Source organism: Paenibacillus albidus, from assembly GCF_014644435.1.
Classification (GTDB): domain Bacteria; phylum Bacillota; class Bacilli; order Paenibacillales; family Paenibacillaceae; genus Paenibacillus_AQ; species Paenibacillus_AQ albidus.
Map to the genome: position 1 here is coordinate 1 of NZ_BMKR01000019.1, position 57,671 is coordinate 57,671.

The following is a 57,671-nucleotide window of genomic DNA, read 5'->3' on the forward strand; positions in this document are numbered from 1 at the left end:
AGATGGACGTTAATCTCCAATACAAAATCCTTGACAAGTATTAGCTGGTTTTTGTGTTTTATGCATCTCTTGGAGTGGAATATTACGTGATCAAATTCGCATAATAGTTCAGGGCCAGCAGAATGCCCTGGTATTAGTGAAAAATAAACCCAAGGAAGGTGCAACTATGAACAAAGCTGAGGAAAAAAATTCGTGTATGCTGAGAATATTGCCGCTGGAGCTTCAGGCAGAGGCTAACCGTCTTGCTGTGGAAGAGAACCCGGACAATATGCCTGGTGAAGGGGGTAGTGCCTCCAACCGGGAATTAGCTGTGTTGAAAGCAAAAAGATGGAGACCAGGCAGAACGATTAAGGTGTTCTTCATGGACGGAGACCCGGTTGTTCAGTCCAATGTGGAGAAATATGCCCACGAGTGGGAAAAACATGCCAATATCCGTTTCTTTTTTGTTCAAGATCCTAACGCAGAGATCCGAATTTCTTTTAAGTACAATGGCTCATGGTCTTATCTCGGAACGGACTGCTTGGCCATCTCTAAGAATAAGCCGACAATGAACTTTGGCTGGTTCGACAGTTCTACAGAGCAAGAGGAATATTCGCGTACTGTCATTCATGAATTCGGCCATGCGCTGGGCTGCCCTCATGAGCATTCAAGTCCTATGGCAAACATTAAATGGAATAAAAAGGAGGTTTACGATTATTATATGGGATCTCCTAACAATTGGACTAAAGAAGAAATTGATACCAATTTGTTTTTCAAATACACCTTGTCGGAGGCCTTCGCGACCCCATTTGATCCAAAATCCATTATGGTTTACCCCATCCCCAACAACCAAACCATCGACAATTTTGAAGTAAAGAGCAACACCCAATTATCTGAGAACGACAAGCGTTTTATCGGACAAATGTATCCGGGAAGAAGCGAGGCCGAACCTTTGCTTGTACCAGCCGGAGCCGGTGACCGTGCAGCCAATCCCGTTACGAGAGGAGAATGAAGATGATTACAACAACAAGTGACAAAGCGTTCTCATTGGTAGGCAGCCAATATGCAGTTGCTGATGCCAAGCCGTTATCTCCCGATGACTACCGCGATTTGGTCAAACGCCGTGCCATCTCCATTCTGCATATTACCCCCGATGAGCAGGAGTGGGCAGACAATGAAGAACTGAGAAGGGAAACCGAATGGAAGATTATGGAGAAAATCCACAGCGACAGCAATCTGCTGCCGATTGATTTCCTGAGCAAAGGGGTGGAACGTGCCAAGGCGGTATGCCGCATTCTCGCACCATCAGGGCTGGGAACTGGCTTTCTGATCGACCGGGGAATGATCATGACTAATCATCATGTATTGGAGAGTGCGCAAGAGGCTGGCAACAGCTATGCCGAATTCGGATATGAAGAGAATGGAAATACCATCAAGTTAAAGCTTAAGCCGGAAGAATTGTTTATTACCTCACCCTTTGAAGAATTGGATTTTACCATTGTGGCCTGTGAGACAGCTGGTATCGAAGAGATCGTCCCGGTAAAGCTGCTGAGAAGCCCGACGACCATTACCCGTGGAGAGTATGCCAATATTATTCAGCATCCTAGAGGAAGGAAGAAGGAGATTGCCCTTCAGGATAATACGGTAAGCTATGTCTATGAAAAAGTAATTCATTATATCACCGACACGGAGCCGGGTACGTCCGGCGCGGCAGTATTCAACAATCAATGGCAGTTGGTTGCTTTGCATCACGCAGGCTGGTATACCGATAAGGCTGAAACAGAGGCTGTTAACGAAGGTATTCGGATATCAGCCATTGTAGCCAAATTGATTGCGCTTGCCCAGAGCGGAGATGCGGCGGCAGTGCAGTTGACACAGAAGCTGGAGGGAACTTCGCCTTATCTGGGCTTCTATGATGTTGAGGGACTGATTGATGATTCTGGAGATCTTGCCGAAATTGAAATCCCGTCCTTCAAGGGAGACAAGCGATTTGCGGATATTGGATTCTGGAATATTGAGCATTTCAACAGCAGTGTCAAGGAACAGCGGGTGAAAGACATCGCACGTATCGTCTCGGAGATGTCCATGGATGCGCTGGGACTGGTTGAGGTGGAGAGAGGGGCACTGGACCAGCTGGTTAAAGAGCTAAAAGTTAGGGGAGCCTCAATGGATTATGTGTATCTGGATGCCGGGAGCAGACAGGATTTGGCGGTCATGTACGATACCACTACGACCAAGGTGGAGCTAAGGAACGACATCAATCGCAAGTACAGCCGGTTGCTGGCTTCGACGGTGAATGGTAAGCCGGCTTTTCCGGACAATCGGGAACCGCTGTTTGCTTTGTGTACTGTGAATGAAGAAGGACAGGACATCCAATTTCTGATGATCGTCGTTCACTTGAAAGCTATGCGGGATGCGCTCAGCACGTCCAGACGAACCGTTGCCGCCGAGACTTTGGCTGTTATTATCGAGGATTTGAAGCAAACGGATGAGTTCCGGGAGCTGCCAATTATACTGGGGGGAGATCTTAATGATGATGCGGGCAGTGCCTCGCTCCGCCCGATTATGAATTCACCTGCGGTGATTACTTTGACCCTGGACGATGCCCAGGCCGGTTATCTCTCTTATATCGGCAATCATCAGTCTTTAATTGATCATATCATTGTTACCAAAGACACTAAAACAGGAGTGATTACTAACGGGCGTCAGAAGGATGATGCCGGCATTGTCCGTTATGATAAGTCCATGGCCGATTATTTGAAAAATATATCGGATCATGTTCCCTTGGTACTGCGGATCGTCTATAAGGACAGCCCTGCGGAAATTGGGACGTTGACGCATGCTCCGGGTCCAAATGTCATTTGGGCTGAAGAGAGCACATTGGAAAAGGCATTGCTGAAGCTCAACCTGAGCCGCATCCACCTGGAAGAAGAACGGCAATATTATGATGCCGATAAGGACAGGTTCGATATGGTGAACTACTATCGCAGTATCAACTTGCAGGGAGGAGGTAGCCAACTGTTTCAACAGCTTCATCGTTTATTGCTGGATACGCATACGAGTATCTTCTCATATGCTTCAAGTAGGGCGCAATTGTATTCAGGGGTTGATCTGCGCGAGAACGGTAATCTTCATAGCCTCTACTCGGGCAAAACGCTGGATGCCGAACAGTTGATTCAGGAGGATTTCCGTACCGAGCAGTTGAGACAAGAGTTTATGGCAAGTCTGGCGCTTCATGGGCAAGCAAATGAAGAAGGGTTCCAGGAGATGCTGGAGGAGAAGTTTGTCTATAATGTGGAACATGTCGTTCCCCAATCCTGGTTTCAGAAAGCGTCTCCCATGAAAGGCGATCTGCACCATTTGTATATTTGCGAAAAAGAGTGCAACAGCTACAGAAGCAATATCCCTTATTATGATTTTGCCGATTACAATCCTGAGGCCTACCGTGAAACCATCCGCAATGAATGCGGCAAGCGGGGCGGAACCATCCGTTTCGAGCCGGAGAGCGGCAAAGGTGAGGCCGCCAGAGCGGTGCTGTACTTCCTGCTGCGTTACCCGGGCAAAATTCAGAAGCAAGGTCGTGTTGATATCAATCTGCTGCTCGATTGGCATAAGAACCATCCTGTCACTCTGCATGAGAAGCACCGGAACCAGGCTATTTACGCACTGCAGGGAAACCGGAATCCGCTCATTGATCTGCCGGAAATCGTCAGCCAAATTGATTTCGGAGGCTGAGCTGTCAGCCAATAATTGCACTATAGAATGACTTGGAGTATATAAAAAGACGCCTCTAAAACCAATGCATAAGTGGGGCTGGAAGCGTCTTTTTCACATGCGTCCCACTGCAACAATTACGGCTAACACGAAGAAAACGATGTTCACGCCAATTTGTTTATATTCTTTACGCATCATATGGAATGCGGCTCCGAACAGAACAATTACGGCAAGCCCGATTGCGGCGATCGGCGTTAAGACAGGTGCTATATTCGCCATTTGAGGCACAATGATCCCAAGTACGCCAACCAACTCCGCTATCCCAATAAAGGCAACCAACCCTCTCGATACTTCGCCTGCCCAAGGCCAGGACACTTTTGCTTTTTCATACTGAAACGCCTTCATCCAACCGGAGTAAATAAATCCTAACCCTAAAATCCCTTGTACAATCCATAATGCGATATTCATGATTTCTTAGCTCCTCCTTGTGCATCTTTAACACCTATATAGAATGAACTGAAAAATGCAATAACAAGGGTGAGAGTGACGGAGGGGAATTTTGGAACTGTAGGAGCGATAGCGTCCGCCTTTGTCCCCAGATTTCCACTGCGAATAGTGGTATAATCAAGAAATCTGGGGACAACAGCGGCCGGAAGTCCAAACATTCACCGCAGTTACGACCACAACCTATATTGGAAATATCTCAAGTTTATTCTATATAGGCCTATAATATTTTATGGGATCACTAATGGGAAGTAGGTACTTGAAATAAACATAGTATACAAAAAGAAACCTTATATAGATTGACCTCAAAATATAAGAATAAGGGAATCGAGACGGAGGGGAATTTTGGAACTGAAGGAGCGGTAGCGACCGCCCGAAAGCTTTCCGCAGGAAAGCTCGCATCGTAAGCATAAACTGTCTGCAGATTTCAACCGTGTAGAGCGGTATAAATAAAGAAATCTGCAGACGGGCAGCGGCCGGAAGTCCAAACATTCACCGTAGTCACGATCCAATCCCAAATAGAAAATTATAAGTTCAATCTATATAGGAAGATAAAGGATCGGAGGGCTTATCATGACTACTTACTGTAAATTTGAAACGGCGTTGGACATCCTTGTTGGGAAATGGAAGCCTGTAATCCTGCTTCGTCTTTTTTCAAATGGCACGATGAGATTTAGCGAACTTCAAAAAACGATCCCTGACATCACCAAAAAAATGCTCACCCAACAATTAAGGGAGTTAGAGTATCACGATATCATCCACCGCGAGGTCTATCAGCAAATTCCGCCCAAAGTCGAATATTCCATTACAGCATACGGTCAACGAATGACCCCTTTATTGCAGGCCATGAATGACTGGGGAGTGGATCATATCGCGCATTTGAACGAACTGTATGGGGAAGATCAGCCAGGGTCGTGATCTAATCTTCATGAGACCTGATCTGAAACTATGTCTGTTTCCGTATGATCATTCACCACATGGACACTTTTCGATATACTGCCTGACGATGCCAATGATCGGGGTCTTACACCAGTTTCGCGGACAGATCGTTTGATGTATGGTTTTGTTCAATTGCATTTCAAGCTCTGACGGACGGACGGGCTTGAGGAGATGTCAACAGTTCCCCTGTTGCACGAACTCAACAGGGCTGCATTTTAATTAGATTCAAATGATGTTCCGTATGACCGGCAATAATATAAAGTAGTGTACGAGCTGTCACATCTTTATTGACCACCATGCCAGCCCGTAACCAAGCACTCTCTTTAATCGTGGTCAGGAGGGATAACGTCGCTTGTCTGACAGCTTGGAAATCTGTAATCAACTCCGCTAGCGTACAATCTCCGAAAGAGCGGTTGTTAACAAACATATCCTGATCGTAGCCCGGAAGGTTCGTTGTATCTCCACGCGCAACACTAAGCATCCAATAGCTCATTACACGCTCCGAATCGGTTATATGACCGAGCACTTCCTTAGAGTTCCACTTCCCGGGAGCATAACGCAGTTTTCCTTGCTCTTCACTAAGCTCAGTGAATAAGGCATTTATCTGATTACGTTGTTGTTGAAGAAATTGAATGATATCACCGTAAGGGATACAGTTGATGTAAATGGAGAAATAGGGGTCATACTCATTGGGTTCTGGCCGCTGCAGCATATCGTTCACTCTCTCCTTCCCTAATTCCTAAAGTTAGTATGCATCTCTGTATTGTTTTGGAATATTATTTAGCTCATTTAGAAGTGTGATGGCTGCATGCGTAGCCCAATAGGGATCACGCAGCATACCCCTGCCAATGGCAACGAAATCTGCTTCTTGGCGGCTGATGACGGATTCAGTCAGATTGGGATCTTCAAGCATACCTACTGCAATAACAGGCAAGTTCACCGCCTCACGAATTTGATATGCAAAAGGAACTTGATATCCGGGATAATTCCCCGGCTTTCTTTTACCAGCAGGCCCTTCTCCTCCTGTACTCACATGAAAAGCATCTACACCTGCAGCTTGGTAGGCTTTAGATAATTCGATGGCGTGTTGAATATCGTAGCCACCATCGACATACTCCACTGCCGAGATGCGGAAGATGAGAGGCATATCCGCAGGCATTTCTTTTTTGACTGCTTGAATGACTTCTACGCCAAAGCGGGCAAGGTCTTGGCCGTATACATCATCTCGTTTATTGGTTAGTGGTGATTGGAACTGATGAATCAAATAGCCGTGAGCTCCATGAAGTTCGATCGTATCTACACCGGCTTTTACAGCACGGCGGGCTGCATCGGCAAATTTTCGGACGACGTCTTGAACCTCTACGGTTGTAAGTGCACGCGGCATTTTGTAGAGTGCTCCTGGAAACTTTATCGCAGATGGAGCAATGGGTAGGGGGACATCTTCGGATTTTCGTCCCGCATGAGCAATCTGAATCCCGATTTTGCCGTTATGAGCGTGTACGCCGTCGATAATTTTCGCGAATGCCGGAATATGCTCATCTGACCACAGACCTAGGTCGAAATCAGTGATTCGGCCATTGGGATCTATATCAGTCATTTCCATAATAATGAGACCTGTACCCCCAATAGCACGGCTAAGATAGTGAACGTAGTGCCATTCGTTTGGTTTCCCGTCTTTGGCTGTTACTGAATATTGACACATTGGCGCCATAACGATGCGATTATTTAAGTGCAAACCTTTTAGATCATACGAAGAAAACAGTTTATGACTCATAGCAATTACCTCCAAAGATATTTACTTGCATAAGTATATGCCCCGTGTTAGCATGAATCAAATTGATAATTTTAATGATTAATATGAGGGGTTGCTCATGAGCTTAGCGAGATTTGAAATCTTTACTAAAGTAGTTGAATTAGGCAGCTTCACAAAAGCAGCGGAAAGGCTTAATATGACTCAATCTGCCGTAAGCCATGCTGTAGCTGGGTTAGAATCAGAATGGGGAATTACTCTCTTAATTCGCGATCGTAAAAAAGGGTTTATGCTTACAGAAATGGGTCAAAAAATGCTAATTCATATACGGGAAATATTAAACCAGATGGAAAAGATCAGACAAGAAGTAGCTTTTGCCACAAATCTTGAAGCTGGTACCATACGAATCGGAAGTTTCGCAAGCGCAACTTCCTGCATATTACCAAAAATAATTTCTAAGTTTCATAAGAAACATCCGAACATTGATTTTACTTTTTTTGAAGGGACCTATGGAGAAATCATGGAGTGGTTTGAGACGGGGGTCATTGATATCGGCATTGTTGTTCAACAATATATGAATACGAATCTGAATGTATTGCCATTAATCAAAGATAAAATGGTTGTTGCTTTTCCCGAAGGACATCGGTTCGAAAAATATAATACAATTGACATACAAGAGTTGCAAGACGAACCGTTTATTATGCCCAAAGGAGTTTATCGCACTCATGTTGATGAGATTTTTTCTCAAGCCAAGATAAAACCGTTTATTCGCTTTGAAGTTCAGGACTGTTCCACGATTACAAGTATGGTACAAGAAGGGCTTGGCATTACAATCGGACCTGAGTTGTTTCTCAAAGACCAGCAGAATATAAGAATTGGTAACCTTAAGCAATTGAATTGGCGTAGTGTGGCATTAGCTTTTCCATCGAGTCCTTCTCCAGCGGTTCAAGCGTTTCTTACAGTGGCGAAGGACATATTTACAACTGAAAATGGATTACATCCAAAACTAAGTAGCTAAGATATTAGACTGACCCCAATAAAAGAAACAGCGGCAGCCATGGACGGAATATAGTCCATGACTGCCGCTGTTTACATTCACTGCTGCAAGATATCCTTACTTCTCATCTAAAGCTAACTTAAGGTTTTTGTTCATTTTATCGGCTGCGGTAATGTCATCTTTGCCCAGGAACAGAGTACACAAGACAAAGGATACTACTATAGCCATTACCATTCCCGAGTCGCGTACACAAAGTAAGGCCCGATATACGCAGGGATGCTGAATATGCTTGATAGAACATATCCGTACAGTCTGACACCAAAGAAACTGATAAATGCTGAAGCGACTGAACTAGCGATAGTGGCTGCCAGAAACGCTTTTTTGTATTTGGCAAGGACACCAAACAGAGCGGGCTCAGTAATTCCCAACAGACCGGAAATTGCGGCTGAAACAATAATTGACCTTTCCTTCCGGGTATTAACCTTGTAGTATACTGCGAAAGTAGCACCCACAATAGAGAAGTTAGCCATGCACATCATTGGCATCAGCATGTCATATCCTTGGGTAGCGAAGTTTTGCAGAGCGATCGGTGTCATCGCATGGTGCATGCCGGTCAAGACTGCAAGCGGACGGATGGCACCAACAATAATACCTGCAAGAATAGGAGAGATCCCAAACAATCCTTGAACAATCCAAGCCAGTCCATTACCCAAGTGTATACCGATTGGACCGATCACTGAAAGGGCAAGAAAACCTGAAATAAACAGCGTCAATGTAGGGGTTACTACGGTTTTTAGCACTTCCGGAATGAACTTGTTCACTATTCTGTGAATATGGCTCATGGCCCATACCGCAAAGATAATTGGAATTACTGTTCCCGTATAGTTAAAGACAGGGATAGGAATAAGATCCAGGAAATGAAATGCCGATGTTTCCCCGGCTTTGGCGGCATCAATCATCGTTGGAAACATAATCGTAGCAGCAATAGCGATCGCCAGATACTCATTCGTTTTGAATATTTTAGCTGCAGAAGCGGCCAGGAAGAAGGGTAAGAAGGTGAACACGCCGCTTGCCATCATATTGATGATTTGAATGGTCTGGCTCTGATCAGAAATGATATGAAGGGCGGTCAAACCGGCAATCAGTCCTTTGATTAGACCCGCCCCGGCAATAGCCGGAACAATAGGGCCAAAAACCCCGGACACAATATTCATAAATACGGTAACAAAATCTCTTTTTTTCTCCTCGGCTCCATCCGATGCAGGATTGGTATCGGAAATCTTTAATTCACGAGCCAGGACGTTATAGTACTCATTGACTTTGGGACCGAGAATAATCTGAAATTGATCATTGCTGAATTGGGCTCCCAAAACAGGGTCCAATTCTTTTATTTTCTCCATGTCCACTTTGCTTTTGTCTTTTAGATCAAATCTGAGCCGGGTCATACAATGCCACGCATTATCAATGTTGTTCTCCCCGCCGACCCCGGCAATAATGTCTTGTACGATTATTTCTTTACTCATACGAAATTCTCCTATCCTAAGTAATGATTGTTGGTTACGTTTACAAGCTGAATAGTATCACAAAGCAACTTTGAATAAAAGCAGTCCAAAATTGACCGAGACCCTCAATAAATCCTTGATTTAAAAGGGTTTTTCAAATAAAACTCATGAAATTGGACTGGTAATTATTATGTATGGGTGTGTTTTGCCGACCAAATTGATTCTCCGAATTAAACATGTTTAAATGGGTTTAGAATTTACAGAAAAGAGGAATAATATGATCCCTTCCATCATTACAGACGTGGAGTGTTTTGTACTTAAACCAGATCGGCATAATTTGGTCGTCGTCAAGGTAACAACAAATAGAAATATAACCGGATATGGTTGCGCGACCTTTCAACAACGCCCCAAAGCGGTTCAAGTCATAGTTGAGGAGTACCTCAGACCCGTACTGGTGGGAAAAGACGCGAACCATATTGAGGATTTATGGCATATGATGATGGTCAATTCCTATTGGCGAAATGGGCCGGTGATCAATAATGCGATTTCAGGGGTGGATATGGCCTTGTGGGATATTAAAGGGCAAATTGCCGGTATGCCTTTGTACCAGTTGTTTGGGGGGAAATCAAGGGACGCTATTCCCGCATATACTCATGCGGTCGCAGACACGATCGAGGGATTATATCAAGAGGTAGACTCTATTCTGGAACAAGGATATAAACATATCCGTTGCCAGCTTGGTTTTTATGGCGGGAATCCTTCAAATCTCCACTCCCCGGAACAATCCACTGAAGGGTCTTATTACGATCAAGACGAGTATATGGAGACAACCATAAAGATGTTTTCTATGTTAAGAGAGAAATATGGCAACCAGTTTCACATTCTGCATGATGTGCATGAACGGCTTTTTCCTAATCAGGCTGTGCAATTCGCCAAAGAAGTCGAGCCTTACAAGCCTTATTTTATAGAGGACCTTTTGCCGCCCGATCAGAATGAATGGTTAAGTCAAATTCGCTCCCAAACGTCAACGGCCCTCGCCACCGGTGAATTATTTAATAACCCGCTGGAATGGAAGAGTCTTATTGTTAACAGACAAGTTGATTTTATTCGCTGCCATGTTTCTCAAATCGGGGGAATCACGCCTGCGCTAAAACTTGGAGCTTTATGTGAATCTTTCGGGGTCCGAATCGCTTGGCATACTCCATCGGATATAACGCCTATCGGCATTGCTGTCAATACACATCTCAACATACACCTGCACAGTGCCGCTATTCAAGAGAATATCCCGATTCAAGAGAATACCCGAAGTGTCTTTTCTCCAATTGTGGATGCCAGAAACGGTTATATCTATCCTATTGATCTTCCGGGAATTGGGGTAACATTCGATGAAGAAGCGGCTGGCCGATACCCTATTGCTTACAGGATGCATGAATGGACGCAAGCGAGAATACCGGACGGAACACTAATTACCCCTTAACAGGTTAAGAACGATTCAATGAATCCTTCTTTTATGATGTTCATTATTAAAAGCCGTCAAGTAAGTACATCTGTAGTCGATGGCTATGATCTCGCTTGTCTCAAAAATGGTTCCATCATTTAGAATGCCACGGCTTGAGATTTTCATTGCGGGGCTTTTCCTTTTTTGCTGTAAAAGTGTGGCTTGCTGCTGATTAAGCGCAATGGCCTCATAGGTATTCAGATAATGAGAGATGGTATACTTGTGTTTTTTCACATACGACTGTATAGAGTGTTCCGCATCCTGGTAGGTCAGAATTGGAAAAAGGGTTACCGGCAACCTGGACAACTCAATCTGCGTGGTTTGATAATTTACGATTCTTAATCTTTGATATACCCATACTTCATCCTGGCTTGTTACGCCAAAAATTTGTTGGTCTTCTGTACCGGCCGGGACTTTTTGCAGTTCGATTACTTTGGATGTGATACTGGAGTAGGGATTTTCAGTTAAAGAATTATAGATCAACGGGCTTGCTTGGAGATTTTTGTTGATAAAAATGCCCGAACCTTGCACGACTTTAACCATACCCATATTTTTCAGCTTTTTGATCGATTCTTGTATTGTATATCTTGAAACTCTGTATAGTGCCGCGAGCTCTCTTTCTGTTGGAAGTTTCCCATCCCGAAAATGATTTTGGTATATTTTGCTTAACAAATCGTTTATGACAAATTCCTTTTTATTCATTAACGGAACCTCCAAAATGGTAGTCGGGTATACAGTTGATATTGTAACATACCGTTTCGTTTGCTTATTCATTTATTCATTTTAACACTGATTAATTTGTTATTTCAGGAGGGAACATCAAATGTTTGGACGTAAGAAAAAAAACGCAGCACCTTCGTATCTTGACCTTATTTCACCCTTATCCGGGAAAATTATACCTCTGGAAGAAGTTGAAGATGAAGCATTTTCCAGTAAAGCAATGGGTGAAGGCTTTGCCGTTCTTCCCGACCTCGGTAAAGTTACGGCTCCTTTTGACGGCAACATTGCCCACATCATGGAGAAAAGCAAACATGCCATCTTGATCGAGCACACCTCCGGAGCCCAGGTTTTAATTCATGTCGGTATGAATACTGTAGCGCTCAAAGGCGAGGGATTCAAAGCACATGTACGCAGTGGGGACAAGGTGAAGAAAGGGCAGCTTCTGCTTGAATTTGATATGGAAACGATTAGTCGGGCGGGTTATTCCATACTGACTCCCGTCGTTGTTCCAGCGGGGCAAGAGTGTATCCGGAGCGTGGAACCGCTTGAAGGAGAAGCCATCCTGCGAATACACTACCTCAGTGAATAGACACGACTAATCCAGTGTCAAGCAAATCCATAATCAGCGGTTGATTTGGGGCCGGGCAACAAATCGTCAGCGGACCGGCTATGCAAGGAGGCGGACTCAGTTGACCTTATTTGCGGCAATGGAGGGTGTTGTTCATTTATACGGACACAGGAGCTCTTATTTTTGATCTCTAGCCCAAAACGAGGGTCAATGGCTCATGTAGCGGCTCCTGAGTCCGTTTGGCCCCCAAAATGAGCTAATTTCGCGAAATAACGTATCTCTGGTCCTCCTCGCCAAGTGTTTACCTGTGTATCCTACATAAAAATAAGGGCTGTCCCAAGTTGTCGTTACAGCTTTTGGGACTGCCCTATTTTTTAGGCCTTTTCGGCAACTAACTTTTTGAGCTTCAATTCAGGCTCTGGATCGGAGGCTTGCCCTACACGTTTGATAAAGAAGGAGAGCAATAAGCCGATGATGCCAATGGCCACAATGACGAGATAGGAATCATTGATGCCTTGGATGGAAGCTTCCATAACCATATGTTCCTGTGTAGCGCCTTGTGTACCGCTTGCCATCATATCTTGTAAGTGAGCCGTGGTGCGGCTGGTCATTACGGTAACCAGCAGAGAAGTGCCTATGGCGCCGGCCACTTGTCTGATCGTATTGGAGATCGCTGTGCCGTGTGCGTTAAGCTTGTTCGGCAATTGGTTTAGGCCTGCCGTTTGAATAGGCATCAGGAACATTGCCATCCCGACCCGGCGGCCTGTGGACATAAGAACCAGATAGGTATAGCTGGTTGAGTCTGTCAAGTTCATAAAACTCAGCGTTGTGGCGATTGTAATCAGCAGGCCGATAATGGACAGCCATTTCGCCCCGTACCGGTCGAACAGCTTGCCGGTGACCGGCATCAGAACCCCCATCAGCAGCGAGCCGGGAAGCAGCAGCAAGCCGGATTCCATCGCTGTAAAGCCGCGGGCATTCTGCAGGTATAGAGGAAGCAGCATCATATCCGCATACATCACTATTGTAACTGCGATACTGATAATGGTGGTTAAGGAGAACATGTTGTATTTGAAGGCCCGGAGATCAAGAAGCGGATTCCGGGAAACCAGCTGCCGCCAAGTAAACAAGGCCAGGGAAAGGACGCCCGCGCCAATAGACAGAAGTACTTCCACGCTCGACCACCCCGCGCTGCCGGCCCGGCTGAAGCCATACAGTAAAGCTCCGAAGCCGATGGTGGAGAGCGCAACGCTGACCATATCGATCTTGGGAAAGGAGCGTTCCGATACATTTTTCAAATAAATAAATCCGCAGGCGATAACAATAAGAGTGAGCGGAATCATCCCGTAAAACATAGTTTCCCAAGAGTAATGTTCCAAGATATATCCGGCCAGGGTCGGTCCTATCGCAGGTGCGAATATTATGGCGAACCCGACCATACCCATGGCTGCTCCTCTTTTCTCAGGAGGAAAGAGGGTCAAAATGACAGTCATGAGCAGCGGCATAATAATCCCCGCACCGGCTGCCTGAATCATCCGCCCGGTCAACAGGACAGGGAAGCTTGCCGCAACAGCGGACACAATCGTTCCTGCCAAAAATATAAACATAGAGGCTTGAAATAGCTCACGCGTAGTGAACCGCTGCATTAGATAGGCCGTAATCGGAATCAGAACCCCGTTAACCAGCATATAGCCTGTTGTCAGCCACTGGGCCGTTGCAGCCGAGATGCTAAAATCCTTCATTAATTCCGGTACCGCAACACTCATTACCGTCTGATTCAGTGTCGCAAGAAAGGCGCCCAAAATCATGATGAATAAGATGGGCCCCTTTTTTATGGGGCTGTTTGTTAGTTCCGTTTCTTTCTTCACTCTACTCCATCCTTTCCAATCGTCGATTATGGACTAAATATACACTGTGTAGTATAGTTTACAGGGTACAAATTAGATTATAGATGAAAATAGATTGTAAGCAAGCAACGTTCTCTGAAAAAGTGTTTATTAGTTTACAGTTCTGGCATGAATGTCGCTTATATTTAGAAAAAACTACAGTTACATAAAAAGTGTGGTTTACTCAATTAGCGTAACAGGATGGAGGAAATCGAATGAATCATTTAACGCCTCGTATAGACCCCCGGGTACTCCGCACACGTGAATTGCTCAGAAATGCTGTGATTGAACTGCTGGAGGAAATGGATATTGAGAAAATTTCGGTCAACCGTATTGCAGAGCGGGCCGGAATCAATCGTGTTACGTTTTATCTGCACTATCGCGATATCCCGGATATGCTGGAGAAGATGGCGGATGCCATGGTTGAGGATATCCTTCAGGTAGTGAACGAACACTCCCATTTGGAGGAAAATGGAGAATGGCCGATGTTGGAGAATCTGCTAAAGCATATAGCGGACCATTCGAGATTCTATAAGATTATTCTGACCTCAAGACAAATTACGATTTTTACGGATCGGCTGTTTAAGCTGCTTTCGGATATCATTACTACACGACTGGTGAAAAAAGATCAAGACAATGATATTTCCACAACCAATATTCAACGTGAGATTGCTATCTGGTATGGATCTTCAGCCTTAATAGGCACGATTATTGCTTGGCTTCGAAATGACATGCCTTATACGCCGCTTTATCTTGCGAGACAAATCACATTAATGCGGTCGCAATAAGCTAATGGAAATGTGTGCAATACGATAAACAGAGATGCTCTGAAAGGGGGGGGATCGCTGTTTGGTGTGTAGGGACCTCCATCTCTTCTTGAATAGCTGTTGACAAAAAAACATATTAAATATATTATAGACACACTAAGTCTCTAATTAAGGTTTTTAGCACCATGACTTAAGAAACTGTCCCTTGTATACGGCGGAGCTCAATTTTAGATTTGCTCATATAAGGACATTTTTTTACGGGTATTAAAGACATAATATGACTTTGATGTACTTGAATAAAAGAAGAAAAGGATGATTATGATGGCTATTCAACAAGCAGCAGATTCAAACTTTAAAGAAATGATACAAGCGGAGGGGGTAACCGTTGTTAACTTTTGGGCTCCCTGGTGTGGCCCCTGCAGAATGTTTGCTCCTATTCTGGAGGAGTTTGAAAGAGAAGCTGGCGATTCTGTCAGAGTGGTGAAGGTGAATATAGACGAGAACCCGGTAACCTCTGCACAATTTCAGATTATGAGCATACCGACGACCCTAATATTCAGGAATGGCCAACCCCAATATAAAGAATCAGGTATATTGTCCAAAGGCAACCTGCAGCAGCTCACAGCATCTCCAGAACAATTATGAAGAATGCGCCGCTAAGTAAACCCGGTCTCATCGTAGCCTCTCTGGTCATCGCCAATTTTTTGGCCCAGCTCATGCAAACCATGCTGAATACGGCACTGCCGCGAATGATGCTTGATATCGGGATCAATGAGAATAAGGCCCAGTGGCTGATTACCATTTTTTACCTTATTGCCGGGATTATAGTGCCGGTTGCAGGTTTTCTGATCGGAAGATTCACGACAAGAGCTCTGTTTTTCACATCGGTTGTTGCGTTTGGAGCGGGAACTTTAATTGCGGGCTTTGCTACCGGCTTTGCGTTTATTTTGAGCGGAAGAATCATTCAGGGAATCGGAGCTGGTCTGTTAATGCCCCTGTTTCAGACCACGGTTCTTCGAGTATTCCCCCGGGAAAGGATCGGTGCTGCAATGGGGCTGGTCAGTCTGGTGATGGGACTCGCTCCGGCTCTTGGGCCCACGTTGTCCGGCTTGATCGTTCAGCATCATTCCTGGCGCATCCTGTTCTATGGTATGGCCCCCTTGGTGCTTGCCAATTTTGTTCTGGCCTATTTCAGTCTGAAAAATGTCGGAGAGGCCCATGAGGCCAAGCTGGACTATCGGTCGATCCTCTATTCTTCATTTGGCTTTTCCGGTTTGTTATATGGCTTAAGCGCTGCCGGTGAGCAGGGAAGTTCCGCCGTTCTTTCGTGGGCTTTCCTTATTGGCGGGGTCCTGATGATTGTTCTGTTCATCACACGTCAACTGGGGCTAACTCAGCCCTTGCTTGATCTCCGTTTGTTCCGCTACCGGATGTTTACACACTCCTCGATTATCGGTGTATTGATGTTCATCGTGATGGTAGGCGTAGAGCTTTTATTGCCACTTTATGCCCAGAATGTCAGAGGGCTGACACCAAGGGAGTCGGGGCTTATGCTGCTGCCGGGGGCGCTGCTACTGGGAGTATCCGGTTTGATTGCGGGCAAGCTCTACGACCGTTTTGGTGTCCTCCTGTTGGTTCGCGGAGCCTTTATATTGATTACTGCGGTGACGTTTCTGTTGACAATTTCGCTGTATTTTGAGGGGCCTTATGTTCTTTTGGTGGTCATGAATACACTGCTTATGGCCGGGTTTGGGTTCATCATGACACCGATCACCGCTTTCACAATGGGCAGTGTCCCAAAACATATGATTACACATGCTTCGCCGATGACCATTTCCCTGCGCTCCTTAAGCAGTTCGACAGGCGGGGCCCTGCTTATCACAATTATGACAGCAAGTGCTGATTACAGCACCGCAGTATTTCCCGGTAATATGCTGCATGGGATGCAGACTGCATTCTGGGCCTTGACCGCGATTGCCGGGATTGGTTTCTGCTTCACCTTTTACTTGAAGGAATCCCGTGCGCCTGTTGAGGTATCTGCACCTGCCTATTGATACTGCCGAAGCCTCCGGAGTCCGGGATTCCTGTTCTCCTATTGTGTTCGCTTACATTGCTGTGTTATACAAGTACCCACACCTGTTCAGGAGGAATCCCGGGAGGTGTGGGTGTTTTGTTGTTCATTACACTAAACTGGATATCCATGCAAATACCTGCCCTTCTTCTCCGATTACCCGCATGTTGCCGGGCCTTAAGCTCTGATACACTGAACTCGCAAAGCGAAACTCCAAGCGAAGGAGGGAACAAAGATGATAATGTCCATTGTTGTACGGTATCATGAAAGGGCTTTCTTACCGGTTCGGTCAGGTACAAGCAAGGCACAGACAGGACTATCAAAGGAGGCGGTGATTTAATGACAAACCCCGGAAGATGGGTTAGCAGCTTGCTGCTGCTTATGCTGAGTGTCATGCTCGCTATGGTTCCACAGGCACATGCAGAGGTAACCGCAGAGAATCCCGCGGCAGGGACCGCAGCGATCTTTCCCTATCAGCCATCCGCTAAATATGCGGCGTCCGTGAATTACACGCTAAAGGCAAACGGAGTGAGTATCCCTGTTATCCAAGCTTTTAACGACTATGACTATGCCCATTTTTCAATGTCGGAGGGGCCGGTCACGTATGAGTTGACTATTCTGAATACGGATAAAGTGCATGAGTATTCCATCAGCCCCAAGAAATTGGGCATTACCGCCTCCAAGGTGGAAGGGCGCACCATTACTTTTACTACGCAGCAGGATGAGTATCTGATCGTGATGATGAACAATAGAACCACAAAACTGGTGATTGCGGCTGATCCGGCAGAAACAGATGTGCCAGCTGCGGCGGGGAACGGTATTTTTAATGTGACTGCAGCTCCCTATAATGTAACCGGTACGGGGGGGACTGGCGGCGTGGCACAGCGGACGGCTGCACTGCAGCAGGCCATCAACGATGCGGGCAATTATGGCACAGCCCAAGGGAATGGCACACAAGGGATTGTATATGTTCCCTCGGGAACCTACTATATCGGCAACCTGGTGCTGAAGAGCAATACTGCACTTTACATGGCGCCGGGAGCGACCTTTGTGGGTACAGGCAGGACGGCGGATTATACCGAGCACTGGTTCAAGGATTCCATGGGGCGGCCCGCGACCTGGTGGATCTCCACGGCGTTTAATTCCACGAATATTAAGCTTTACGGACGGGGGACCATCGACGGCAACGGCAAGGTGCTGCATGATGACAAGAGCACCAACAATAAAGGAATGATTAATAATCTGGTCGTGCCGATTGCAACGTCGGATTTCAAGATGGACGGGATCGTGATCCGTGAATCTGCGGCTTGGGCTGTAATGCCTGTCCGTTCCAATGACTTGAAATTTACAAATCTCAAGATGTTCAACAGTCTCGGCATGGGGGAAAACGACGGAATCGACGTGGTGGAGTCGCAGGATGTGGAAGTATGCCATTCCATCGGGATTGCCCTGGACGATCCGTATTCCACCAAAGCATGGAAAGAGGACACGGATATCGCCTCGGGCAAAGTGCCTTGGCCAGGCAGTCCGGAGCCGGTGAGTGATGTGCTGTTCGAGGACAGTATTTCCTGGACCAAGTGTTACGGTTACAAAATAGGACAGGGCGTTATGCAGAACCAGGAGAATATCACTTTCCGGGACGGTGTGGTCTACAAAGCGGCTGTCGGTTTTGCCGTTCATCATAAATACGGCACGGGCAGCGTAAGTAATGTAAAGTTTGAGAATATGGATATTGAAGATATCAGCGGAAAAAATGATGACAACAGCGCCTGGATGACGATGTTCACGGTTAATAGCAGCGGCAATGGCGCCGGTCCGGTGACCGGCGTAACGGTCAAAAATATTACGGTGCGGGATGCCGGTGAAAGCTTTGCGAAGATCAAGGGACTGGAAGGGGCCGAAATTACGGATCTAACGTTTGAGAACGTATATATGCCGGGGAGTTCCATGCCAGCAACAACACTGCAGGAGATGAACTTTACCGACCGCGCGTATTACAGCGGCGTAACGATTAAGCCAGTGCAGAATCCCGAACCGCAGCCGCGGAATAATCTGGCACTGGGGAAAGCGGCGGCGGTATCGGCCAATGACAGTACCGTGGAGACAGCACCGCTTGCTTTTGACGGGAATCTGTCAACCCGTGCAGGCACCAAACGAGGGGTGGACCCGGGCTGGATTCAGGTGGATCTCGGTGGGCTCCGGACCCTTAATGAAGTTCAATTATTCTGGGAAGCCGCTTATGGCAAAAGCTATCAGATTCAGGTATCCGGGGATGCGGCCAACTGGACCCCGGTGTACAGTACAACGAGCGGACAAGGAGGATGGGAGACGATAACTTTTAATCCGGTGCAAGCCCGGTATGTCCGGATGTACGGCACCGAACGGGCAACTCAATACGGCTACTCCCTGTGGGAATTTGAGGTCTACGGGCCGGAATAGAGCAGGAGCAGGAGCAGGACAAAGCAGCGATTCTTCAGTAAAGGGAGAGTCGCTGCTTTATGTTGTGGGCCAATACTGTACGGAAGGCGAGTCCGTTCTACAACTCCCGAGCGAGCGTCAAATGTGTGGACTGAATCCAACCAGTAACCAACTAATCCCAGCAACCAACTAACCACCATACAACTGCCATCTGCTAGCCTAACCACTATCCGCTTATCCAACCCAACGAACTGCCAAGAACCGGAAACCAAACTCCTTTCTGTCCAAGGAAAATAAAGTGTTGGATTGAAAAATAAAGTGTTAGACTGGCAACGCTCTATTCAGCGGGCAAGATAGTTATGGATGTCTCGGTGGTTCTGTGTGTTACCTGTAATGGTGGAGTATAGATTTCGTTGCACCCTTAGCAGCAGTTTTACTATTCTTGGATTGTGCAATCAAGTACAGAAAAAAGGACAAGGGGAACCCGCCCTGTCCTTTCTTAATAGATGAGGATAAATACGTGATGAGTTTACGGTTCGATCAAGGTTTACAGTTCGACTCTCCAGTTGCCCATCATCTTGGCGACTTCCGGATCGCGGTACGATAAGAAAAGACTTTCCCGCGTATCGAGAGTGGAAATTTGTTCGATATCGTCCGCGCTCAACTCAAAATCGAAAATGTTGAAGTTTTCGGCGATCCGCTCTTTACGCACCGATTTTGGAATAGCAACGACTCCACGTTGAACAAGCCAGCGAAGCACGACCTGGGCTACGGACTTGTTGTGTTTTTCTGCGATCGAGGACAGCACATCGTTGCCAAACAAGTTGTTAAGTCCTTCAGCAAACGGGGCCCATGACTGGTGCTGTACTCCTTGCTCTTTCATAAAAGCGGCGCTCTCGATTTGGTGGTAGAAAGGGTGCGTTTCGACCTGGTTGACCGCGGGCACGATTTCGTTATGCACGACGAGGTCCATCAGCCGGTCAGGCAGGAAGTTGCTGACACCGATCGCCTTGATCTTGCCTTCGTGGTACAGGTCTTCCATCGCACGCCAAGCGCCGTAGTAATCGCCGAACGGCTGGTGAATAAGGTATAGATCGAGATAGTCGAGCTGTAGCTTATTCAAGGATTTGGCAAACGCCAGCTTGGCACTCTCGTAACCGGCATCCTGAACCCAAAGCTTGGTCGTGATGAATAGCTCCTTACGCGGTACACCGCTGCGCTTGATCGCGCGTCCGACCGCTTCCTCGTTCAGATAACCGGCGGCGGTGTCGATCAGGCGGTAACCGGCCATCAGCGCTTCATATACAGCGTTCTCGCATTCTTCAGCATTCGGCACTTGGTAGACACCAAAGCCGATGATCGGCATTTTTACACCATTGTTTAATGTTACGGTTTGCATTGTAATTCCTCCTAATGTTTAAATGTCTTATAGCAAACGGCGCGTATTCCCTGAATCGGGTACTGCAGAGGGGGATTCCACTTACGGCTCATTTGCATTACAATAAGCTTAGGACCTTCGTGTTACACGAAGTCAAGGCGTCTTCAAAAATTTATTTTCTAAGGAGGATTCACATGCATACGGTCAAAGAAGCCGCCCTAATAACGGGACTAACCGAGCACGCTGTACGTTTTTACACGGATAAAGGCCTGGTGCCAAGCATACAGCGCAATCAAAATAATATTCGGATATTTGACGAAGAATCGATCAACTGGCTACATGGCATCAAATGCCTCAAGCAATCCGGTATGCCGATTGAAGTCATAAAAATGTACGTCGATCTCTGTCTCGAAGGAGATTCGACCATTCCGCAACGCTCCGCACTCATGATGGAGCATAAAGAAGCGGCGCTTGCTAAGCTCGAAGAAGCCAAACAGCACGTTGCCCATTTGGAAGAAAAAACCGCCCTATATCAAGCCATTCTGGACCACCGATCTCCAGACACCACCAATCCTGGCAACTGGGACAAAATTCAGCATATGCATAGTGACGTATTTTACTCGTCCACTGTTCGGAAGGTGTAAGAGATGTACGCGAGACCTAACCGCTCTGAAGAAAATACTCGGTTTTAAACTCCTAATTGGCTTGGCAATGAACAAGATTCACATCATTCTATAACTTATTTTTCAAAAGCTGACGATTTTTCAATATTAAAATCGCGTTAAATCAAAGATTCTGGTCTAATACTTTATTTTCACCGAACACTTTCGCGATCCTATCTCCCGGTGCGGGCAGTTCTGATGTATTTGGTGCAGCAGAATCGCTTTTTGATCGCTCGAAAATGAGTTCTGATGCATTTAGTGCAGTGTAATCTTAGAAAAGCGCCCGTATCTGCCTTATTCGCTATTCCTGATGCACTAAATGCATTCAAATCGGAAAAAAGCCGAATTTCCTCGTATCCTGATGTACAAAATGCAGTCAAACGCCTGCCTAATTAATCTACTTAAAACAACTATCCATCCTCCATCCCAACTACTATCTGCTAATCCAACCACCATTCGCTAACCACCATGCAACTACATCAATTAGCCTACCACTATTAATATCCAACCACCTTTCGCGATCCTATCTCCCGGTGCGGGCAGTTCTGATGTATTTGGTGCAGCAGAACCGCTTTTTGATCGCTCGAAAATGAGTTCTGATGCATTTAGTGCAGTGTAATCTTAGAAAAGCGCCCGTATCTGCCTTATTCACTATTCCTGATGCACTAAATGCATTCAAATCGGAAAAAAGCCGGATTTCCTCACATCCTGATGTACAAAATACAGTCAAACGCCTGCCTTAACTAATCTTCCTAACTAATCTACTTAAGTTCATTGCTGCGAGGGGCTTCTCTACATTACGTATATAGATGTTAATCTGCAGGAAACCGTAACAAGAGACGGGATAGATCCCTGTTACAGAGATGCACGCCCGGGCAGCGGGTTGAAGACTCAACCTCATTTCGTTCGGGTTCTTTACTTCGTCAACCCCTTCTTTTCTCCGTCAAAAAATACAGCAAAGCCAGCAGGGGCAGCACAAGCCCAATCAGAGTGGTGAGGCTCCAGCCGCCATGGGCATAAGCCCAGCCGCCCAGGGAGGAGCCGATGGCTCCGCCCACGAAGAAGATGGCCATGAACAGCCCGTTCAAACGGCCCCTGGCTTCGCTTCCCAAGGTATAAATCGCCCGTTGCCCAAGCACCAGATTTCCCGATACGGCCATATCCAGCATGATTGCAACCAGTACAAGCAGTGCCAGGGTCCAAGTGGAGTTATCGTCAAAAAGATAGGCCAGCACAAAGGACAACACGGCAATGATCATGGCTATGCCGGTCAATATACGGGTCCAGCCTTTATCGGCCAGTCTCCCTGCAATTGGAGCTGCGATTGCGCCGCCTACGCCTGCCAGAGCAAACCAGGCGATGCCTTGCTGGGACATTCCGAAATCATCGGCTAATCTTAAGGGAACCGTAGTCCAGAAGAGGCTGAAGGCCCCGAATAAACTGGCTTGATACAGAGCCCGGCGGCGCAGGATAGGGGTTTGTTTGAAAAGAACGCCTAATGAGGCGATCAATTGGCCATAGTTCATCGCAGGTACCGGCTGGCGCTCTGGAAGAATGCGCCATAGAGCTGCTGCGAGCAAAGTGATTATTGCCGCCGAGAGAGCAAAGATGGATTGCCAGCCCCACAGGCTGGCCACAAAGCTGGCCACCGGCCGGGCGAACATAATGCCGAGCAGCAGTCCGCTCATCACATTCCCGACCACCCGGCCACGCTGCTCTTCGGATGCCAGGAAGGTAGCATAAGGAACCAGGATTTGGGCTACAACAGAGCCAAGGCCGATGAACAGGGAAGCGGTAAGGAACAGCGGCGCTTGGGTGGCAAAGGTTGCAACAAGAAGTGCGGCGACTACAACCAATAACGACAGAGCTGCGAGGCGGCGGTTCTCCATAATGTCACTGAGCGGCACGATAAACAGCAGCCCGATAACATAGCCAATTTGAGTGATGGTGACAATGAGTCCTGCCGCGGCGGAAGAAAGACCTGTATCGGCGCTGATCGGACCGATCAGGGTTTGTGCATAATACAGATTGGCAACGATGAGACCGCAAGCGGCTGCGAGCAGAAAGGTAATCCAGCCTGAAATGGGTTGACGTGCTTTAACTTGTTCGGTGTGCATAAAAATCCTCCTCAACTCTTTTTAAATACTAAACGTTCAGTTCACTAATTCATAAACAAATAATATACTGAACGTATCGTTTTGTAAATAGGAGATTTCATTTCAATTGAATTATTAGTATAATGTACGTATAGTTTTGAAATTGAATGTGGTTAACCAAGCAGTAAAGGGGAAATGGGTATGAACGCCAAAAGAGGACGTCCGCGGAATGTGGAAACGGAAAAGTCGATCCTTGCCGCCGCCTATGACTTGCTTTTTGAACTCGGCTTTGGAGCAGTCACAGTTGAGAAAATTGCCGAGCGTGCGGGAGTCAGCAAAGCCACTATCTATAAATGGTGGCCCAACAAGGCCGCTGTGGTGATTGATGCTTTTTTGTCTGCGACGACAGCAAGAGTGCCGGTGCCGGATACAGGCTCCGTCTATCAGGATATCCTGGGTCATGCGACTGATTTGACCCGGTTCCTGACCAGCCGTGAAGGTCAGATCATCAAAGAGATTATCGGGGAAGGGCAACTGGATGCCGGATTGGCTGAAGCCTACCGGACAAGGTACTTTCAGCCCCGGCGGCTTGAAGCCCGGCAGCTTCTGGAACAAGGGGTTAGGCGGGGAGAACTGAAGGAAGGCCTTGATATCGGGTTAAGTATCGATCTTATTTACGGGCCGATTTTTTACAGATTGTTATTGACCGGTGAACTGTTGGACGATGTGTATGTCGAACATCTGGTTACGGCTGGGTTTGAGGGGATTCGTGCCAGAAATTGAACAAACCGGGAAGCTAAACAGCCGCAGGGACTTTATTCCTGCGGCTGTTTGGTATGGCCTAGAGGGGCCGGACCGTCGCCCCTTCATGAATGCCGCCCGGCAGCCTGTTTCCTGCTGTTAATATCAGGCGAGGGAATAGAAATTGTAAGAATACAGGAAAAACGTAATCGCCAGGAATGAAATCATCAGCACGGCGGTGAGCAGCTTCATTGGCAGTGTATTTCCCGTGGCCTTCCATTTCCGGGCTACAAGGTACACAGCGGGAATAAAGGCTATGGCGAGCACCCAGAAGAAGAGGATATTCAGCTTGAAATTAGCCATGGACTGGAAAGGATCACTCGACAACCGGTTTACTGAAAGGATCAGATTTCCGATGCTCAGCAGCCCCAGGAAGGAGATCAGGATTACCCCTGCACGCAGCGGAAGTCTATGCTTGTTGCGGGGTCTTGTTGTTCTTCTGGAGTTGCGAATCCAGCCGATGATACCCACGGCTAATCCGACGGTGAACAATAAGGCGGCTCCTCCTACCAGCACATAATTGAAGATTACGGTTTCTGTGAAAGACACCGGTCTCTCGTCAGCGATCACACCGTACGACAATTGGGTCACCTTTCCGCTGTCGTCGGTTTGGAAATACACACGGCTGATATCTATCCCTGCGTTATCCATAAGGGTGTTGCCGGGAGTCACACGCTCGTAAAGATAAGGTTCAATTTCTACGAAAGAAACGTTTATATTCATGTAAGGAATGCTTAGATCTATGCCTCCTTTGGCATTGGCAGTAATTACGGTATCCGTATCCTGGACAACGGAAGTGACCTTCAATATATTGGAGTCGACAGCACGGGCAGAACGGTATTTCCCGGCTACCTGCTCGCTATGATTGAATTCGCTTGTTGCTTCCGGGGCAAGCCGCGAATCTCCTACAAACAGCTTAATCAGCTCACTTCTGGCGCCGGACATTTCATTGGCAACATTGGTCAGGATGCTGATTCCGAAATTCTCTTCGGGAACAATGGATAGGAGAGATGAGAAGGCAATAGTATTTCCTCCGTGCTCCAGCACACGATACTGCCCTGCAAAATGTTCCCAAAAGCCATGGGCATTACCCGGCAGCAATGGATGATGGGTATAAGATACTTCGTGCATCTGCTGAAGCGTCTCCGGCTGCTGGAAGAGCTTGTATTTCGCGGAACCGGTGGTATTCAAATGAGCCAGCATAAAATGTGCCATGTTCTCTGCGGTAATGTTCAGGGAACCGGCCGGCATGTCATTGATATAAAAATTCGGCTGTGCAGCCCATTCACCGCCCGCTTTGGCATAACCGACGGCTTTATTCTCCATGATTTCCGGAATCAGATCATAGCGCGGGGTAAAAAAGGACTGCTTCATGTCCAGCGGTGCAAAGATATTTTGCTGAATATAATCTTCAAAAGACTTCCCGGACACACGTTCTACAATATAGCCGGCCAAGTTGGTTCCGTAGTTGGAATAAGCAATCACAGTTCCTGGCGTATAAATCTGTTTCGGTTGATTCCCAGGGGCGATATGCTCTTCGAGCGGTTTGATCTGGGTAGGGTCGCTAACGAGCAGGCCCTCTGTGCGTTCTTCAAACCCGGCCGTATGGCTCATTAAATGATTCAGGGTGACAGGTTCTTTAAAGGCAAGATCAAGGAATCCGTCGGGCAGGTATTTCCGGATGTCGGCCTCCAGATCCAATTTGCCTTGTTCAACCAGTTGCATCACCGCCGTCCAGGTAAACAGTTTGGATACAGAACCGGCTTCCAGATAGGTGGTTCCGGCATCAACGGGAGTCTGCTTCGCGATATCGGAATAGCCGTAGCCCTTCATAAAGACAATCTCCCCGTCTTTTACAATCGAGACAGAGGCACCGGGGACATCTTTTCCGATGTATTTCTTCATAATCTGATCTGTCTTCGCTTCAAGCTCTGCCACCGGAATCCCGCTGGGGGTGGCCGGAATAGACGGCGCTGCGTAGGACTGAAGTGGGCCGATCGTCAACAATGCCAATAAGATAAATGCGGACCATAATTTTTTCATTTGTTTTCGTGTGTCTCCTTCTGTTTGAGATTGACTTCAGTCTAACAGCTGGGTCTTTCTTTTTTATCTCTTATTCCTTACTTATTTCTTACTTGATGCGGCCAAGGGATTCTTCGGCTGGCTGCTTGGGTGGACGCTCCGCGAACGGACCGTTGCTCCAATCGATGTGATCGTAAGAATTTTTTTCTTCTCCTTAGTGGTGAAACTCCGGAGACCAAGGCGACCGCTGCCGCTTCTCCGCGGGTCGTTCCGTTCTCCCCGCTGTTTGAGCAAATCCATAATCAGCGGTTGACTTGGTCCCGGTAACCACTCTTCACCGGGCCCGGCTGTGCAAGGAAGCGGACTCAGGGGATCTTATTTGAGGCAACGAAGGGTGTTGTCCTTTTATGCGGACACAGGTGCTCTTATTGTATGATCTCTAGCCCAAAACAAGGGTCCATGGAACATTTAGCGGATTCTGAGTCCGTTTCACCAGACAAATGAGCTTATTTCGGGAAATAACGTTTCTCCAGTCCGTTAAATCTGTCAACCGCTTATTTTTAGGTTGAGCCACTCAAAAAGGGAGTATTTCTTGTTACATTCAATAACCAGGGGTCGGATTTGCATGCCAATGGATTTAGAAGAAAACGATCCCCAAATCACTTCGTTCGCGTCGTCTATGCCGCTGTCAAAGTGTATGCTTTGTCAATCCCCGATGACCCAAAAAGCAGAGCAGGGATTCTCCAATTACGGAAGAATCCCTGCTCTGCTTTTTTAAAATTTTACAGGACGGTCGCATTCAATAGAAAAGTTACTTACGAGACAGCCTCCTTCTATTTTGATATGGGAGATCCTGTCTTACTCGTAGAACAGCCACCGGGAGGAGGTGTTGTGTAAGAACAAGAGCAACCTTTTACTGGAAGAAGGGTATATACGTCATTAACTTTTATAGAAGGAGGCCGATCACTTGAAAGCAATGAAAAAAATGATCATTCTAATATTTGGTTTACTGATTCTATCCGAAGGGACCTTGCTATATGCCGCTTCCGGCAAATCCGCAGTTGCAGTTTACTTGAATCATGTGCTGCAAAAGCAGTCAGGAATAACTTCGGAGGGGAAGGTATACCTGTCTGCTGAGCAGCTGTCTGAGGATTTGAATGTGTTAATGTCTGTGGAGAAGTCGGGTCAAACGGTTCGAATCTATAAGCCAAATGTAAATACGGTGTTGATTGATGATAAGGGGGGCATTTTTGGCAAGGTAAAAATCGATGACCGTATTACTTTTTCTGCCCTTGTCCAGGTAGATCATTTAAAAGTAGATATTTCAGAGATAAAAATTCTGATCACCAATGCTGAAAACAAAACAGAAACCATGGACATTCAGCAGATTAAAGAGCAAAAAGAAAATTTTTGGCTCAAATCGGCCGATTTCACTTATAGCTTTAATACCAAAGGGGCCTATACTGTGCAGGTGTATTTCAAAGCTATGGATTCCAAACAATGGTTTCCCGTTTCTGAGATTCAAATATTTACGATTTGAGCTTTGTGTGCAGCCTGCACCATTGGTCATACTTATGGATTACACGATCTCGTTTCTATAAATAACCTTACTCACCTCATGCCGCACTGTTCCATGGCCTGGCTTCAGGCCTTTGCCAATCGCGATGAGCATGATGTCCTCATACCGCTTAGGAATTTGTAAGGCCTCTTTTAGCTGAGCGGAATCATACCCCGACATCGTAATGGTTTCATACCCCGCTTCATTCGCAAGCAGGATCAGGGACATGGAAGCCAGACTGATATCTCTGATCAATTCCAGCTTTAACTCTTCTTTGGATTTAGGAGCGTAGTAATTTATGGCGGCATCCGCCAAATAGTCTCTTAAGGCTTGGTCCATATAACCTGCTTGAAAGGCTTGTTCGTGGATATCCATAATATTATTGGCATCAAAGGCTTGATAATCACCCAGCATCACGATCAGCGCGGAAGCCTCTACCACCTGGGCTTGATTATAAGCGATAGGCAAAAGCGATTTCCGCAGCCGGGGTTCATCCACAATCAAATACCGGGTCGCTTGTATATTATTTCCGTTGGGTGATTTGCTGGCACTTTCGATTAACGAAGTGAGGACCTCCGGAGAAATCTCGTGGTTGGGGTCATAATGTCTGACAGAACGTCTCTGGTCTAAAATATGTTTTACACTCATAGTATCCACTCCATGAATTAGATTAGGTTGCAGCTTTGATTATAGTAGGCCATACTTAAGGTGAAAATAACGCACATTAATGTGGTATAGCCACCTTTAGGTGCCTGTTGGAGGGACATACATGGTTAGTCACAATACCGGCATCAATATTTTTGTCAACACGGTAGGCGGAAAGTGGAAAGGGCTGATCCTCTATTTCTTGAGCCAGCAATCCATCCGGACCAAAGATTTTTATCCATTGATTCCGGGGATTACACAAAAAGTGTTGACCGATCAGCTGAAACAGCTGGAAAGAGATGGTCTTGTGCAAAGAGAACTGTTCCCGGAAGTGCCGCCGAGAGTAGAATATAGTCTAACAGACCTGGGGCAATCCTTTGTCCCCATATTGAACATCATGTGCGAGTGGGGCAATACCTATGCTCTGGCCAGGGATATAGAGAAAGATGGACAAATCCGCTGCAGTCATGAAGCAAAGAAAGCCTGAAAAGTTTTTTAGGGTTTTGAGCAAGCTGACAAAAATAGTATTGTAATGAAAACGGTTTTATGTTAGTTTAACTTTATAAAAACGTTTTTATAGTAAAGGACCGAATATTATGGGAAAGATCACGATTAAAGATGTTGCCAGGGAGGCCGGTGTCTCCATCTCTACTGTGTCCAACGCTCTTAATGACGTGGATGTCCTGAATCCCGAGACCAAATCACATGTGCTGCAAGTAGCCCAGCGTCTGAATTATGTGCCCAACCTGAATGGCAAGCAGCTGAAGTCGGGGAAGACCAAAATGCTCGGTTTTTTTACCACCAGTGTATCGGGGCCCTACTTCTATAAACTGGTGGAGTCCATGGCCAATGAGTGTGACCGCCGGGGCTACGGGCTGAATGTGTTTGTTACGAAGGACAAACAAGTGGTGATGAGCAATATTCTCGGCCGGCGTGTAGACGGTGCCATTATCTATGAAGAGCGGGGCATTGATGAAAGGGATATTGCAGCGATGAAGAAAGAGAAGGTCAAGGCGGTGTTTCTGGACCGGGCCCTGGAGAATGAAACGATGGGCAGTGTTATTTTTGATTCCTATGAAGCTGCTTATGAGGCTACCAAGTACTTAATTGGCCTGGGGCACAAAAAAATCGCCTACATCTCCGGCGTGGATACGATGCTGGACAGTGTGCAGCGCAAAGAGGGATATTTGGCTGCACTTCGCCAGTATCAGCTGCCGGTGGATGAGGATTATATCCTGCAGGGGTATTTTGAGGAAGGAAGCACCCATAACGCGGTGAAAGCCTTTCTGCATCTGCATCCGCAGAAGCTGCCGGACGCCTTTCTGGCCGGGAATGACCTGAGTGCGATTGGCTGTATCCAGGCACTGAAGACGTTTGGTTTTGCTGTTCCTTCCGACGTCAGCGTGGTCGGGTTCGATGATATTGAGATTGCCCAGTATTATTCACCGCCGCTCACGACAGTGAGGAACCAGATCGCCAGACAAGGGATGCTGGCCATTGACCATCTGGTGCGTTTGATCCACAAGAAAGAACAGGGAAAGTCGCAGAAATTGGCCGGAGAACTGGTGGTTAGAGGTTCAAGTCATGTGAAGCTGGACCGGAATGATGTTGTATAGCCCTGGGGGCAATCATTGCCGGTCTGGATTTGAGCAGGAGGGGGATTTTTTTGTCGAAAAATAAAAACGTTTTTATAGAAATTCACTGCAGTTACACTTACGCTGATTGGGCATTTCTTTTGTTCAATTTATTTCAAGAGATAAACCTGGAGGGGAGCATAAAAACGTGAATAAACTGGCCGTAGAGACAGGAGCCGGAAAGCCTACGAGACCCCGTGGAAAGAAGCCTAAAGGGCAGAGGCTTAAAGAATTTGTAACCGATTACAAAAGACAGTGGGAAATCCAGTCGATGATCCTGCCGGGCATTATTTTTATGATTATTTTTTGTTACATTCCCATATACGGCTTGACGATTGCCTTCAAAAACTACACGGTCATCGACACGCTGGGGACCGCTCCGTGGGTGGGCCTGGACAATTTCCGGATTATTTTATCCGACAAATACTTCTGGGATGCGGTGGTAAACACGCTGGGCATCAGCTTTCTGAAGCTGGCTATCGGGTTCGTCATTCCTATTATCCTGGCCATTATGATCTATGAGCTGAACAGTGGCCGCTTCAAAAAAATGGTGCAGACCCTCTCCTATTTGCCGCACTTTCTGTCCTGGATCGTGCTGGGCGGTATGCTCATCACCTGGTTCTCAACTACCGGACTCTTCAATCAGCTGCTGCTGGGTCTCGGCGTCATCTCACAGCCGCAAAATATTCTGCTTGATGCCGGGAAGTATTGGTGGATCGCCACTTTATCGGATATTTGGAAGGAAGCCGGATGGGGCACGATACTATACTTGGCCATCATGTCCAAGATCGACCCTACGTATTATGAAGCGGCCAAAATCGACGGCGCCAGCCGGCTCCGCCAGATCTGGAATATTACACTGCCGAACATGAAGCCGATTATCGCCCTTAATCTGATCCTTACTGTAAGCGGTTTACTCGGCTCCAATCTTGATCAGACTCTGGTTCTGATGAACTCCCAGAACCGGGAGAAGGCCGAGGTCATCAACTCTTATGTGTACCGGATGGGGATGTCGCAGGGGGATTTCTCCTATGCTACCGCCGTTGGATTGGGAGTTTCCATAGTGTCCGTTATCCTGCTGCTTGTGGCCAATAAAATAACCGGCAAATTAAATGACAATCAGTCTGTTCTCTAGAAGGAGGGTGCCCGCGTGAATCGAAAGGCGGCCAAAGAAGATCTCGACAGCCGGATCTTTGATACCTTGAATATGATTTTGCTCATCATCTGTACAGTAATCATTGTAGTCCCGCTGTGGAATGTCATCATTTCTTCATTCAGCTCCGGGAAAGCCTTGGCCGAAGGCGGCTTTATATTCTGGTCTACAGAATTCTCCCTGGAGAATTACCGCGCCGTGTTCAACGATCAGAGTATATGGCAGTCGTTTTTTATCTCAGTCTCCAAGACTACCATCGGCGTGCTTACCCATGTCTTCTTCTGCGCAATGGTCGCCTATGGACTCAGCAAAAGAAATGTGCGCGGCCGCAAGCTTTATGTAGCGATGGGCGTCATCACGATGTTTTTCTCCGGCGGGATGATTCCGACCTATCTGCTCATCAAATCGCTGGGTCTGCTTAACAGTTTCTGGGTGTATATTATCCCGGCGTTGTTCAGCTATTACGATGTGGTTATTCTGATGAATTTCTTCCGGAATGTGCCGGATTCCCTTGAGGAGTCCGCCAAAATCGACGGTGCCGGCGACTGGCATATTTTCCTGAAGATCTTCATTCCGCTGTCCATGCCGGCTATGGCGACCATTGCGCTGTTCAACGGGGTCGGGCAATGGAACGATTTCATGACCACCAAGCTGTATATAACCGATCAGGCGCTGTACCCGCTGCAAATGAAGCTGTATGAGATTATTGTCCAGTCGCAGACCCAGGCGATGCAGAATGTTGGGGGCTCGGCCATCATTGAAACGACGACCAAGGGGGTTCAACTCGCAACCATTGTCATAACGACGCTGCCGATTGTGGTGATGTATCCGGTCCTGCAGCGGTATTTTATCTCGGGCATGATGATGGGGGCTGTCAAAGAGTAAGCTTGGGCCCGGCTGCAAGACGGAATCCATGGTGAACTTATTATAAGGAGGAAAGCAAATGCTTAAGATGATCAGGAAATCAGGAACTAAAGGCCTCAAACTGGGTGTAATGCTGCTGGCGGCGGTACTTGTGGTTGCAGGCTGCGGCGGTGGCGGGTCCGGCGGCGGCACTAAAGAGCTGGTTTCGATTGAAGGCCGTTATACTGTTGATCCGGAGACACCGGCCTGGCAGCTGGACAAAAAAGAGGAGGTTACCGACCTCACCTGGTACGTGAACGCGGATTGGTGGAACACCGATTTCGGCAAAGACATTGTGACCAAGAAGATTAAGGAAGACCTGAATATTAACATCAAATTTATTACCGGGGATGATACAAAGCTAAACACTTTTTTTGCCGGGGGGGATATGCCGGATCTGCTGACCGTGTTCGATTCGAACTCGCCGGTGGTGCAAAAAGCGGCTACCTGGGCGCTTCCGCTGAATGATCTGGCGGAGAAATACGATCCCTATTTCAATAAAGTGGCTGCTGCGGATACCTTGAACTGGTTCCAGCTGACGGATGGCAAAACCTATGGCTACCCGAACTATTCCAATACGCAGGCGGATTATGACAGCGGTAACATTCCGGCCAAAACCGCCTTTATCATCCGTAAGGATGTGTACGAAGCGCTCGGCAGCCCGGTGATGGGGACTCCGGAGGAGTTCCGGAGTGTATTGACCCAAATCAAGCAGCAGTTCCCGAGCCTGATTCCCTTTGGCTTCAACTCGATTGGGGAAGGCACCGGTTCTCTTGGCGATACCCTGCAGGACTTTATTGGAGTGCCGCTGGAGCAAGAGAATGGCGGGTTCTATGACCGCAATCTGGATGAGGATTACCTGGCCTGGGTTGAAACCTTGAATGCGGCCTACCGGGACGGCAGCCTCAGCGATGACAGCTTTGCCGATGACGGGACGGCATTTGAAGAAAAAGTGAAGTCCGGCAAATACGCCACAATGCTGCTCGACGGGACACCTCAGCAAGGAGGAAACCTGCAAATCTACAGAAGTGCGAACCCCGGCAAAGAGTATATTGCCATTGACGGGCCGCAGAGCACCGTGGGCCATGAACCGACGTTGAATCAATCCGGAATTACCGGCTGGATGATCAATTACATTACCAAAGACTGCAAGGACCCGGCCAAAGCGATACAGATCTTTACGTATCTCTTAAGTGAAGAAGGACAAATGCTGATGAACTACGGGATTGAAGGCGAGACCTATAAGGCTAAAGGGGACGGCACAGTAGAGCTGCTGCCCGAAGTGAAGGATCTGCAGCTGAATAATGCGGATCAATTCAAAAAGGACTACCGGATGGGTGAATTTATGTTCTTCGGCCATGACCGTCACAAATCGCTGAGCAGCGATGCCTTCCCGGAATCCGTCAAGCAATTGCAGGAATGGGGCAAAGGCAAGCTGAAGCCGCATTTCCTCCTGGAGAATATCAATCCGGATCAAGGCACGCCGGAAGCGCGGGCGCTGAGCGCCATCAATACCAAGTGGAATTCGACATTGGTAACCATGATCCGTGCAAAAGATGATGCCGCCTTTGAGGGCGCCTTGGCGGCTTACCAATCCTTTTTGGCGGAGAATAGCTGGGATCAGATTGTCAAGGTCCGCAGCGAGAAGATGAAACAGAATAAAGAGAAGCTGGGACTCTAAAAAAGATCACCTGGAGGGAAACCCAATGCGGCAATATAAGGTCTATAAGTCTACGGGAGAAAAGGAATTATTTGTACCTCAGTCACCGGAATCCTGGGCATCAGTACCTTCGGGTGCGGGGAGCGTCGTTGTCACCTTGGATGACAATCGCAGCTATCAGCAAATGGATGGTTTTGGGGCCTCTTTTACTGACTCGTCAGCTTACCTGATGAACCAGGTGCTCCGTGAGGAGCAGCGGGAAGAAGTGATGCGGAGGCTGTTTGATCCGCAAGACGGGATTGGCTTGTCCGTCCTCCGCAATCCCATGGGTGCTTCGGACTATGCGAGAACAGTGTACAGCTACAACGACCTGCCCGCGCCAGAGACGGACCCGGAAATGACCCGGTTCTCCGTCGCCCATGATGAAGCGGATGTGATCCCTCTAACCTTGCAGGCGCTGATGTTAAATCCGCAGCTGAAGCTGTTCGCCTCACCGTGGAGTGCACCGGGCTGGATGAAGACGGGCGGCTCCATGCTCGGAGGCCAGCTGAAAAGCGAATATTACGCGGCCTATGCGGACTATTTTGTGAAATACATCCAGGCTTATGCCGCCCACGGCCTCAAGGTTCATGCGGTCACCCCGCAGAACGAAGCCTTGTATGAACCGCTTCATTATCCGAGTATGCTGATGCTGCCCGAGGCGCAGAGTGATTTTATCAAAAATCATCTGAAACCCGCCTTTGTGAAGCACGGTATGGATACGAAGATCCTCTGCTACGATCACAACTGGGACCGGCCCGATTATCCGCTCACGGTGCTGGAGCAGGCAGGGGATGAGGTGGACGGCGTTGCCTGGCATTGGTACGGAGGGGAGGCTTCCGCACAGACGAAGGTGTATGAAGCGGTTCCGGGCAAAGAAGTGCATTTCACCGAAGGCTCGGGCGGCGAATGGATTCCGCCGTTTGAACAGGCCTTCTCTAATGTGATGCGAACAGGGATTGAGATTCTGCGGAATTACGGCCAATCCATGGTGCTGTGGAATATGGCGCTGGATGAGCACAACGGGCCGACGGTCCCCGGCTTCGGGCAGAGCACCTGCCGCGGTATTGTGCAGGTCAACCAGCAGACCGGAGAGCTGACGTATACGCTGGATTATTACGCGCTGGCCCATTTCAGCAAAGTTATCCGCCCAGGGGCGGTGCGGATTGCATCCTCCTCGGAGGATGAGGATATCCGCTCGGTTGCTTTTCGGAATACGGATGGTTCGCTGGCGGTGGTATTGTTCAATGACGGGAGCGTTACGGCGAATGTGGATATGAACCTTCGGGAAGAAGGACTGCTAAGCTTGAAGCTGGAATCCAAAAGCGCCGTATCCATCCTAATCAGCCCCTAACCGTGCAGAGAGGGGCATCCTGCTACACCGATGGATTGATGAATAAAAAGGAATGACTCCGCAGGGTGTCCTGACAGCCATTGTGATTGGCTGCCGGGACATCCTTTTCCACTTAATGTCCAAGACCCGAAGAAGGAAGAGAGTCTTCTCCGGAATAACGTTTACGGTATTCGCCCGGTGTCAGGCCGGAACTGCGCTTGAACATGCGGATGAAGGAATTGACGTTCTGGTAGCCGACCTGCAGGGCGATGTCCTGAATAAGCAGGTCCAGATTCATCAGCAGCTCCTTGGCCCGCTCAATCCGCAGATTGTTCAGATATTCGCTGAAGTTGATGCCGGTCTTTTCCTTAAAAATGCTGGACAGGTAACCCGGTGTTAAATTCAGCTTGTCCGCGACCAGATTCAGGTTGATATCTTCTCCGCAATGCTTGTCCAGATAATCGAGCACGAAGCTGATCACCGGATCGCGCGTCTCGGAGGTGCTGCGGATGGCCGCGAGTACCGGACGGACCAGATCATGGAGCCATTCCCTATACTGCTGCGTGGAATGGAAGGTCGCAAACGGCTCTCCGGGAGGCGGAGAAAGGCGCTCTGCTTCCGCTTGCGGCACATTCAACTTCATCACCGTCTTGCCCGTCTGCTCCGCGGCTCCCAGTGCAAAGGCCCGGAAGTCTTCAGCCGCCGCATCTTTGTGCCGCAGCTGCTCCAGCTGGCGGTCCAGCCAGGCGAAGACAGCCTCTTCACTGCCGGATTGCAGCAGGTTGTGCAGCTCGTCCCCGTGTGTCACCTTCAGATGAAAGGACTTGGAGGGCGAGGCCCGAGGCTCCACGATAATCTGCGTCTCCCCGTTCAACCTGCGTTCACCCAGCAGCATGGACAGATTGTTGTACGCGTCTGTAAATGAGGTCTCCCCCGAATACACCGGACTTACCGCAATGGTCAGGTACAGGGAATCCTCGGTGGCCAGCAGCTCCTTCAGCGTATCCAGCGCTTGCAGAATACCGCTCTGCGGGCCGGGGTCGAACAGCAGCAGCAAGAGCTGGTCCTGTTCCGGCTGGAGTGCGACCCTATCCGTTTCGCCAGCGGCCATCAGACTCTGGATCAGCTTCCATAACATAAGCGTGTGTCTCTCGAATTCATCCGGCAAGCTTTTGAAGCTGACCTTGAACAGAATCGAAGCATACGGCTGTTCGGATTGCCGGACATCTTCTAGATCCGCCAGACTTCCGCTCAGCGGGATATTCTTCACTTTATGGGTGTAGGCATATTGGCGTACCAGCGAGTTCTTGTGCTCAAGGTCGGTCTGGATGAACCGGTTGTTCTCCAGAATGGAGCTTAGACGGTCGCCGATGATGGCGAATTCCTTCACACTGCTCAACTTGTCCGGAGTGCTACCCGACTTGCGGTCCAGGGCGGCAATCAGGCGCTGGAGCGGCTGGTTCAGCCGCAGGCTGAAGAACAGGGACGAGAGGATGCTGATCAGGACGGCGGCGGTGAGCAGCACGGCCAGCAGCAGCCGCATGCCGCGCATTTCCGCAGCAATCGCGGCCACCTGGGTCACCCGGACATAGGTGAATCCGGTCTGTTTGCCTTTTTCATAGAAGTAATACTGGTCCCCGACACGCTTATGGGCACTGCCGCTTGCGGGAAACTCCGGCTCCGGCAGTTCGTTCTCCGCCGTGGAGAACAGCAGCTTCCCCTGCGCATCCAGAATATAGAACGGATTATTACCGGCATTGCCGTAGGCAGTCTGCATCCGCTGCGGATTCAACATTACGATCCCGTAGACTTCTTCGTAAGGAATCGCTTTGACCATCACCGGCATCAGCCGGCCGAGGGGACGTGAGGAAAACATCGTGTTCTCTGTAAAGGACGCAGCGGGCATGACTTTAAGGAATTGGTTGTCCATCGTCTGCCGGCTCCAGTAGCCCGGCGGATACTCTTCGCTGAAATAGTATTTGCCAAACATATCGCTCGTGCTGCTGAGACCCTCTTTTTCCAGTACATAATCTTCTTGTTTAAAATAGAGAATGAAATTCTCGATATGCAAAAAAGGATTCGCATACAGGGTGGCAAGATCCGACTTCACTTCGGCCGGGATATCATAACGCCGGTTCTCCTTAAGGTGGCTAAGAATGCCCAGATTGGCCGTCCATGGCTCGGATTGGGTAAGGGCCAGAATCATATTCTGGGTCAGCCGGAAATGATTCTCGTAGCCTTCGACCGTCTGGGCGAGGCCCAGCTCATTTTGCCGGACCATCTCCTGATACACTTTGCCGCTTAAGTATAGATGGGAGAAGAGATTGAATGAAGCCAGAATCAGGATGACGCTGAGGAAGCTCAGCATCAGCTTGACGAACAGGGCATTAGATGCAAATTTGCTTGTGAGCAGTCCCTTCATAGGTATTCCCCCTTGGATACAGTCGCGAGTGGTTTGCTTTAATCCTATCATAGCGGCAGAAAGCTGACACAAACAATATGCACTTTTACTGATTTATACGCTATTCTCGGGAAAACCGCGCTACGGGCGAAATGTTATATAACATGTAGATAGCGCTTTCTAACGATATGCCGCTATAATGCGGAGACAAACCCCAGACATGAAGGGGAAGTAAGCTGACATCCATGTGAGCTGCCATCATTTGAACAAGAGGGGACATGCGTATGGCTCAAGCTGGCGTAGTTCAGGACAGACCGCGAAAGGAAGTGCACCATCCACACCGGCGGAAGGCGGGGATCATTCGAACCTGGAACAAAAATAAGGCGCTATGGCTGCTGTTTCTGCCGTGCCTGCTGTATTATTTGATCTTCCGCTATGCGCCGATGTTCGGATTGGTCATCACATTTAAGGATTACAATCTCTTTAAAGGCATTTGGGCCAGCGACTGGGTGGGGCTCAAATATTACCGGATGTTCATTGAGAACCCTGACTTTTGGCCGCTGATGAAAAACACGTTTTTGCTCGGCGTCTATAAGCTGGTCTTTGGTTTTCCGGCCCCGATTCTGCTGGCGATTCTGCTCAATGAAGTGCGAAAGGCTGCTTTTAAGCGGTTCGTACAGACGGTCAGTTATCTGCCGCATTTTATCTCAAACGTGATTGTTGCAAGCATGGTGATTATGTTCTTGCCTCCAACCGGAGGGCTGATTAACAATCTGCTCGCCTCTATTGGAATCGGACCGATCAATTTCATGAATGAGCCCGGGCTGTTCCGGGGCATCTATGTCCTGTCGGAGATTTGGCAGCATATCGGCTGGGAGACCATTATCTACTTGGCCGCACTGACCGCCATCGACCCGCAGCTGTATGAGGCCGCAGATATGGACGGCGCCAGCCGCATGCGCAAAATCTGGCATGTCACCCTGCCCGGCATTTCACCCGCCATCGTAATCACCCTGATCCTGAATGTCGGCAAAGTGCTGGAGATCGGGTTCGAGAAGGTGTTCCTGATGCAGAACCCGGCGATCTACGATACGGCGGATATTATCAGCACTTATGTCTACAGGGTCGGTATGGTGCAGGGGAACTTCAGCTATGGTGCTTCCATCGATTTGTTCATGGGCGTGATCAGCCTGATCTTCATCTACACCGCCAATTTCATCAGCCGCCGTGTAAGCGAGACAAGTCTATGGTAGAAAAGAGGTGCGGTGATGCGATCACCCCGGTTATCCTGGTTTAACGTCGTAAGTACCTTCATGCTCCTGGTTGTTGTGATTATCACGCTCTATCCGTTTCTGCATATGCTGGCCGTCTCCCTCAGCAGCGATGTGCATGTCATGAAGAATACGGTCTCTTTCTGGCCCAAGGGCTTTAATCTGAACATGTACAAGCTTGTGCTCGGGGACCCGCAAATCTGGACGGCTTACAAAAATACCATTATCTACACCGTGCTTGGCACGCTCATCTCACTGGTCGTCACCTCCACCGGAGCTTATGCACTCTCCCGCAGCGATATGGCGCTGCGCAAAAGCTTTATGCTGCTGATCGTCATCACGATGTTCTTCAGCGGAGGGATGATCCCGACCTTCCTCGTGGTCCGCTCCCTGAATCTGGTGGATACCGTATGGGGCATGGTGTTGCCGGGCGCGGTCAGCACCTGGAATCTGATTCTGATGCGGACCTTCTTCTCGGGTATCCCCAAAGAGCTGGAGGAGTCGGGCCGCATCGACGGACTGAACGATATCGGTATCTTCATCCGCATTATCGTGCCGCTGTCCAAGGCTTCTTTTGCCACCATTGCCCTCTTTTACGCGGTGGGCATGTGGAATAACTTTATCTTCCCGCTGCTCTATCTGCGCACACCCGATTTGTTCCCGCTCCAGGTGCTGCTGCGAAATCTGGTGCTGGCCGGCAGTGCAAGTTCGGGAGATGTCACCGGGATTGGGGGTGATAACCAGGTTGTGGAGGAATCGCTGAAGTATGCGACCATTATGGTATCGACACTTCCGATTCTGGCCATCTATCCGTTTGTGCAGAAGTATTTTGTCAAGGGGGCCATGATTGGTGCGGTAAAAGGCTGAGGCGGGACGGGCCCGCCACAAATTCAGATTAAGGGAGAGAAGAGTCATGAACAAATGGAGATCTGTATTTCTGCCCCTCGTAATTGCAGCTGCTGTAGTAACCGGCTGCAGCGGCGGAGGCAATGATGCCGCGCCGCAGTCGAATACGCAAGGGGGCAGCAACGCCACCCCAACAGGTTCTGCCAAAGCGGAGAAGACCTTCACGGCGCTGCTGGACAACAATCCAACGTTCCCTTATTCCAAAAGCTGGCCAATCTGGAGCTGGCTGAAGGAGAAAACGGGAGTCATGCTGGAGGTGCAGACCCCCTCGGGTAAGCTGGATGAGAGCCTGAACCTGGCAATTGCTTCCAAGGCGATGCCGGATCTGATGTATATGCCCAACCGCAAGGATTCGAATAAATTCGGGCAGCAGGGAGCGCTCGTGGACCTGATGGAGCATATGGATAAGCTGCCGAATTTGACGGCCTGGATGAAGCAGTACCCGGAAGAAGCAAAGGCCGCGTTGTCCGCCGACGGCAAAATGTACATGTTTCCGAACCAGGGCTTCGGCGAAACGAACCGCATGATCTGGATGTACCGCAAGGACATTTTTGACAAGGAAGGCATCCAGGCTCCAACCACTTATGAAGAGCTGCACACGGCCTTGAAGGCCCTGAAGGCGAAATACCCGGACAGCTATCCGCTCTCGATCCGCTACGGGCAAATCCCGGATGAGATGAATGCCAACATGACGGTCAACTACGGGACCGGTGAAGGCGCATATTACGATTTTGACAATAAAGAGTGGCGTTATGGGCCGACGGAAGACAATTACAAGACTATGGTGGGCATGTGGAAAAGCTTTTATGACGAAGGTCTGATTCCGCCCGACTTCCTCTCTCTGCAAACCAAGCAATGGCAGGATATGGTCTCCACCGGCAAATCGTTCGTGACGATTGATTACATCAGCCGGATCGATTTCTTCAACAATGCGATGCAAAAGGAAAATCCCGAATTCAACATGCAGTTCATGGCCCCTCCGGCCGGGATTTCCGGCGGCAAGCAGCTGAATCCGTATTTTCATTATATGGAAGGCGGCCTGACAGTGGCATCCACCTCCCAGAACATTGATGATGTGATGAGTTATATGGACTTTTTCTATTCTGAGGAAGGGCGTACGCTCAGCAGCTGGGGCGTGGAAGGCGAGACGTATGTGAAGGAAGGCGACGTGATTAAGTTCAAGCCGGAATATAACGATGTGATTGAAATGCGCAAGCAGACGGGACTTCAGACCAGCGGGACGTATACCTGGATTGATTTTGGCGCGCATCTGTCACTGTTCTCGGACGATCTGAAGCATGCCTATGAAGAAGCGGCCAAATATGATCCGTCCGCGATGCAGCCGCGGCCCGCTTTTACGGAGAAAGAGAATGAAGTGATCTCCATTACCGGCCAGGCGATCAAAAAGCACCGCGACGAGAGTTTCGCTAAATTCGTTACCGGCTCGCGTAATCTGGCTGACTGGGACAAATACGTGGAAGAGATTAACAATCTCGGCGTAGACAAGCTCTTGAACACCTACAAAGAAGCGTATGACCGTGTGCAGAATATTCAATTGAGCGGCAACTGATCGGACTAACGGCAAGAGAACCTTAAACAATTGCAGGTTGGGAAAAGGAGGCTTCGCCTATGAAACAAAGGCTTGTGCACTCGAAAAGCAGGCTGGGAAACATTCTGTCGATGCTTGTACTCATCTTGACGATTGGAATAGTCGCCCCTGACAAGGCCGGGGCAGCCGGCACCCTTACGCTGGACGCGCCAACGGGTGGATATGTGACCACCGGCGGGGTAGTGGAGATCAGCGGCACCTATACGGGCCTCTATGATGTCCGCCTATATGTGGACGGAACGGCCCAATTCGAAGCGGTACTGGACGACCCGGACGGGAATGACAGCGGCACCTGGTCCTATACGCTCGATACCTCCCGTTACAACGGGAGCCTGGAGCTGGTGGCCCGGGGGCTGGACACGGTCACCCGGTATGGGGTGTGGAGCCTAACGGCCAGCCTGACGGTTAATAACCCGGAAGGCGCCGCGCCTGCGGTTACCATCACGGGTCCGGGCGAGTGCGTCCCCTTAAGCGGCCAGGTGGCGGTTACGGTTCAGGCCGACTCATCGGCTCCGGTCTCGCTGGTGCAGGTCCGGGTGAACCGGGGACCTTGGAAGCCAGCGGCTGTGCAAGGTGCTGAGTATGTATACATCTGGGATACGGCGGGCCTCGGGGACCGCACGGTCAGCCTGGAGGCCAGGGCGACCAATGCTCCCGGACGTTACGGCTACAGTCCAACTGTATATGCCCAGGTAGGTAGCGGTACGCATGAACCGCCGGTTCCGCTGCCCGGACAGGACCGGGCTATGTGGATCTGGGAGCCGGAGAGCTACAAGCTGCTGCTGAACCCCGGTTCGCGGCAGGTGCTGGAGTCTTTCATCACGGATACGGAGACGTTCGGTTCTGAACCGGTACAGACGCTGTATCTCGCTGCGGGCAGTTATGCAGGCTACCGGGCGCTGGAGGAGCAGGAAGAAGAACTGCGCTCGTTCATACGCTGGGCGCACGGCAAAGGCCTGAAGGTGCAGGCACTGGTTGCGGGAGGAACATCACCAGCCTATATGGGAGCTTATGAGCGTTATCACAGCCACGCCGTACGGGAAATGGAACAGATCATCAACTACAATCTTGCTGTGGTCGATAACGAGAAATTCGACGGTATCAATGTGGATATTGAGCCATATATCTCTCCGGACTTCAAAGACCCGAGCAAATTTCTGCAGAAGGAATATCTGGACGGGCTACAAAAAATGATTGACCGCCGGGACGCCGCCGGCATCCGGCTGCCCTTCGGTCCTGCCGTGCCCAAGTGGTACGACTCTTCAGAACAGGGCGCGGATATCCTCTGGAATGGCTCCACAAAGTGGCTGTCCGAGCATATCCAGGACATCTCCGACTATATCTCTATTATGGACTACCGCGATACGGCGGACGGTTCCGCCGGGATTATTGCCGGAGCAGCCGGAGAACTGGCTTACGCCGAACAGATCGGCAAGCCGAATTCCGTGGTGATCGGGGTGGAAACGCTCGATATTGCCAATAGCGGCGACCCTGAGACGATCACCTTCTGGGAGGAGGGGCGCACCCATATGGAAGCCGAGCTGGACAAGGTGTATGCAGCTTCCGGGCAGAGCAGCGCTTTTGGCGGCCTTGCCGTGCACCACTATGATTCCTACCGGGACTTGCCGTCCTACTGGGGACCGGGCGGTGTGTTCTGGGCAGCACCGGCGGATCAGGAGGCCCCGTCTGCTCCTGCGGGCACACCGACCGCTGCGGCCAGCGATTACCAGACGGTTAAGCTGAACTACGGCATGGCCACGGACAACATGGAAGTGGAGCGCTATATGATCTACCGGAGCACGGTCCAGGGCTTCACGCCCACCTTTACGGACATCGCCGGGCTCGCCCGCGGCTTGAATTACCAGGACAAAGGACTGCTGCCGGATACAACTTACTATTACCGGATCGCGGCCCGAGATTTGCAGGGCAATATCGGACCGTTCTCCAGTGAAGTGTCGGCTACGACCGGCAGCACTTCGCTTAAGCCGATGATTGTCACAGACATGAATCTGACTTATACAGGTTCGGCGGCATCGGCCACGATGAAGGTTCGGGATTACCGCACCGGGGCGGTACTCGCGGGTGCAGTCCTGGAGGGCAGATTCACATATTCTATCGGCCGCTACGTTAGTGGAACGACCGGAGCAGACGGAAGTGTCACGCTCGGCTCGGAAGCGGTGGCGGCGGGGCGGCAGGCCGGGTTTGAGGCGCGGAGAATCCGGATGGCCGGTTATTATTATGCCAGTGCGCTGGATCAGCCGCATGCAGCGACGGTACTGCAGCCGTAGGGTCAGGGTACAGATTACCACGTTTTGTGGTGGATTCCGCCAATGGATCAGCAAAGGCAAGAGGTTTGCCGGGAAAGGATGATTCGAATGACTGAAACGAAGCGGATGAAGGTGGATAACAGTGCTAATCCGCTAGAGACACACAAGGTGGAGTGCATGACCGTTCAGGTCTATGACCAGCGTAGTCAGATGGGCGCTGCGGTGGCAGCGCAGGTGGGACAGAAAATAAGGGAATTGCAACAGGATTCAACACGTCAGGTCCGAATCGTATTCGCCGCTGCTCCGTCGCAGAATGAACTGTATGAAGGACTGGTGCAGGAACAAGGCATTGATTGGTCCCGGGTCTGCGCTTTTCATATGGATGAATACATCGGGCTTGCGGATGCGGCTCCCCAGCGCTTTGGACGCTACTTGACGGATCGGCTGTTCAGCCGGGTGAACCCGGGCCGGGTGGAGCTGCTGTATGGCCTTGAAGACACGGAGCAGGAATGCCGCAGATATGCGGCCTTGCTGAGCGAGGCTCCGATTGAAATCGTCTGCCTCGGAATCGGAGAGAACGGGCATATTGCCTTCAATGACCCGCCTGTCGCTGATTTTGCCGATCCGCTGCAGGTCAAGGCGGTGGAACTGGAGGCAGCCTGCCGCCGCCAGCAGGTGAACGACGGCTGTTTTGCCAGGCTGGACGAGGTGCCGACCCATGCGCTGACGCTGACCGTGCCGGCGCTGATGGCCGGCCGGCATCTATACGCGATTGTGCCCGGAGCGTCCAAACGCAGCGCGCTGCAGTCAGCGCTGCGTGACCCGGTTAGCACGGCCTGTCCCGCGACCATCCTGCGCACCCATCCGGATATCACGATGTTTACGGACCGGGATGCCTTCGGCCTGTGAACAGGCGGATTACAGGAAGGCATTATAAGACCGGGCTGCCGGTCGAGGTGAGTGTCACGGAGGGGCGGATCACCAGCGTCACGGAAATTGCGGTGGAGCCGTCCGTGGCCAACCTGCCCTGGCTGGCACCGGGACTGGTCGATTTGCAGGTGAACGGCGGCTGGGGCCTGGATCTCAACACGCTGCCGCTGCGGCCGGACACCGTGCTGGAACTGTCCCGCCGCTTGCTCAGCAAGGGTGTAACCGGCTATTGCCCGACGCTGATTACGAATGGCACCGCCCAGCTGGCTGCGGCGGCTTCCGCCATTGCGGAAGCGGTCCGGCAGGACCCGGGCACCGCAAGGGGAATTGTGGGCCTTCATCTGGAAGGTCCCTTTCTCTCGCCGGAGGACGGTCCGCGCGGCGCACACCCCCTGGAACACATTGGCCCGCCGGACTGGGAGGCCTTGTGCCGCTGGCAGGAAGCGGCGGAGGGGCTGATCCGCATCATCACCGTCTCCCCGGAATGGCCGGGTGCTGCCGCATTCATCCACCGGTGCCGCGAATCGGACATCCTCGTCTCCATCGGGCATACGGCGGCCACGCCGGAGCAGATTCGCGAGGCGGTAGCCGCAGGTGCAGTAATGTCTACACATCTGGGCAATGGCACCCATCTGACGCTTCCCCGCCACCCCAACTATCTGTGGGAACAACTCGCGGCAGATGAACTCTACGGCTGCATGATCGCGGATGGCCATCATCTGCCGCCTGCCCTGCTGAAAGTGATACTGCGGATGAAGCGCGGGCGCGCCATCCTGGTCAGCGATGCCGTATCGCTGAGCGGAATGCCGCCGGGCACCTACCGCCTGCACATCGGCGGGGAAGTCACATTGACAGCGGAGGGGCGGCTGCATCTGGCCGAGCACCCGCAGCTGCTGGCCGGTTCGGCGATGATGCTGCCGGATCAGGTGGCTTATCTTGCGGGCGCGGGACTGGCCTCGCTGGCTGAGGCCTGGGATTGTGCTTCGGCGCACCCGGCTGCATTGCTGGGGCTGGAACAGGCCGCAGGTCTTGCGGCCGGAGCACCCGCTGATTTGGTGAGCTTCCGCCATGACGGCGTGACCCTTACGTTAATGGAATGCTGGAAGAACGGCCGGAGCAGGTCTTGCAGCAAGTACAGCAAAGATTAGGAGGAGAAAGATGCAGAGCTTGATACCACAACCGAAGCAGAGCCAAGCGAAAGAGGGGGGACCCTTGCGGCTCCGTGAAAAGATAAGCCTGAGCCTCTTTATGGAGCAGGCCGATCCCAGATTGGAGATCCATTGCCGCCGGGCGTTTCCGGAAATGGAATTGACCTGCGTTACGTTAGGGAGAGGCTATTCGCTGCTTATTCTGAGCCTCACAGGGCAGGAAGCGCAGGGAGCACAGCAGGAGAGTGAAGGGGCCCACGCTAGCGTGCCTTTCACCGGCACAGACGAAGCAGACCTGGCCGTACTTGCCGGCCGGGCGGGAGGGTACAGGCTGGAGGTGTCGCCGGGCCGGGCCGTGATCCGCGCGCTGGATGCACCGGGCTTGTATTATGGACTCCAGACCTTGCTCCAGCTGCGCAGCCCCGGCGGTGAAGTTCCCGCAGTGTCCATCGTGGACTGGCCGGATACGTCTTTGCGGGTGATGAATTTCGACCTGCGCCAGACGTTCTCGAAACCGGAGCTGCTGATGGCGTATTTGGCAGAGTTCGCCCGCTATAAGACCAACGCGGTCTTAATTGAATATGAGGATAAGTTTCCCTTCCAGGGGTATCCGGAGTTTGCGCATCCGCAGCATGCGTTAAGCCTCTCGCAGCTGGAGGAGCTGAAACGCACAGCCCATGAGTATTTTATTGAAATCATTCCTCTCCAGCAGAGCTTCGGACATTTGGAATATGTGCTCCGACACGATAGCTGGCGGCACTTGCGCGAGACGGAGCAGTCCACCGGGGAGATCTGCCCGTCGCAACCGGAAACGTTCGTGCTGATTACAGGTCTGCTCCAGGAGATGATGGATGCCCACCCGGAATCACGCTATATCCATCTCGGCTGCGACGAGGTCTACAGCTTGTGCGAATGCGAACGCTGCAAAATCCAGTTTGGGGGCGTGCGGGAGCGGGCGTTTATCGCCTTTTTGAACCAGCTGATCGAATATACAGCAGGCCAAGGCAAACAGCCGATCTTCTGGCATGACATGCTGGACAAATGCCCGCCGGAGGAATTAGCGAAGCTGGACCGGCGTAGTGCGGCGATGATCTGGATCTACAACGGGCGCAACATAGAAGCGGAGGTTACTTCGCTTACGGAGAAATTCAGGGCACTCGGCATTGAAGTCATGGGGGCTCCGGCGGTGCGCAGCTTTGACTGGGCCGAGCATCAGAATTATCCGGTACTGCTGAACCGGACGGACAATCTGCTCCAGTGGGCGGAGACGGCGGATAAGCTGAACCTGGGCTGCGTGGTCGCCACGAATTGGACGGGGCCTTTCAGCCTCGGCGTGCCTTATGGTGTCTTTGAGACCACCTGGTACCCCATGCTGCTGCATGCGGATCTGGCCTGGAACCGCAAGGCGGATACATCTACGTTCATCGACCGGTTCCTCGCGCGGTTCCATGGCATTGATCCCGGGACCGGCCACGCCCTGCTCGGCAATTACCGGCTGGAGGATTATTATGAGATCATTTGGAAGCTGCGGGACGAAGTGTGTGAGCATAAGGAGGAAGCGGAGCTGATTGCCATCATGCATGATTTTGAGGTGGCGACGGACCGCTCAAGGGCGATCCACAAATATGTGTACCGCTGGGAGCTGTATCGGGGAGACGACGCGGAATGGCGCTCGCTGCTGAATAATTACGTGAGGAACCGCAGCGGACGCGAGAATGTTCTGCCACGCATGAGGGCGGCTTTGGAGCGGGTGCAGCCGCCTGATATGGCGGAGCATTTTGTGAAATCCCGCTTCTATCTGCATGATTATCTGGAGCGGACGCTATACCGGGAGCTGGGGCTGGAAAAGGCCAAATAAGCAAGGGAACTGGGTATGGAACAAGTGGTAAGGATTCCGCTGCCTCACCAAGGCGATGGAAACCGAAGAACAAAAAGGGAGTCCGCAGGATGTCTTAGAAGCCATATGATTGGCTGCCGGGACATCCTGTTTTTGGATTAGTATGGGGTGCAGCCCGCTTCTGAGAGTCGATAGTCTACAGCCGCACGCCCATCATTATGTGTAGCTTAGAAATGTTTCACTTGTAACAGAATGGAAATCTGCACAGGAACAAAATCCCACTTTTGAGCGTCTATATCATTGAATCAACGGATTCAATCGAAGCTGCTAACGAAAATGCACTGGGGGAGAATGAAGATGATACTAGCTCGAATAGGCCATAACTTAACAAAAAGCACACTTATAGCATTATGTATACTGCTTGTGCTGCTGAATGGCACGGTTGCCGCAGAGCCGGGTGCGGACAAGAAGACAACCGCCATATTTACGGCGGAGCTGCAGAGCGCCATAGATGGGGCGCAGAAGGTTCTGCTGGCCAAGCAGCCGTTTCCGGACGAAGCAGCTGTAGGCTTCTTCAAAAATGGGGTCAAGCTGCCCAAGGGATACCTGGAGCAGACTGCAGACAAGATTCTGGAGCAGCGCGGCAAGTTCGCGAAGGTGACAGATCTGACCCGTACCGCACTGGCGTACAGCGCGGCGGGCGGCAACCTCAACAACATTGCCGGCATTGATCTGTATCCATTCCTGATGAACCATGCCGGAATCGACACGGAAGGGGCCGCTGCGGTGGCAGCCGCTTACATTACGTCTAACAATTCCTATTCAATTTCTATGGAGCGGACCAACCGTTATCCCGATATGCTCTTTAATCAGCTGCTCGATATGCAGCTGGCGGATGGCAGCTGGCCATTGGCCGGCCAGGCGCAGGGAGATCCGGCCGCCACAGCCTGGGTGCTGACGGCACTTGCCCCGCAGCTCGGGTCAGAGCAGACAACTCAGCCTGTGCAGGAGGCCTTGGTGTGGCTTAGATCCAAGCAGCAGCAAGACGGCGGGTTCGACGGCAAGACCGCGACCACGGCGCAGGTGATGGTTGCATTATCCTCGCTTGGAATTGACGTTGCGGATTTCGCCACGGAAGGCGGCTTCTCTTTGCTGGACCATCTGCTGTCACGGAAGCTTCCGGAGGGCGGATTTGCGCAAACGGCAGGAGGTGGGGGCGACATTCAGGCCACCAGTCAGGCCTATCTGGCGCTGACCTCATATAAGCTGCTGTCCAAGCAGGCCGGGCTGCTCTACAGTGGCCTGCATCATGCCGGACAAGGCCAGGTTGCGATTCATATCGAAGGGCCTGGGAGCACGCTTGCCACGGGACATGTCTCCGGCGGAGATGCGCTGAAGGCGGCAACGGCTTTTTTACAGGAAAAGGGGCTTGCCTATAAGCTGAATGCAGATTCGGCCAAACCGTCGTTTACGGCTATCGAGGGTATCCAGAACGGACGTTATAACGGGAAGGGAGAATGGAGGCTTGCCGTGTTCAACGGCAGTTCATGGTTATATGCACATAACTCCATGGGCAGGCTGACTATTGGCGACGGAGATCAGCTGCTGGTGTATTATGCGGATCATATGGAGCTGGTCGACCAGATGCAGATCGAATGGAAACTTAAGGACGGCCAGAAGATGAATGGATTTCCGGCTGCCCATACCCCGTTTGACCTGTACATCAAAAAATCGGACGGCCAGGTTGGCGGCCTCCCGGCCTGGGGGGTTACCGTGACGCTTCAAGGGAAAAGCAAGGTGGCCGACAGCGCGGGGAAAGTGTCCTTTGCCGGCATCAAGCCCGGCGTATATCCTGTGCAAATCACTAAATACCGCAAGGATGCGGCGCCCGGCATAGTGAAGAGAACAGTTGCGCTGCATGTCTCTTCTCCGAATCTCGATACTTTTGCAGATGCGAAGCAAGTAGCGGGATGGGCGCGTTACGATATGGCCATGGCTCTGAGCAGCGGTTATATTCAAGGCGTGAGTGCGAACGGGAACGTGCTGGCTCCTAAGCAGAAGCTGACCCGGGCGGAATTCCTGGCCCTGCTGCTGCGTCTGTTGCGTGAATTTCCTGATGCCCAGGCAGTCTCCGGCTTTCAGGATGTGAAACCGGGCAAATGGTACAGCGGCACCATCGCCAAGGCCGTGGAGCTGGGTATTGTCAGCCGTTCCTCCGGCAAGTTCGAACCGGACCGCGGAATTACCCGCGAAGAAGCAGCGGTTATGATTGCCAAGGCCGCCCGGTTCTCCGCGTACGGCAGCCCGGACCGTGTGAAATTCGCCGATACATCCAGCTTGCCGCAGGCTAGCCGCCAGGCGATTCAGGCGGTGAATGAACATGAAGTGATGACTGGCAGTAACGGGCGTTTTGATCCGAAGCAGGTGCTGGTCCGTGAGCAGGCCGCGGCGATTCTGGTCAGAGTGCAGAAATTAATGCCGGAAGTCCTCTACTGATGGAACAAACAACCCGGGATATGATAAGCTCATGAGAGCCAGGACAGTTCTATATAGAGGAGGGAAATCTATGAGCAGCTTGAAAACAGGCAATATCTATTCTGGATTTCAAGTCGTACGAGAGGAATTTATCCAGGAGATTGAATCCTCCGTGTTCACGATGGAGCATCAACAAAGCGGCGCAAGGCTGCTTTTTGTGCAGAATCAGGATGACAATAAGGTATTCAGCGTCAGCTTTCGGACCCCGCCCGAAGATAGTACGGGAGTCTTTCATATTTTGGAGCATTCGGTCTTGTGCGGCTCGGACAAATATCCGGTGAAGGAACCGTTTGTGGAGCTGCTCAAGGGCTCGATGCAGACGTTTCTGAACGCATTTACGTTTGGGGACAAGACGATGTATCCGGTGGCCAGCCGGAATGACCAGGATTTCTCCAACTTGATGGAGGTCTATCTGGACAGTGTGTTTAAGCCGAATATTTATAGGCAGCAGGAGATTTTTGAGCAGGAGGGCTGGCATTACGAGCTGCAGCGTGCGGAGGATGAGCTAATCTACAAAGGTGTGGTCTACAACGAGATGAAGGGCTCTTATTCCTCGCCGGTGACCGTACTGATGGACCGGATCAAAAAGTCGCTTTACCCGGACACGATTTACCGTCATTCCTCCGGCGGAGATCCGCAGGATATCCCTGCGCTGACCTATGAGCAGTTCCTTGCGGCGCACAGCAATTATTACCACCCGTCTAACAGCTATTTTTATCTCTACGGAGACGTTAATATTGAAGAGAGACTGCAGTTCATTCATGAGGAATATCTCAGCCGGTACACCCCTAATGATTTCGATACTGCTATTGCTGTGCAGCAGCCGACCGGAATAACCGAACTTTCGGCGGAGTATCCCATTCTGGAGACAGAAACGGCCACAGACAAGACCTATCTGAGCATGAACTATGTCATTGGCACCGCCTTGGACCGGGAACTTAACCTGGCCTTTGATATTCTGAAAAGCATGCTGATGGACAGCAACGCGGCTCCGCTGAAACAAGCCCTGCTCGAAAGCGGTCTGGGCAAAGACGTCTTTGCGTTCTATTCCGACAGTATGGTCCAGCCGCTGCTGGGTATTACACTGACTCACTCCAACCCCTCTTCCAAGGATGCGTTCGTGGATCTGGTCAGAACTACGCTGAGCCGCCTTGTTGCGGACGGCCTGGATGAGAAGCTGGTGCTGGCCGCTGTCAACAGCAAGGAATTTGAACTGCGTGAAGCAGACTTTAACCGGTATCCCAAGGGACTGACCTATAATATCGAGGTGATGAAGGCCTGGCTGTATGAAGGAGAGCCGTCAACCCATCTGGAATATGAGGCAGTCTTTGCGGCCATTAGGGAAAAATGCGCGGACCGTTATTTCGAGCAGCTGATTGAGACCTATTTGCTGAACAGTGACCACTGCAGTGTGGTGATGCTCAATCCGTCCAAGACGATTGCGGCTGAGAAGGAAGCTTCGACCCGTCGGCAGCTTGGCGAATTTAAAGCATCTTTGTCTCCAGAGCAGCTGGAGCAGCTTGTCGACAGTACACAGAACCTGCTGTTCCGGCAGAGCCGTCCGGACACGGCCGAGGATCTGCTGAAGCTGCCGAAGCTGTCCCTTCAGGATATTGACCGCAGCGCTGAACCGCAGGTGCCTACACATGAATACACGCATGAGGGCATTAAGCTGATTCACCATGAGGTGCAAACGAACAAAATTGCCTATATTAAGCTTTATTGGGATACGGAGGTCATAGCGCCTGAACAAATTCCCTATCTGGTGCTGCTGGCGGAAATCCTTGGCCAATTGGAGACCGATGCTTACAGTATTGAAGAGCTCACGAGTGAAATCGGGATCAAAACCGGGGGGATTCGTTTCCAGAACGAGGTGTTTGGGGCTGCCAAAGATTCCGAAGCCAGTTATCAGCCCAAATTCAGCGCACGCGTAAAAGTCATGAAAGGCAACATCGGCGATTCCCTGGAGCTGCTCCATGAGCTGCTCTACGGCAGCAATCTGGATAACCTGGCCAAGCTGCAGGAAATCGTCCGCCGTGAAGCCTCGCAGATGGAATCGATCCTGAATCAGAAGGGCAATGAAATCGCGGCCGGCCGTTTGCTGTCTTATTTCTCCGATATGGGAGCATATCAGGAGCAACTCGGTGGTGTGGCCTATTACCGCTTTATCCGGGAGCTTGCCCGCCCTATCGATCAGCAGAGTGAACAGTTGGCAGACACCCTCAAAGGCATCTGTGCTACACTCTTCAACAAGCGGAATTTGACCCTCTCAGTGACCGGAACACCGGATATCTATGAGGAATTCGCTGCAAATTTGACTAAGCTGAATCTCCAGGACCGGCGGGTGGAGCCTAAATCCATCATTAAGGCACAAGGTGACGCACGTAACGAAGGTTTCATGTCCGCAAGCCAGGTGCAGTATGTGGTTAAGGGCTATGACTTCACCAAGCTTGGTTTTGCGTATTCCGGCAAGATGCAGGTGCTCAAAAAAATCCTCAGCCTGACCTACCTGTGGAATGCCGTACGGGTGAAGGGCGGGGCTTATGGCGGGAATCTGATCCTGCGCAGAGACGGTATGCTCGTGTTCACTTCCTATCGTGATCCGAATTTGCAGGAGACGCTCGAGGTCTACGATCAGGCGTACCGTTTCGCCTCGGGCTACGAAGCAGATGAGGACGAGATGACCAAAGCGATTATCGGCACGCTCGCGATGTTTGACCAGCCGCTGAGTCCCAGCGCGCAAGGGCGGCGGGCGGACCGGCATTATTTTGAACAGATTACCGGGGAAGAGCTGCAGCAGGAACGCAATGAAATCCTGTCGGCTACACCAGAAGACATTAGACAATATGCCGGGCTGCTTCAGGCTGTGGCGGAACAGAATTATTTCAGTGTGGTCGGCAATGAGTCCAAGATGAAATCGGCACAAGCCTTATTCGGCAGCCTAGAGGAATTGGTGATGTAACAGATGCATGTATTATTGGAATTGTTAAAAAAAGAAGTCGTGCCCGCTGAAGGCTGCACGGAGCCAATCGCAGTCGCCTATGCCGTCTCACTGGCGGCGGAACAGCTCGAGGGAGAAATCACGTCCATTCAGCTGTGGCTCAGCGGCAATATCATCAAAAATGCCATGGGTGTCGGGATTCCCGGCACCGGGCAGACCGGTCTGCCGATCGCGGCCACTCTGGGCGCGGTAGTCAAGCGTTCGGACAAGAAGCTGGAGATTCTGTCGGGGCTGTCGCAGGAGCAGGTTCAGCAGGCCAATGTAATGATCGACCACAAGCTGCTGGAAGTGCAGCTCAAAGATACCTCCGAGAAACTGTATATTGAGGCCAGAGTACACAGCAGGGGCCAGACGGCGACGGCGATTTTGGCCAAATCGCATACGAATCTGGTGTTTCTGTCCAAGGATGGGAAGACCCTCTATCCCGAGAATGGCGCAGCGGGTTATGAAGCGGATGAGTCTTCCAAAGCCGTAGAGGACCGGGGCTCAGTGGATGAGATTTATGAGTTCATCAGGACTGTGCCGTTCGAGGATATCCGCTTCCTGCTGGACGGGGTGCGGATGAATAAAGCAATCTCGGATGAGGGATTGGCAGGCAGCTATGGCCTGCAAGTGGGCAAGCGGATGAGCCAGCAATCGACGGTCAATATCTTCGGCAATGATCTGGCGAGCGGAATCATTGCCGCTACGGCAGCCGCCTCCGATGCGCGGATGGACGGCAGTCCGATGCCAGTGATGACCACCGCGGGCAGCGGGAACCAGGGGATTGCCTGTACGCTCCCCGTCATTGCACTGGCGAAACGCCTCGGCAAGGACGAAGAGCTGCTGGCCAGGGCTCTGGCGCTCAGCAATCTGATTACGATGCATATCAAGGACTATATTGGCCGCCTGTCACCGCTTTGCGGCTCGGGCATTGCGGGTGGAACGGGGGCGAACAGCGGGATCATCTACCTGCTGGGCGGCAGTCTGGACCAGATCAAACATGGCATTCAGAACACAATTGCCTCTTTGTCCGGCATGATCTGCGACGGGGCCAAATCCACCTGCGCCCTGAAGATTGCAACCGCGACGAATGCAGCAATGCAGGCGGCTACGCTGGCTATGAATGATATCTCGCCTACGTCCAATGACGGGGTCATCTTCGATGAGGTCGAAGATACCATCCGCAACATGGAGAGACTGGTTAAGGAAGGTATGGGAGCCACCGATGCCACGATTCTGAATATCATGCTGTCCAAGGGCGGAATGATGGGCGGCGGCGAGCTATAGATTGGAATAGGCGGTTGTTGCAGCGGTTCTCCTTGCTTTACGGAGAACCGCTTGTTCGTCGTTGCGCTGACTCCAAAGGCTCCATGTACAGCGGATGGAAGCTGAACCTGAAGTACTGTTGTCAGGTTAGGTTTGGTATGATGAAGGAAACGCCAAAAAAAGGGAGCGACCGTAAGTGCCAAACTACGAGAGCAAAGAAGCTTTGATCGCCGAAATTCAAAAAATGTACAAGCTGTTCGATCAGGAGTTCGATGAGATTCCGGAACAGCAAAAAGACCTCCGGATTCCAGAAGTGGATCGGACGCCGCAAGAGATGCTTGCTTATCAGCTCGGCTGGTTAACGCTGGTAACAGGCTGGGAAAAGGATGAGCGGGCAGGCAAGGAGGTCATTACACCTTCCCCCGATTACAAATGGAATCAACTCGGGCCGCTGTATCAGCATTTTTATGAGACCTATCAAGGTAATTCTTTGGCGGAATTGCGCGATTTATTCAAACAAAACGTTGAAGAGCTGTGCCAGTGGATCGGCTTGCTGAGCGAGAAGGAGCTTTTTCAGCCGGGGGTACGGAAATGGACGGTAACCACCGTCAACTGGCCGATGAGCAAATGGATACAAATCAATTCGGTGGCACCCTTCAAGAGCTTCAGAACCAAAATCAGAAAGTGGAAAAAGACCGTGAACAACACCATCAAATAAAGATAGGACTGCTCAAGTAAAAGCAACTGAAACAGGCGGAGCCAAAGGACCTACCTCCCTTTGATTCCGCCTTGGTTCTTTCTGGACATGCGCTTGATTACGCTATTTACGTGGCCTTTGGTCTTCACTGGAATCTCCGCCGCCCGTTGCTGTATCGTCGGGATTGTCCAGAAGGGCACTCACAATATCTTCAAGTTTCCCGGTCGCGCCTTCGCGGCCTTGTTTGCTGTTTTGGTCAGGTACGGGAATGGAATCAAAGCCGGCACCCTGTATGTCCATATCCTTGTTGTTATCATCCATCAGCGTCTCAGTCCCCTCTTGTCATAGAAGTAGGTTATGCAATAATAGCCATTCTATGCAAAAAGTAAACGGTCTGGCGTTGATTGAAACACATTATGTGCCCAGTAGGCGTCTCAGTCTTTGTTCCGCTGAAACTTGGTGATGTCTCTGGCATAGTGAGAGTAAGACCCGTCGAATCTTTTCAGACGGACGTATTCGTCGGAGAATTGCTGAACCAGCCCGGTGCCTACCTCGGCATACATTCCTTCAGGATCGAGCTGCAGCGCAGAGACATAGGTTTGCGAAAGTGCGGCTACAAAAAAATCTACATTTTTTACTAAAGTGTGTGGCATCTTACGGTTTCCTCCATAAATCTATAATTGTCTTACTTTAATAAAAGAGTTCATTCCGGGCCTCCGGAAAATCTTAAAGACTATTCTACCATGAGAGCTCCTGGATGTTGAGCAGGAAAATTTAACTTCATTTTTTTCAAGGAGGAGTCAAAACAACATTCAAGAAAAATATGGTATTATTTGTTGAGCCAGACTTGCTGAGATAAGGGTATTTGGTACCGGAAGGGCTGCTGGAATAAAGAATAGAGCGATGAGGATGGGGTGCAAGCATGAATGAGAATATGGGCAGCGCAAAGGCGCTGTTCAACAGATACCTCGGAAGCAAGTCTGCCATGTACCGGGGAGGCGACTATGAAGTATATAAATCCTGCGGCATCTCAGATGAAACCGAGCAAGAATGGTTCAAGGAGCTGATCGACCGCACGATCGCCGAATTATCCATCCGGGACTGGGGGGCAATTACTTCACTGGTGATGATCTCAAGTGTCTATAAAGACAGCCTCAGCGTCGAGAAAGCTGCTGCATTCGCAGCACGTAACATCAAAAGCGCGGACAGTATGGTTCGTTTGATTTTTGGCGAGCAGTTGGTGGAGCTGATCCGGGTGAACAAGGTTGTGCTGACCAGGGATTCCTTATTTGAGGCGAGCAGGACAGCACTTCAAACGCTGGAGAATGTAATTGCTGAGCAGCTCATCCTCGACCCGGGTCATGAGCTGGCCCAGTTTCAGGTGAAAGATAAACGGGCGCTCAATCAGCGGGCCGGCAAAAGTATCGAGGCGTTAAAGGAACTTATTAATTGACCAAATGGCCGGAGGAGCTGCTGGCGCTGGCGCAAGGATCACTAAACGATCTGGACATCTTTCCGCTATTGCACAAGCATGGGCTGCATCCTGTAAACTAGCTGCTGAATCTGCTCGAGCATAAAAGGCACAGAGCCAGGGAGGAACTGAAGCAGCTGGATCATGAGCATCCGACTATAGATTGTACCCAGCTGAACAATACCTTTAGAGAAAAGGTGAGGCGCCAAGACAATGTTCAGCGTTTCCTGGAAGAGAACCGCAGCCCCTTTGTTTATTGCAGCCGGAAAGAGAACTTGACGGCTTACATCCAAGAGATCCAGGAGATGACGGCAGAATTGTCACGGACACAATAATGATTATATTACAGGAGGCACAACATGGACTTATGGTCTTATCCTATAGGAAGGTTTGTACCGGAGGAGCAGCCTAATTCGGGGCTCCGTCAATTATGGATTCAGGATATTGCTGCCTTGCCAGCAGAGCTGCGTGCAGCCGTTTCGAATCTGGATGAGGAGCAGCAGTGTGCCCCTTATCGGCCAGGGGGCTGGACCATCCGGCAGGTGGTGCACCACTTGGCGGATAACGATATGAATGCTTATATCCGTTTTAAAAGAGCGTTGACAGAAGATAAGCCTGTATCGAGTTCTTACCGGGAAGACCTGTGGGCGGAACTAAGCGACTATCAGGAAACACCGGTAGAATGTTCAATTATGCTGATGGAAGCCCTCCATAAGCGGTTTGTTATCTTGCTTCGCTCCTTGTCTCCGTCTGATTTCCAGCGTTCATTCGTGAGCCCCACGCATGGCAGCATGACCCTGGATCACGCCATCCAAAGATATGCCTGGCATGGACGGCATCATCTCTCCCAGATTGAATCGCTGATAAAGCGGATGGGCTGGTAACGGGGATCGCTTTTTTGAATATGACATAAGGCTGTCCGGTTAAGTATGTTACTATCTCTGAGCTGAAAGTCTAACAGGGAGGGCAAACCAATGGCAGAACCTTTGAAGGCCATGTACAACGAAGAATTTCTGCGCAGCTTTGGCGCGAAGATTCAGGCCGTTTATAGCAAGTTTGAGACCGGGGGCTTCATTGCGGAAGTAATGGACGGCCCATGGGAAGATCTGGAGCTGAAGCAAAGAATGCGGCGGATCAGCGGGGGGCTGGGCAG

46 protein-coding genes (1 of these 46 running past the window's edge) are annotated in these 57,671 nt (G+C 50.3%); 33 read left to right on the forward strand and 13 right to left on the reverse strand.

Annotated elements, in window-relative coordinates; all coding sequences use genetic code 11:
• Window positions 1-166: 166 nt before the first annotated feature.
• Together IEY53_RS20200 and IEY53_RS20205 are read left to right on the forward strand one after the other, a co-directional pair.
• A complete protein-coding gene (locus IEY53_RS20200) occupies window positions 167-991 on the forward strand; it encodes a M12 family metallopeptidase (protein WP_229696255.1) in 825 nt (274 codons plus the stop codon).
• 2 nt (window positions 992-993) lie between these two features.
• Window positions 994-3,714: an endonuclease gene (locus tag IEY53_RS20205; protein ID WP_189028179.1), complete on the forward strand. Its 2,721-nt coding sequence runs from the start codon at window positions 994-996 to the stop codon at window positions 3,712-3,714.
• A gap of 93 nt (window positions 3,715-3,807) precedes the next feature.
• Here the strand turns inward: IEY53_RS20205 and IEY53_RS20210 are convergent, their stop codons facing one another.
• Window positions 3,808-4,161: a DoxX family protein gene (locus IEY53_RS20210; protein ID WP_189028181.1), complete on the reverse strand. Its 354-nt coding sequence runs from the start codon at window positions 4,159-4,161 to the stop codon at window positions 3,808-3,810.
• Window positions 4,162-4,770: 609 nt separating this feature from the next.
• Here IEY53_RS20210 and IEY53_RS20215 point away from each other — a divergent pair.
• On the forward strand, window positions 4,771-5,115 hold the full coding sequence (locus IEY53_RS20215; protein WP_189028183.1) for a winged helix-turn-helix transcriptional regulator: 345 nt from the start codon (window positions 4,771-4,773) through the stop codon (window positions 5,113-5,115).
• 220 nt (window positions 5,116-5,335) lie between these two features.
• Here IEY53_RS20215 and IEY53_RS20220 read toward each other — a convergent pair whose 3' ends face one another.
• The gene (locus IEY53_RS20220; RefSeq protein WP_229696261.1) at window positions 5,336-5,848 is read right to left on the reverse strand and encodes a DinB family protein; all 513 of its coding nucleotides are present in this window, start codon (window positions 5,846-5,848) and stop codon (window positions 5,336-5,338) included.
• 33 nt (window positions 5,849-5,881) lie between these two features.
• Window positions 5,882-6,910: an NADH:flavin oxidoreductase/NADH oxidase gene (locus tag IEY53_RS20225; protein WP_189028187.1), complete on the reverse strand. Its 1,029-nt coding sequence runs from the start codon at window positions 6,908-6,910 to the stop codon at window positions 5,882-5,884.
• Between the two features lie 97 nt (window positions 6,911-7,007).
• Between IEY53_RS20225 and IEY53_RS20230 the strand changes: the two genes are divergently transcribed.
• On the forward strand, window positions 7,008-7,904 hold the full coding sequence (locus tag IEY53_RS20230) for a LysR family transcriptional regulator (RefSeq protein WP_189028189.1): 897 nt from the start codon (window positions 7,008-7,010) through the stop codon (window positions 7,902-7,904).
• A gap of 206 nt (window positions 7,905-8,110) precedes the next feature.
• On the opposite strand, the gene IEY53_RS20235 is transcribed toward IEY53_RS20230, so the two are convergent.
• Entirely contained in the window at window positions 8,111-9,406 is a 1,296-nt protein-coding gene (locus tag IEY53_RS20235) for a PTS transporter subunit EIIC (protein ID WP_229696256.1), read from the reverse strand.
• 256 nt (window positions 9,407-9,662) lie between these two features.
• Between IEY53_RS20235 and IEY53_RS20240 the strand changes: the two genes are divergently transcribed.
• Window positions 9,663-10,862 carry an enolase C-terminal domain-like protein gene (locus tag IEY53_RS20240; protein ID WP_189028190.1) on the forward strand — a complete coding sequence of 400 codons (1,200 nt, stop codon included), beginning with the start codon at window positions 9,663-9,665 and terminating at the stop codon, window positions 10,860-10,862.
• A gap of 15 nt (window positions 10,863-10,877) precedes the next feature.
• On the opposite strand, the gene IEY53_RS20245 is transcribed toward IEY53_RS20240, so the two are convergent.
• Window positions 10,878-11,585 carry a GntR family transcriptional regulator gene (locus tag IEY53_RS20245; protein WP_189028191.1) on the reverse strand — a complete coding sequence of 236 codons (708 nt, stop codon included), beginning with the start codon at window positions 11,583-11,585 and terminating at the stop codon, window positions 10,878-10,880.
• 121 nt (window positions 11,586-11,706) lie between these two features.
• On the opposite strand from IEY53_RS20245, the gene IEY53_RS20250 reads away from it, so the two are divergent.
• Window positions 11,707-12,192: a PTS sugar transporter subunit IIA gene (locus IEY53_RS20250; RefSeq protein ID WP_189028192.1), complete on the forward strand. Its 486-nt coding sequence runs from the start codon at window positions 11,707-11,709 to the stop codon at window positions 12,190-12,192.
• Between the two features lie 353 nt (window positions 12,193-12,545).
• Here IEY53_RS20250 and IEY53_RS20255 read toward each other — a convergent pair whose 3' ends face one another.
• Window positions 12,546-13,979, reverse strand: coding sequence for a DHA2 family efflux MFS transporter permease subunit (locus tag IEY53_RS20255; RefSeq protein WP_189028350.1), 1,434 nt, complete (start codon window positions 13,977-13,979; stop codon window positions 12,546-12,548).
• 293 nt (window positions 13,980-14,272) lie between these two features.
• Here IEY53_RS20255 and IEY53_RS20260 point away from each other — a divergent pair, with 293 nt between their 5' ends.
• The 4 genes from IEY53_RS20260 (at window position 14,273) to IEY53_RS20275 (ending at window position 19,334) form a co-directional block, all read left to right on the forward strand.
• A complete protein-coding gene (locus IEY53_RS20260) occupies window positions 14,273-14,845 on the forward strand; it encodes a TetR/AcrR family transcriptional regulator (protein WP_189028193.1) in 573 nt (190 codons plus the stop codon).
• A gap of 300 nt (window positions 14,846-15,145) precedes the next feature.
• On the forward strand, window positions 15,146-15,469 hold the full coding sequence (gene trxA, locus IEY53_RS20265; RefSeq protein ID WP_189028194.1) for a thioredoxin: 324 nt from the start codon (window positions 15,146-15,148) through the stop codon (window positions 15,467-15,469).
• Window positions 15,466-16,878 carry a DHA2 family efflux MFS transporter permease subunit gene (locus IEY53_RS20270; protein ID WP_189028195.1) on the forward strand — a complete coding sequence of 471 codons (1,413 nt, stop codon included), beginning with the start codon at window positions 15,466-15,468 and terminating at the stop codon, window positions 16,876-16,878. The genes trxA and IEY53_RS20270 overlap by 4 nt, the downstream gene beginning before the upstream one ends.
• Before the next feature lie 356 nt (window positions 16,879-17,234).
• Window positions 17,235-19,334, forward strand: coding sequence for a galactose-binding domain-containing protein (locus tag IEY53_RS20275; RefSeq protein WP_189028196.1), 2,100 nt, complete (start codon window positions 17,235-17,237; stop codon window positions 19,332-19,334).
• A 526-nt stretch (window positions 19,335-19,860) separates the two neighbouring features.
• On the opposite strand, the gene IEY53_RS20280 is transcribed toward IEY53_RS20275, so the two are convergent.
• Window positions 19,861-20,712 carry an aldo/keto reductase gene (locus IEY53_RS20280; protein ID WP_189028197.1) on the reverse strand — a complete coding sequence of 284 codons (852 nt, stop codon included), beginning with the start codon at window positions 20,710-20,712 and terminating at the stop codon, window positions 19,861-19,863.
• A gap of 173 nt (window positions 20,713-20,885) precedes the next feature.
• On the opposite strand from IEY53_RS20280, the gene IEY53_RS20285 reads away from it, so the two are divergent.
• Window positions 20,886-21,335, forward strand: coding sequence for a MerR family transcriptional regulator (locus tag IEY53_RS20285; protein ID WP_189028198.1), 450 nt, complete (start codon window positions 20,886-20,888; stop codon window positions 21,333-21,335).
• Between the two features lie 941 nt (window positions 21,336-22,276).
• Here IEY53_RS20285 and IEY53_RS20290 read toward each other — a convergent pair.
• A complete protein-coding gene (locus IEY53_RS20290; RefSeq protein WP_189028199.1) occupies window positions 22,277-23,470 on the reverse strand; it encodes an MFS transporter in 1,194 nt (397 codons plus the stop codon).
• A gap of 180 nt (window positions 23,471-23,650) precedes the next feature.
• Here IEY53_RS20290 and IEY53_RS20295 point away from each other — a divergent pair, with 180 nt between their 5' ends.
• Entirely contained in the window at window positions 23,651-24,232 is a 582-nt protein-coding gene (locus IEY53_RS20295) for a TetR/AcrR family transcriptional regulator (RefSeq protein WP_189028200.1), read from the forward strand.
• Between the two features lie 123 nt (window positions 24,233-24,355).
• Here IEY53_RS20295 and IEY53_RS20300 read toward each other — a convergent pair whose 3' ends face one another.
• Window positions 24,356-26,293: a serine hydrolase domain-containing protein gene (locus tag IEY53_RS20300; RefSeq protein WP_189028201.1), complete on the reverse strand. Its 1,938-nt coding sequence runs from the start codon at window positions 26,291-26,293 to the stop codon at window positions 24,356-24,358.
• 946 nt (window positions 26,294-27,239) lie between these two features.
• Here IEY53_RS20300 and IEY53_RS20305 point away from each other — a divergent pair.
• Window positions 27,240-27,812, forward strand: a complete 573-nt coding sequence (locus tag IEY53_RS20305; RefSeq protein WP_189028203.1) for a hypothetical protein — start codon at window positions 27,240-27,242, stop codon at window positions 27,810-27,812.
• A gap of 39 nt (window positions 27,813-27,851) precedes the next feature.
• Here the strand turns inward: IEY53_RS20305 and IEY53_RS20310 are convergent, their stop codons facing one another.
• The gene (locus IEY53_RS20310) at window positions 27,852-28,478 is read right to left on the reverse strand and encodes a nitroreductase family protein (protein ID WP_189028205.1); all 627 of its coding nucleotides are present in this window, start codon (window positions 28,476-28,478) and stop codon (window positions 27,852-27,854) included.
• Window positions 28,479-28,599: 121 nt separating this feature from the next.
• Here IEY53_RS20310 and IEY53_RS20315 point away from each other — a divergent pair, with 121 nt between their 5' ends.
• The 6 genes from IEY53_RS20315 (at window position 28,600) to IEY53_RS20340 (ending at window position 35,218) form a co-directional block, all read left to right on the forward strand.
• Window positions 28,600-28,962: a winged helix-turn-helix transcriptional regulator gene (locus tag IEY53_RS20315; RefSeq protein ID WP_189028207.1), complete on the forward strand. Its 363-nt coding sequence runs from the start codon at window positions 28,600-28,602 to the stop codon at window positions 28,960-28,962.
• A gap of 109 nt (window positions 28,963-29,071) precedes the next feature.
• Window positions 29,072-30,091 carry a LacI family DNA-binding transcriptional regulator gene (locus tag IEY53_RS20320; protein WP_189028209.1) on the forward strand — a complete coding sequence of 340 codons (1,020 nt, stop codon included), beginning with the start codon at window positions 29,072-29,074 and terminating at the stop codon, window positions 30,089-30,091.
• Window positions 30,092-30,257: 166 nt separating this feature from the next.
• The gene (locus tag IEY53_RS20325) at window positions 30,258-31,244 is read left to right on the forward strand and encodes an ABC transporter permease (protein ID WP_229696257.1); all 987 of its coding nucleotides are present in this window, start codon (window positions 30,258-30,260) and stop codon (window positions 31,242-31,244) included.
• A gap of 15 nt (window positions 31,245-31,259) precedes the next feature.
• Complete coding sequence (locus IEY53_RS20330; protein ID WP_189028211.1) at window positions 31,260-32,147, forward strand: carbohydrate ABC transporter permease; 888 nt, start codon at window positions 31,260-31,262, stop codon at window positions 32,145-32,147.
• A gap of 58 nt (window positions 32,148-32,205) precedes the next feature.
• Window positions 32,206-33,846, forward strand: coding sequence for a type 2 periplasmic-binding domain-containing protein (locus IEY53_RS20335; protein WP_189028213.1), 1,641 nt, complete (start codon window positions 32,206-32,208; stop codon window positions 33,844-33,846).
• A gap of 25 nt (window positions 33,847-33,871) precedes the next feature.
• On the forward strand, window positions 33,872-35,218 hold the full coding sequence (locus IEY53_RS20340; protein WP_189028215.1) for a glycoside hydrolase family 30 protein: 1,347 nt from the start codon (window positions 33,872-33,874) through the stop codon (window positions 35,216-35,218).
• Between the two features lie 112 nt (window positions 35,219-35,330).
• Here IEY53_RS20340 and IEY53_RS20345 read toward each other — a convergent pair whose 3' ends face one another.
• Window positions 35,331-37,619, reverse strand: a complete 2,289-nt coding sequence (locus IEY53_RS20345) for a helix-turn-helix transcriptional regulator (RefSeq protein ID WP_189028217.1) — start codon at window positions 37,617-37,619, stop codon at window positions 35,331-35,333.
• 263 nt (window positions 37,620-37,882) lie between these two features.
• Between IEY53_RS20345 and IEY53_RS20350 the strand changes: the two genes are divergently transcribed.
• The 11 genes from IEY53_RS20350 to IEY53_RS20400 all read left to right on the forward strand — a co-directional run bounded on the left by IEY53_RS20350 (window position 37,883) and on the right by IEY53_RS20400 (window position 55,068).
• The gene (locus IEY53_RS20350; protein WP_189028219.1) at window positions 37,883-38,851 is read left to right on the forward strand and encodes an ABC transporter permease; all 969 of its coding nucleotides are present in this window, start codon (window positions 37,883-37,885) and stop codon (window positions 38,849-38,851) included.
• A 15-nt stretch (window positions 38,852-38,866) separates the two neighbouring features.
• A complete protein-coding gene (locus IEY53_RS20355) occupies window positions 38,867-39,736 on the forward strand; it encodes a carbohydrate ABC transporter permease (protein WP_189028221.1) in 870 nt (289 codons plus the stop codon).
• A gap of 46 nt (window positions 39,737-39,782) precedes the next feature.
• Complete coding sequence (locus IEY53_RS20360; protein WP_189028223.1) at window positions 39,783-41,345, forward strand: extracellular solute-binding protein; 1,563 nt, start codon at window positions 39,783-39,785, stop codon at window positions 41,343-41,345.
• Between the two features lie 59 nt (window positions 41,346-41,404).
• Entirely contained in the window at window positions 41,405-43,672 is a 2,268-nt protein-coding gene (locus tag IEY53_RS20365) for a fibronectin type III domain-containing protein (protein ID WP_189028225.1), read from the forward strand.
• Window positions 43,673-43,759: 87 nt separating this feature from the next.
• Window positions 43,760-44,560 carry a glucosamine-6-phosphate deaminase gene (locus IEY53_RS20370; protein ID WP_229696258.1) on the forward strand — a complete coding sequence of 267 codons (801 nt, stop codon included), beginning with the start codon at window positions 43,760-43,762 and terminating at the stop codon, window positions 44,558-44,560.
• Window positions 44,557-45,729 (forward strand): N-acetylglucosamine-6-phosphate deacetylase, encoded by a 1,173-nt coding sequence (locus IEY53_RS20375; protein ID WP_189028227.1) that lies wholly within the window; start codon window positions 44,557-44,559, stop codon window positions 45,727-45,729. The genes IEY53_RS20370 and IEY53_RS20375 overlap by 4 nt, the downstream gene beginning before the upstream one ends.
• Window positions 45,730-45,739: 10 nt before the next feature.
• Complete coding sequence (locus IEY53_RS20380) at window positions 45,740-47,587, forward strand: family 20 glycosylhydrolase (RefSeq protein ID WP_189028229.1); 1,848 nt, start codon at window positions 45,740-45,742, stop codon at window positions 47,585-47,587.
• A 336-nt stretch (window positions 47,588-47,923) separates the two neighbouring features.
• Window positions 47,924-50,062 carry an S-layer homology domain-containing protein gene (locus IEY53_RS20385; RefSeq protein ID WP_189028231.1) on the forward strand — a complete coding sequence of 713 codons (2,139 nt, stop codon included), beginning with the start codon at window positions 47,924-47,926 and terminating at the stop codon, window positions 50,060-50,062.
• A gap of 70 nt (window positions 50,063-50,132) precedes the next feature.
• Window positions 50,133-53,063: an insulinase family protein gene (locus tag IEY53_RS20390; protein ID WP_189028233.1), complete on the forward strand. Its 2,931-nt coding sequence runs from the start codon at window positions 50,133-50,135 to the stop codon at window positions 53,061-53,063.
• A gap of 3 nt (window positions 53,064-53,066) precedes the next feature.
• Window positions 53,067-54,371, forward strand: coding sequence for an L-cysteine desulfidase family protein (locus IEY53_RS20395; RefSeq protein ID WP_189028235.1), 1,305 nt, complete (start codon window positions 53,067-53,069; stop codon window positions 54,369-54,371).
• Window positions 54,372-54,546: 175 nt separating this feature from the next.
• Entirely contained in the window at window positions 54,547-55,068 is a 522-nt protein-coding gene (locus IEY53_RS20400; RefSeq protein WP_189028237.1) for a ClbS/DfsB family four-helix bundle protein, read from the forward strand.
• Window positions 55,069-55,170: 102 nt separating this feature from the next.
• Here the strand turns inward: IEY53_RS20400 and IEY53_RS20405 are convergent, their stop codons facing one another.
• Window positions 55,171-55,368, reverse strand: coding sequence for a hypothetical protein (locus tag IEY53_RS20405; protein WP_189028239.1), 198 nt, complete (start codon window positions 55,366-55,368; stop codon window positions 55,171-55,173).
• A gap of 113 nt (window positions 55,369-55,481) precedes the next feature.
• Window positions 55,482-55,700, reverse strand: a complete 219-nt coding sequence (locus IEY53_RS20410) for a hypothetical protein (protein ID WP_189028241.1) — start codon at window positions 55,698-55,700, stop codon at window positions 55,482-55,484.
• A 269-nt stretch (window positions 55,701-55,969) separates the two neighbouring features.
• Here IEY53_RS20410 and IEY53_RS20415 point away from each other — a divergent pair, with 269 nt between their 5' ends.
• The 3 genes from IEY53_RS20415 to IEY53_RS20425 form a co-directional block, all read left to right on the forward strand.
• Window positions 55,970-56,500, forward strand: a complete 531-nt coding sequence (locus IEY53_RS20415; protein WP_189028243.1) for a hypothetical protein — start codon at window positions 55,970-55,972, stop codon at window positions 56,498-56,500.
• A gap of 377 nt (window positions 56,501-56,877) precedes the next feature.
• On the forward strand, window positions 56,878-57,402 hold the full coding sequence (locus IEY53_RS20420; RefSeq protein WP_189028245.1) for a YfiT family bacillithiol transferase: 525 nt from the start codon (window positions 56,878-56,880) through the stop codon (window positions 57,400-57,402).
• Window positions 57,403-57,492: 90 nt separating this feature from the next.
• On the forward strand, window positions 57,493-57,671 hold the 5' portion of the coding sequence (locus IEY53_RS20425) for a DNA alkylation repair protein (protein ID WP_189028247.1). It continues 946 nt past the right edge of the window; only the first 179 of its 1,125 coding nucleotides appear in the window; the start codon lies at window positions 57,493-57,495; the stop codon falls past the right edge of the window.

Coding starts and splice junctions, on each gene's coding strand:
- IEY53_RS20200 (WP_229696255.1), top strand. CDS start 167: ATGAACAAAGCTGAGGAAAAAAATTCGTGTATGCTGAGAATATTGCCG.
- IEY53_RS20205 (WP_189028179.1), top strand. CDS start 994: ATGATTACAACAACAAGTGACAAAGCGTTCTCATTGGTAGGCAGCCAA.
- IEY53_RS20210 (WP_189028181.1), bottom strand. CDS start 4,161: ATGAATATCGCATTATGGATTGTACAAGGGATTTTAGGGTTAGGATTT.
- IEY53_RS20215 (WP_189028183.1), top strand. CDS start 4,771: ATGACTACTTACTGTAAATTTGAAACGGCGTTGGACATCCTTGTTGGG.
- IEY53_RS20220 (WP_229696261.1), bottom strand. CDS start 5,848: ATGCTGCAGCGGCCAGAACCCAATGAGTATGACCCCTATTTCTCCATT.
- IEY53_RS20225 (WP_189028187.1), bottom strand. CDS start 6,910: ATGAGTCATAAACTGTTTTCTTCGTATGATCTAAAAGGTTTGCACTTA.
- IEY53_RS20230 (WP_189028189.1), top strand. CDS start 7,008: ATGAGCTTAGCGAGATTTGAAATCTTTACTAAAGTAGTTGAATTAGGC.
- IEY53_RS20235 (WP_229696256.1), bottom strand. CDS start 9,406: ATGAGTAAAGAAATAATCGTACAAGACATTATTGCCGGGGTCGGCGGG.
- IEY53_RS20240 (WP_189028190.1), top strand. CDS start 9,663: ATGATCCCTTCCATCATTACAGACGTGGAGTGTTTTGTACTTAAACCA.
- IEY53_RS20245 (WP_189028191.1), bottom strand. CDS start 11,585: ATGAATAAAAAGGAATTTGTCATAAACGATTTGTTAAGCAAAATATAC.
- IEY53_RS20250 (WP_189028192.1), top strand. CDS start 11,707: ATGTTTGGACGTAAGAAAAAAAACGCAGCACCTTCGTATCTTGACCTT.
- IEY53_RS20255 (WP_189028350.1), bottom strand. CDS start 13,979: ATGATTTTGGGCGCCTTTCTTGCGACACTGAATCAGACGGTAATGAGT.
- IEY53_RS20260 (WP_189028193.1), top strand. CDS start 14,273: ATGAATCATTTAACGCCTCGTATAGACCCCCGGGTACTCCGCACACGT.
- trxA (WP_189028194.1), top strand. CDS start 15,146: ATGGCTATTCAACAAGCAGCAGATTCAAACTTTAAAGAAATGATACAA.
- IEY53_RS20270 (WP_189028195.1), top strand. CDS start 15,466: ATGAAGAATGCGCCGCTAAGTAAACCCGGTCTCATCGTAGCCTCTCTG.
- IEY53_RS20275 (WP_189028196.1), top strand. CDS start 17,235: ATGACAAACCCCGGAAGATGGGTTAGCAGCTTGCTGCTGCTTATGCTG.
- IEY53_RS20280 (WP_189028197.1), bottom strand. CDS start 20,712: ATGCAAACCGTAACATTAAACAATGGTGTAAAAATGCCGATCATCGGC.
- IEY53_RS20285 (WP_189028198.1), top strand. CDS start 20,886: ATGCATACGGTCAAAGAAGCCGCCCTAATAACGGGACTAACCGAGCAC.
- IEY53_RS20290 (WP_189028199.1), bottom strand. CDS start 23,470: ATGCACACCGAACAAGTTAAAGCACGTCAACCCATTTCAGGCTGGATT.
- IEY53_RS20295 (WP_189028200.1), top strand. CDS start 23,651: ATGAACGCCAAAAGAGGACGTCCGCGGAATGTGGAAACGGAAAAGTCG.
- IEY53_RS20300 (WP_189028201.1), bottom strand. CDS start 26,293: ATGAAAAAATTATGGTCCGCATTTATCTTATTGGCATTGTTGACGATC.
- IEY53_RS20310 (WP_189028205.1), bottom strand. CDS start 28,478: ATGAGTGTAAAACATATTTTAGACCAGAGACGTTCTGTCAGACATTAT.
- IEY53_RS20315 (WP_189028207.1), top strand. CDS start 28,600: ATGGTTAGTCACAATACCGGCATCAATATTTTTGTCAACACGGTAGGC.
- IEY53_RS20320 (WP_189028209.1), top strand. CDS start 29,072: ATGGGAAAGATCACGATTAAAGATGTTGCCAGGGAGGCCGGTGTCTCC.
- IEY53_RS20335 (WP_189028213.1), top strand. CDS start 32,206: ATGCTTAAGATGATCAGGAAATCAGGAACTAAAGGCCTCAAACTGGGT.
- IEY53_RS20340 (WP_189028215.1), top strand. CDS start 33,872: ATGCGGCAATATAAGGTCTATAAGTCTACGGGAGAAAAGGAATTATTT.
- IEY53_RS20345 (WP_189028217.1), bottom strand. CDS start 37,619: ATGAAGGGACTGCTCACAAGCAAATTTGCATCTAATGCCCTGTTCGTC.
- IEY53_RS20350 (WP_189028219.1), top strand. CDS start 37,883: ATGGCTCAAGCTGGCGTAGTTCAGGACAGACCGCGAAAGGAAGTGCAC.
- IEY53_RS20355 (WP_189028221.1), top strand. CDS start 38,867: ATGCGATCACCCCGGTTATCCTGGTTTAACGTCGTAAGTACCTTCATG.
- IEY53_RS20360 (WP_189028223.1), top strand. CDS start 39,783: ATGAACAAATGGAGATCTGTATTTCTGCCCCTCGTAATTGCAGCTGCT.
- IEY53_RS20365 (WP_189028225.1), top strand. CDS start 41,405: ATGAAACAAAGGCTTGTGCACTCGAAAAGCAGGCTGGGAAACATTCTG.
- IEY53_RS20370 (WP_229696258.1), top strand. CDS start 43,760: ATGACTGAAACGAAGCGGATGAAGGTGGATAACAGTGCTAATCCGCTA.
- IEY53_RS20380 (WP_189028229.1), top strand. CDS start 45,740: ATGCAGAGCTTGATACCACAACCGAAGCAGAGCCAAGCGAAAGAGGGG.
- IEY53_RS20385 (WP_189028231.1), top strand. CDS start 47,924: ATGATACTAGCTCGAATAGGCCATAACTTAACAAAAAGCACACTTATA.
- IEY53_RS20390 (WP_189028233.1), top strand. CDS start 50,133: ATGAGCAGCTTGAAAACAGGCAATATCTATTCTGGATTTCAAGTCGTA.
- IEY53_RS20395 (WP_189028235.1), top strand. CDS start 53,067: ATGCATGTATTATTGGAATTGTTAAAAAAAGAAGTCGTGCCCGCTGAA.
- IEY53_RS20405 (WP_189028239.1), bottom strand. CDS start 55,368: ATGGATGATAACAACAAGGATATGGACATACAGGGTGCCGGCTTTGAT.
- IEY53_RS20410 (WP_189028241.1), bottom strand. CDS start 55,700: ATGCCACACACTTTAGTAAAAAATGTAGATTTTTTTGTAGCCGCACTT.
- IEY53_RS20415 (WP_189028243.1), top strand. CDS start 55,970: ATGAATGAGAATATGGGCAGCGCAAAGGCGCTGTTCAACAGATACCTC.
- IEY53_RS20420 (WP_189028245.1), top strand. CDS start 56,878: ATGGACTTATGGTCTTATCCTATAGGAAGGTTTGTACCGGAGGAGCAG.